Source organism: Pseudomonas sp. NPDC089428 (assembly GCF_044749325.1).
Lineage (GTDB): Bacteria > Pseudomonadota > Gammaproteobacteria > Pseudomonadales > Pseudomonadaceae > Aquipseudomonas.
The window spans coordinates 110047-153987 of record NZ_JBIVHT010000012.1 but is presented as its reverse complement, the minus strand read 5'-3'; the positions used below and the strand labels follow the sequence as shown (position 1 = coordinate 153987).

Here is a 43941-nt window from a genome sequence, read left to right as displayed (position 1 = left end):
TGCGCCGCGCGGGCGGCGCTCGATCTGATAGGCGCTACATACCCCAAGGCAAACACACCAGGCACCACGCAAACCTTAGGCATGCGTCGTCCGCTCTGGGTCGAAAGCGGTCTGTAGTGAACGGCTGCTCTCAGCGGCCCCCTCCTCATGGGATGCTCACACCCCAATCACCGCTTCAACTTCTGCCTTGCATTGAAGTAGCGCCGCCTTCAGCGCTTCCAGATTGTCGTGGAAGCGCAGTGCCGGGACTGCCAGCGAGATCGCATAGTGCTCCGATAGCCCGCTGCGGATATGCACGCCGATACCGCAAACACCCTGGGCGTGCTCTTCCTGATCGATGGCCCACCCTTGTCGTCTGGCGACACTCACTTGCTCCATCAGCACATCGAAAGTGACGATGGTCGACGCTGTGCGACGCTCAAGGGGTGCCGTCAGCATCTGGGTCAAGTGCGCTTCCGAGAACGTGCTCAGCAGCGCCTTGCCATGCGCGGTGCAATGGATGGGAAATGCTGTGCCCACCGGGGAAACGACGCGCAGTTCCTGATCCGAGGGATATTGATCGACGGAAATGGCATGAAGCCCTTTGTACACGGAGACATCGACAGTCTCACGGGTACGCCGCCCGAGGCTCTCGACATAAGGCCGGGCAATTGCCACCAGATCTGTGTGGGCAGACGCCGCAAGCCGAACAAGTGCGGGCCCCAGCCGAATCCCCGAGCTGCCGGTAATCACCATCTGCTGAGCCTCCAGCGCCGTCACGATGCGATGCACTGTGGTACGTGGCAACCCGGACGCCTTGGCAACCTGGCTCAGGCTCAATCCATCGCGCTGATTTTCCAGCGTTTTCAACACCGCAGCGGCACGCGCGATGACCTGCTTTCCAGCACCTTCTGCTTCAGATGTCACCTCTTCCCCCTTTGCCATTCGTCGCTCCTCTCGTTGACATCGACAGGATAACCCAACATGCTTTGTTCCGTTATTCGGATATGTGTTCCATTGAACGGACAAGCCTATGAATCCACCACTTTCTCGATCAGGATCTCTCGTGCTACTGGCAGTCGCGTCGCTGACCATCATGGTCGGGTGCGTCATCGTCCCGGGGTTGCCTACCATTGCTCACAAACTGGGCGTCGGTAACGCTGCCAGTTGGCTGGTCACTGTCCCGTCGTTGGGTGTCATCGTCTTTGGGCCAATGGCGGGCAAGCTCATCGACCGAATCGGGCTATACAAGAGCTTGTGCCTTGGCCTGTTTGCCTACGGGCTGTTAGGCATGCTGGGCTGCATTTTTCACGGCCCAGCGATATTTGTAGACCGACTCCTTCTGGGAGGATCGACGGCCATGATCATGGCCGCCGGAACCGGGCTGATCTCGGAGTTCTACGAAGGCAATGCCCGGTTGAACATGATTGCCAGGCAAGGCATGTCAATCGAGCTGGGCGGCGTGCTCTTTCTCTCTGCAGCCGGCCTTCTGGCAAACGTGGGATGGCAGTGGCCATTCGCGCTGTACCTGTGCGCGTGGGTGCTGCTTGCGCTGGTGCTGGTATGCGTGCCACAGCCTTCCGTTACCAGGCACGCGACGCCAGCAGGCGAGATCTCTCGTTCGCCCTCGGCTGCGCTGAGGCTTGTGTATGCGTTAGCCACGCTCTCCATGATCGTATTCTTCAGCGCGATCATCATGCTGCCATTGCGGTTGCATGACATTGGCCTCAATGAAGCCCAGGTCGGGTACTTTCTGTCTGGTGTTTCACTGGTTGCGGTGGGAGCAGCGGCCCTCATGCCCATTGCTGCCCGCAAGGCAGGCGAACACGGAACACTGATTTTCGGATTGGCTTTTTACGCGCTGGCGCACTTGGCGTTTGTGACCGCAGAGGGCATGACGTTGATGATCGAAGCCGGAATTTGCCTTGGTCTTGGATTTGGGCTCACCGTGCCATTGCTCAACCACATGACCATCGAGCTCAGTCATGCTGCCCAGCGGGGACGTAATCTGGCCTGGCTTTCTGTAGCAATCTTCGGCGGGCAGTTCCTTTCTTCGTTCATCGAGTTCGTGCCAGGAGGGCGAACCTATGGATGTCTGTGGGCAGCCGGCGTGGCCCTGGTGGCGTGTGCGATAGTGGCAGGTAGTGCCAGCCGGCGCCGATTCAGAGCCACTTCTTGAGGAGCCTGGCCCTCAGAGGAATGGATGGAAAGCTGTGGCTGGAAGCTTGCGCCCCATTCAGTGCATCCAGTTTGCTCGTTGGCGGGTATTGCTAGTGGGCGGTTTGTGACTGCCCAGCCAAATCACCTGTCAGGAGCACTCCCCATGAGCCTCAAAACCTCCGCCTGCCTGCTCGCCTGCAGCCTCGCCCTGGCGCTGCAGCCCGTACACGCCCAAGCCCCGCTGCCAGATGCGGTCAAGGTCCCCGATGGCCATCGTGTCTTGCTTGAGACCGTCGGCGTTGGCGAGATCACCTACGAGTGCCGAGACAAGGCCAACACCCCCGGGCAAACCGAATGGACCTTCGTCGGCCCCAAGGCCGTGCTCAATGACCGCGCCGGAAAACAGGTGGGTGACTACTTCGGCCCACCTGCCACCTGGCAGGCCAAGGATGGGTCGAAAGTAACCGGCACCCAGTTGGCGGTGGCGCCGGCCGACAAAGGCGCCCTGCCCTACCAACTGGTCAAGGCCAACCCGGCCGAGGGCAAGGGCGCCATGCACGGCGTCAGCTACATTCAGCGCCTGGCCACCCGCGGCGGCGTGGCCCCGGCAAGCGACTGCACGGCGCAAAACAAAGGCGCCCGGCAGGTCGTCCAGTACCAGGCCGACTATGTGTTCTGGACAGCCAAGTGAAGGGCACTTGAGCAGACACCTTGCAATCGTTCATCTACGCTCGTTGGCAAGCCCCCGGCTCAATGGCCGGGGTACCTTGCACACATCAAGGAATGCGGACACGTTGGACTCGCCTGCCACCCACTTCGACTTCGACCGTTGTCTCAAAGCCTGTGCCCAGGGCGACCGCCAAGCCCTGCATGCGCTCTACGATCACGAGGGTGCACGCCTGCTGGGTGTTGCCCGGCGCATCGCGCGTGACGACGCCACCGCCGAAGATATCGTCCACGATGCAATCATCCGCATCTGGACCCGCGCTGCCAGCTTCGACCCGGCGCGCGGCTCGGCCCGGGGCTGGATCTACAGCATCACCCGCCACCTGGCGCTGAACACGATCCGCGATACTCGCCGTGAAACCGTGCTGGATGACGCCGACATCGATACTTCAACCGCAGTGCAGGGCGGCTTTGATGACATTGACCTCTGGTCAGGCTCGGCGAAAATCTACCGTTGCCTCGAACAATTGCAGCCAGCCCCCCAGCGTTGCATCCTGCACGCCTATGTGGACGGCTGCAGCCACGCCGAAATCGCCGGGCTGCTGGGTGCACCTTTGGGCACCGTCAAGGCCTGGATCAAGCGCAGCCTGAAGGCGCTGCGGGAGTGCCTGGAATGAACCCGGATACTGCCGAAGCACTGGACACCCTCGCCGGCGAATACGTTTTGGGGACCTTGTCGCCCCAGCAACACGCCGCGGTCACCCAACGCCTGGGCACCGACCCATCCTTGCGCGCCGCAGTGGATGCCTGGGAGGCACGCCTGCTGGAGCTGACCGCGCTGGCTGCTGCGCGGCCACCGAGCGCCCGCCTGTGGGGCCGTATCCAGCGTAGCCTGAATGAACTGGCCGCACCCTCAGTCAAGTGGTGGCAACGCCTCGGCCTATGGCAGGCACTGAGTGCTGCGGGGCTGGCTGCAAGCGTGTTGCTGGCGTTCATGTTGCTGACAACACCCCCGCCCACTACTCAATTCGTGGTCGTGCTGGTGGCGCCGAGCAGCCAGGCCCCCGGCTGGGTGGTTCAGACCAGCGACAGCCGTATGATCGAGCTGATCCCGCTTGCCAAGGATGCCGTCCCCGAAGGCATGGCCCTGCAGTTCTGGACCAAGGGCGAGCAGTGGCGCGCACCGGTGTCGCTGGGCCTGGTCAAACCTGGTGAACCCTACCGGGTTCCGCTACAGAGCCTGCCACCGTTGGAGGCCAACCAGTTGTTCGAGCTGACATTGGAGAAATCCGGCGGTTCGCCCACCGGGCTGCCGACGGGGCCGGTGAAATTCATTGGCCGCGCGGTAAAAGTGATATGACCCCAAAACTCTGCAGGAACTGACCGACAGGGATCGATAGCGATTCTTCACGGCGGTCAGCAATCGACTCAAGGCTGCCAGGGAGTTTGCCAGTGATTCGGTGAAAGCCGGCTTGCCCCGCAAAGAGGCCAGCCCCATGAATTGGAGTTGCCTGGCACGGGCTACGGTGCCCGTGATTCGATACACGAGATAACAAATGAAGTACCTCAGGGCATATTTATCAACTCGCTCTGAATTCTTAAAGTTTCTCCATCAACTGCTCATCACCCAACGCACACTTGATAGAGGAACTCCCCATGCCATTCATCAGCGTCCGCATTACGCGCGATGGTGTTACCCGTGAGCAAAAAGCTCAGGTAATAAAAGAAATCACTGACACGATGGAGCGCGTGCTTCATAAAGACCCGACGTTGACCCACATCGTGATCGAAGAAGTCGACACGGACAACTGGGGTTACTCTGGAATTACGACAACCGCGTACAGAAAGCAATTAGCCGAACCAAAACCATGAAGCACACAGTAATAATCGACTTCGTTTCTGATGTCGTATGTCCGTGGTGCGCGCTTGGCTCGACTGCCTTGGACCAAGCCATCGCCAACGTAGCCGGCGAAATCGATGTCAAGTTGACGTTTAAACCGTTTGAGCTCAATCCCGACATGCCCATCGAGGGTGAGGATGCCATCCAGCACATGATTCGCAAGTACGGAAGAACTTCGGAGCAGGTGACGGCACGTAATCTGATGATTGTTGAAAGAGGACGGGAGCTGGGCGTTGAGTTCAATCTTCAAAGACGAACTCACTTTTTCAATACCCATGATGCACATCGCCTGCTGTTCTGGGCAGCGAATCAAGGACTGCAAAGCGAGCTTCACCGAGCACTGTTTGAGGCTTACTTCGTGAATGGGCAAAACCCCAGCAGTCACGAGACGTTGGTGGCGTTGGCTCAGAAAGTCGGTTTGAACGCCCAGCAAGCGCAGGCAGTACTTGAACGCGGGCAATTCACCGATGAAGTCCGAGCGCTTGAAAGTTTTTACTTGGATCGCGGCATCAACTCGGTACCCGCACTGGTACTGAACAATCGGCAAGTCGTCGCAGGCTCACAGTCTGTTGAGTATTACGAAGACGTGTTACGGCAGGCGGCACACGTCGCTTCGTCTGACTGAAAAATGAATCCATAGTTGAGGAAACATCATGAGCAACTCTCAAAAGGTAGTCATCGTAACGGGCGCATCCCAAGGCATTGGTGCAGGTGTAGTGGAAGGGTTCCGAGCCCTCGGCCACAAAGTGGTGGCGACCTCGCGCTCCATTCAACCATCGACCGATCCAGATATCCTGACTGTTGCCGGTGATATCGCGGATCCGGCCACAGCCGAACGCGTGGTGCGCGAAGCCGTGGCCCGCTTCGGGCGCATCGATACGCTCGTCAACAACGCCGGGATTTTCGTCGCCAAACCGTTCACCCGCTACACCAAAGAAGACTATGCGCAAGTCGTTGCAACCAATATGAGCGGCTTCTTCTACATCTCCCAGCTCGCCATCGCGCAAATGGAGAAGAATGGTAGCGGGCATGTGGTCAGCGTCACCACCAGCCTGGTTGACCACGCAATCGACGGTGTTCCGTCGGTAATGGCATCGCTCACCAAAGGTGGCATCAACGCTGCAACCAAATCGATCGCGATTGAGTATGCCAAGCGAGGCATCCGCGCTAACGCCGTGTCGCCTGGCATCATCAAGACCCCCATGCATGGCGCCGAAACTCACGATACCCTAGGCAAGCTGCATCCCGTCGGTCACATGGGCGAGATCAACGACATCGTTCAAGCGATTCTCTACTTGGACAGCGCTTCGTTTGTCACCGGCGAGATCCTGCACGTCGACGGCGGTCAGAGCGCAGGTCATTGATTGACAGAATGCACGCAGCACGCTCAGTTCGGTGTATCTGTCTACCGCATTGTGCGACGCCCAGCCTCCTACCAGCCTCTGTACGGATAAATCCCATGAAGCGGCACTTTGACGATCTGCAGTTGGGGAGCATTGAGCTGTTTTGTCTGTCGGCGGAAGCGGGCAGCTTTACTGCCGCAGCTCAGCTCGCTGGCGTTACCCCGGCCGCAGTGAGCAGGTCGATCCTTCGTTTGGAAAAAAGGCTGGGCTCTCGGCTGTTCGCAAGGACAACCCGAAGCATTCGATTGACCGATGCGGGAAAGGATTTCTTCGAGCAGTGCAGCCAGGCACTGACGCAACTGGTGGAGGCCCAGCAGGCCGTTATGGGCGCTCAAGCAACGCCTTCAGGCCGTCTTCGCATCAGCCTGCCCACGACTTATGGGCACCACCGCATCCTGCCGTTGCTGCCAAAATTTCGGGACCTGTATCCTGAAGTAACGGTTGATATCCACCTTGGTAATCGAAATATCGACTTCGTTGCAGAAGGGTACGATCTGGCGATTCGTGTACGAGCTCAGCCTGACTCCACGATGATTGCGAGGTTGCTGGAGGATGCCAAGCTGGTTGTCGTAGCGTCCCCGGCCTACCTGGAGAAAGCCGGGACACCGCAGACCTTGCAGGAGCTGGAGCATCATGAATGCATTCAGTTTGAGCTTCCGAGTAGCGGTAGGCGTATCTCGTGGCTGTTCCAAGAGGACGGTCGAGAGCGTGAGGTATTCACCGCTGGAAGCTATTCGTGTTCCGACGATGTGTTGGGCGGAGTGACACTCGCCAAGAACGCTGCCGGTTTATTCCAAACCTACAAATTCATCGTGGAACAAGAGCTGGCTGACGGACGACTCGTCGAAGTCTTGAAACCGTTTGGCGGGCGATCGAGACCGTACACCTTGCTGTACCCTCACGGTCGTCATGTCCCGCAGAGGGTGCGCGCTTTTGTGGATTTCCTGGTTCAGTATCGTGAAGAGTGGGCTTCGCTCTAGCGCGAATGTCGTTCACCCGTTCGCAGTTCTGGTAGGGGCGAACGAAACACGGCGCAGGACCCTCCCGGTCATGAGAGGTCGCTCGGGAACCGAGCGGATTGGGTATCTTAATACCTGGGTGAGTGATATGCCCGCGTGGTACTTGGACGCCAAACTACGGCATGGTCGCAAGCCTGAGCAAACCAGCAAAAGGTACGCTGTCGCGTCGTTTTTGAATCGCTCAAGGGCGAACCTCGCTCATCGTCGAGCTCGACTCACGGGGTGCAAGCACACTGATCGCCGTGGCTGCAAAAGACAGCAGGATGCCAACAGCAGCCAGGCCGATCCAGCCTGCCCGGTGCACGCCGTAATTCCCCAATGCGGCGCCGATCGCTCCCCCCATGAAATACGACCCCATGAATACCGTATTGAGCCGGCTTCTGGCCTCGGTCCTCAGGGTGAATACGCGTGCCTGGTTGGCAACCAGCCCGGCACGATTGCCTATGTCGAGCAGCACCATGCCGAAGATCAGCCAGGCGAGATGTTGCCCGCTCGCTGCAATGCAGCTGAAACCCAGGACGAGGGTCATTGCGCCGGCGAGGACCATGGTGCGTGCGCCCAGGCGATCGGTCAGCGCGCCAATATGGGGGGACGCGACGATGCCCAACAGCGCGACCAGGCCAAGCAGACCAATAGTGGCGGAGTCAAGTCCGTAGGGGGGTTGTGCCAACAGCGCGGCAAGCGAGGCCCACAGTGCACTGAATGCGGCGAACATCAGCAAGCCGCTCGCCGCGCAGTAACGCAGCACGCCTTCCTGCCTGACCAGGCCGCCTAGCGAACCCAGGAGCCGGCCGTAGCTTATCGTCTGCAGGCTCGTGGTGGCGGGCAGGCGCTTGGCAACGATGAGCAGCAGCAGGACATCGCTGAGCGAGGCCAGCACGAAGACGACTCTCCACCCCGCATGTGCGCCGGCGAATCCCCCGAGCATGCGCGCCAGTAAAAGACCTGCCGAGAGGCCGCTGAGCAGGCTGCCGACGATACGACCTCGCTCAGCCGCAGTGGCCAACCCTGACAGACAGGGAATGATGAGCTGTGCAGTGATCGCCGTCACGCCGACCAGAAGGCTGCTCACGCACAGCATCGTGAAAGTCGGCGCTACCGCGCAAAGCAGCAAGGCAACGGCATTCCCCGCGATGGCCAGCAGCGCGAGTTGGCGTGGCTGTCGACAATCGGCGAGCGGCACGATGAACAGCAGGCCTAGCGCATAGCCAAGCTGCGTCAGCGTGGCGACCAGGCCGGCCTGTGTCGGCGCCAGGCCAAACGACGCTGCCATCTGCGGCAGAAGCGGTTGGTGATAGTAGATGGTCGAGACCGCCAGCGCGCAGCACAGGGCCATGAGCGTGACAAGGCGGCCGCTAACGCCCATGGGCAATGTGCAAGAAGCAGACATGACGCAGCCCTTTCACTGCTGTTGCAAAGTCTGCACGAGCCCGCGGGTGTCGACGATGCTGTGCGCAAACGTCGGCCCGTTCAGCTCGTGCGCCGCGTGCATCATTTCCTTGCTGAAGGCGGCTGTCGCATCGCGTACCAGCGTGACGTGATAACCCAACTCCATGGCGAAGCGTGCGGTCGATTCGATGCAGGTGTTCGCCAGCAGGCCGACGACGATCACGTGTGTGATGCCTCGCTGCTTTAGCTGGAAGTCCAGGTCGGTATTAGCGAACCCGCTTTGTCCCCAGTGTTCCTGGATGATGATGTCGCCCTCCTGCGGCACGAAGTCGGGATGCCATTCGCCGCCCCAGGAACCCTTGGCAAAAGTGTGGCGTTGCTGGATCAGGCGTTGGGTCGGATTGGGATGATCCCAGTGGTTGTAGTCGCCGGGCTGCCAGCGCCGATGAGGCACGTAGTACACCTGAATGGCTTGTCCTCGCGCGGCGGCAACAGTCATGCGCAGGTTGTCGAGCAGTTGAACCTCGTCCGCGACGCGTCTAAGCATGGGATAAAGCTTGCCGCCATCGGACAGGAAGTCGTTGTAGGGGTCGACCAGCAGCAAAGCGGTCCGCTGCGAGGCATACACAGGATGGGTCATGATGGTGCTCCAGGTGAACAGAGAGGCGTTCCGGGACGTTTGCCAAAGCGGCAACTGCCCCACTGCTACAGCGTAAGCCGCACAGGCCTCATATTAACTATGAAAATCATAGTGTCAACGAAAATGAGGCTTCCATGGTTGATCCATGGGACATTTGTTAGCCTCGCTGCGTTACTATGAAAACAATAGTTTCTACGGAGAAAACAGCGAGATGGCGATGCAGCATGAGACAAGCGATACGGTGTGCCCGGTGGCACGCTCGCTGGATTTGGTGGGCGACAAATGGACCATTTTGGTCCTGCGTGAGCTGTATATGGGCGCGACACGCTTCGAGGAAATGCAGATCCAGACCACCGCTACGCCCCAGATGCTGACTTCGCGCCTGAAAGCGCTGGAGGCGAACGGCCTGGTCGAACGCCGGCCCTACAGCGAAAAGCCGCTGCGCTACGAATATCATCTGACCGACAAGGGCTGGGACTTCTATCCTGTGATCTACGCGCTGCGCACCTGGGGCGAGAAGTGGTGCAAGAACCCGGATGAGGGGTTGGCCGTGCATTTCGTGCACCGCGCCTGCGGCCATGATGTGGGTGTTGCCAGCGTTTGTCCTCACTGCGGCGACGCTGTGGAACGCAAGGACTTGGAGGCGCTCATCAGCGATCGTTTCCTTGACGAACGCGAGTCTCGTCGAGAAGCCTTCAAGCGCAAGTAGCTGGGGCTACGAGGGCATCCCGTACTGACATCCTTGAATTGCTGCCAAAGGAATACTGCCAAGCCAGTCTGCGCTGAACTCGCAATCACCGGGCTTGCAAACAACGGCCAGCGAAGTACGGCAATCTGTGTTCAGGCATCATGCCGGCTTCTGCAGCAGCCATCCTTTCGGGCTTGTACCCACCTTCCGCCGAAAGGTGCGGGCCAACGCAGACGGGCTTTCATAGCCCACTTCATCTGCAATGAGGGCTATCGGGCGGCCTTCACGCAGGCGCTTCTGGGTCAGGCTGATGCGCCAGTTCGCCAGGTAATCTGCCGGCGTAATACCCACCGTCTCGCGAAAGTGTGCAGCAAAGCTCGCCCGCGACATGCCGGCACGACCAGCGAGTTCTGCCACGGACCAATTGCGCTGAGGTTCGTCGTGAATGCACACGAGCGCTCGCGACAGCTGAGCATGGGCCAACCCCGCCATCATCCCTGAGGCGATGGTCCGCCTGGCCATCAGGTGCCGAAGCAGCTGAATCACCATCAGTTCGAACAGCCGATTGAGGACTACATCGCGGCCACATTCATCGCCAAAGGCCTCTGCAAACAGCCAGTCGAGGGTGCCATCGAGGCCCTGCAATTCGCGCAACGGCATGATGATGAAATCCGGCAACGCCAAAGTCAGCGGATTGTTGGCCCCCCCGTCAAAATGCAAGGTGGCACATACCAGTTGCGCATCATCGGCTTCGCTCGCCAGCAATTGATGCGCCTGTGGGCGCACCGCCAGGATCAGGCTCGGTTCAGACAATTCTGTGGGCTGGCCGCGATTGTTCCTGAAGGTCAGCCGCCCTGAACGCAGCAGATGTGCATGGCCGAAACTGTGCTGCCCATAAACGGGCGTGGTGCCACAGAATCCACCCTGATGAAACGTCGATGCATGCAAGTTGAAGTGCTTGAGCAATGTCGATAGACGGTCCATGGCGCCCTCAGGTTTAGACGATCTGTTGCATAACTTGGACGATCTGAACCCGAAAGGAAAGCTCATCTCCTTACGATTCATACCAAGCCGATCGACAAACCGATCGAGCATCCCAAAGGAGAAATACCATGACCCGTATTACTGCGCTCTCGCTGGAGCAAGCCCCTGCCGGCTCGCGAATTGCCCTGGAAGGTATTCAGAAAGGCCTGGGCTTCATTCCCAATGCATTCAGGACACTGGCGCACTCGCCGGCCGCACTCAATGGTTACCTGGGGCTCGCGCAGGCCCTGGGCAAAAGTTCACTCAGCGCCGCCGAGCGTGAAGTCGTTGCCCTCGCCACCTCGCAAATCAATGGTTGCGACTACTGCCTGGCAGCCCATAGCTACTTTGCTACCAAGGCCGGCTTGAGTGATGAAGCCATCAGCCAGGCCCGCAACGGCACACTCAGCGCGGTCGCCACACTGGCGCAACAGATCACCGAAAGCCGCGGCCAGTTGAGCGATGCACAGATCACGGCAGCACGCGAAGCAGGCCTCACCGACAGCAAGATTGTGGACGTGGTGGCACAGGTCACACTGTTGACGCTGACCAACTACCTGAACAATGTCGCCACCACCGACATCGACTTTCCGCCGTCGGCCCGTTAGGAGGGAAGCGCCATGAGCCGGGTGACTGTCTACACCACTCGACACTGCCCTTACCGTGTGAGCGACAAGCGATTGCTATCACGCAAAGGCGTTGATCCTATCGAGATTGATGGAGTGCAGTCTCCCGCCCCCCTGGCTCAGATGCTGCAGCGCTCCGGGCGCAGAACCGTCCTGCACCGTAAGCCCAACGCGATATTCGTCAAGAAGTGTTGCTTGACTGGAGGGTAGCGAAAATTCGTTCTGCGACTCCGGTAGGCGCCAACACCGACTATACTTTTTGGTGAGTCAGAGCAAATCCGACCGCTTCCCTGCCAACCTGGCCTCAATCCAATTCCGCGAATACACGGCGGATCTTCTTGTGTTCCTTGTTGCGGAACGTGAACGCCTCGCTGCCGAAAAACCCAGGCTCAGGTTGAGATAGAGGCATGCTTGCCTTTTTTCAAACCCCTTGATGGTGGATGGAGTTATCCCCCGGGCACGTCATCTCCCACTGAGCACGCCCCAACCACCCATCTATCAAGGTTCAGGCAATGAACACTTCAGAATTTGATAATGCAAAAGAAGCGAATGACGGCCTGGTTCAAGGGCCGCTGCCGGCCGGTACTACCGCGCCAGACTTCACGCTGTACGCAACCCCTGATCAACCGTTATCGCTGCGCGAGTTGAAGGGAAATCCCGTGATACTGGCGTTTTATCCTGCTGACTGGACTTCCGTGTGTGGTGATCAACTGACTTTGTACAACCAGTTGTTACCCACCTTCAAAGAATACGGTGCAGCGCTGCTGGGTATCTCAGTTGACAGCACCTGGTGTCATCAGGCCTTTGCCAGAGATCGGAATTTTCACTTCAGCCTGCTGGCCGATTTCGAGCCCAAAGGGGCTGTGGCGCGACAGTATGGCGCGTACGAGTCCCACCTGGGGGTTTGTAAGCGTGCACTGTTCGTGATCGACAAGGAAGGAGTGGTCGCCTGGAGTTACGTCTCACCCATGGCCATCAACCCTGGGGCGGACGGCATTCTGGATGCGCTGGATGCGCTGGCGATTTCATCACACAGCACACCAACAAAAAGTTAGCAGGTGATCCCATGGCCACTCTCAAAGTTCCGGTAAGTGCCAACGACCATTGCCAGGGAAGTGCGCAAGCCAAGGTCATTTTGGTAGAATTTGGCGACTATCAATGTCCCTATTGCGGTGAAGCGTATTGGATGGTGAAGAATCTGCAACAGCATTTTCGCGATGACTTGCTGTTCGTGTTCCGTAACTTTCCACTGACCACCGCTCACCCGCAGGCGATGGGTGCGGCCATCACCGCTGAGTATGCCGGAAGTCGAGGATTCTTCTGGGAAGCTCACGATGAACTGTATGAAAATCAGGACCGATTGGGCATGCCGCTGTTTCGGGCCATCGCTCTGAAACACCGCCTTTCCGTAGAAGAACTCTACCTGGCCATGCAAGACGGTACCTACGCACCCAAAATAAGATCCGATTTCAATGGCGGTGTACGCAGCGGCGTGAATGGCACCCCGGCGTTTTACATTGACGGACTTCGCTATGACGGGGTTCCCGAGTTCACTGCGATGAGTCATATCATTGAGCTTTCGATAGCACGTGGGTGAAATCGCCAAGCCCAGACAGTGACCTCAGTCTGGCATTACCCCTGCCCGGCTTGAGGTCCAGGCACCGTCAGTTCCCTTCTACATGACAGAGGTGCACACGGAGCCAGCAGCGCATGAAACCCTTGAAGTATCATGAAAAAAATCGACACGCCACATGGCTGGAGTTGTTTTTTGATCTGATTTTTGTTGTTGCAATTGGCAAGGTTACGCATACGCTCGGGCACGTTCAGCAGGGACACTTTGAACAGGAGCAATTATGGACATTTTTCCTGCTTTTTGTTCCGTTATGGTGGGTCTGGTCCAGCCACACGATTTACTCCAATAGATTTGATACAGACAGCAACCCTCACCGCCTGGCAACCTTATTCATAATGCTGCTACTGATTGTGCTATCTGCACGCATTGGCGAAGGGCTGGAAGAAAACTATCCGCTTGTGATGACTTGTTATTTTGGCATACGCGCCATCATCAGCCTGATGTACATTTCGCCCATAAGCAGACTCGATTCCCGTAACGAATTTTCCTCCAGGCTTGGCGTTGCACTGCTAATCAGCGCCGTCGTCAGTCTTTCATCCATTTTTTATGATCCACCTCTGCGTTATTTTGTTGCTTATATTGGGATTTTTCTTGACATCCTATTCCCTGTATTTTCCTGGGGCAAAATAAAGCCATTGCCGACACATACAGAACACTTGATTGAACGACTAGGCCTGCTCACCCTCATCCTTTTGGGCGAGTCAGTCATTAGCCTGTCTGGAGGATTATCCAGCATCCAATGGGATCATTATAATGTGATGGCAGCAATCACCGGCTTTATCATGATTTGCTCCATCTGGTGGATCTATTTTGACAGCTTTTACCTGCTGAGCAAAAATGATAGCAATATGAGTGGGCACGCCTTGATCTACTCGCACCTTTTTCTATTCATGGGGCTGGCCCTCCTGGCAAACTTGATCCGGCATGCCATCCTGAATGACATTGCCATACTCGATTTCCAGATCATGTCATTCATCGGCATGACCTTGTTTTTCCTGGGCAAGCAATACGGCTATTTCATAGCTGTACCGAAAATCAGAAAATACATAGTACAGAACACCTTGATCGTACTGGCTTTAGCCGGGCTGGTTATACTCCTGCCGCGAGTCGATTACATATTGTGCGGCCTGACCGCAACCATGATTTGTTATGTTTTCCTAAATTTCAGATACCGTTGAGTCTTCATTATCAGGCCCGTTGATCGTGGGGGCGCCCTGCAACAGGACGTTGCCCCTGTTCTCGCCTCGTCCCACCATTCATCAACGTCCGCTTCACGCACCCCATGCCCCCTCACAGCTCAACCAGGCAGCGCCGCCAGCAATGCAGCAACCATGCTGTTGAACGTGGCCGGCGAGTCCACGACGCGGGCGGTGGTTTTTACCTCGCCGTCGGCACGCGTGGCGCGCCGGGCCTGATCTGCGGTGGCTGACAGCTTCACGATCACCACTTCGCGGCGAGGGTTGATGTAGATCTTCTGACCGAAGCGCCCGCTGGCCTCGACCGAGCCATCGCCGTCATTCTTCTGGTACCAGTAGTTGCGGTAGCCGTAACCTGGCCGGCCAGGCCCAAGGTTGCCAAGGGCGAACACCGCAGGGTCCGCGGGCTGGAAGGTGCTGTGCACCGCCTGGTTGAAGCTGTCGCCTTTGGCATCGCGGGCCAGTTCGCGGCGCACCAGTTCGGCGAAGCGGGCGGTGTCGCGCAGGTTGCAGCTGATGCCACCACTGGCCATCTCGGTCCCGAGCGGGTCGACCTGGACATAGGCATCGTCCTCGGCGAAGCGTGACCACAACCGCTGCTCGACCAGTTGGGCCCAGTTGAGCCCGGTGATGCGCCGCAATGCCCAGGCCAGTGCCTCCGGCGAACCGTTCTGGTAGAAGAAAGGCGCATTGCCGTCAGGGTTCGGCGCCTGCTGCACCTGCAGGAGGAAGCTGTAGATATCCCCTGGCATGCCCTCGCCTCGCGGTATCAGGCCGGTGGCGGCAAACAGGCCAAGGTCCGGCGGCATCTGTGCGGGATACTCCACCGCCACCCGCATGTCCAGATTGGCCTGTACGGTGGACTCGCCAAACGGCGTGCCGCTCAGTTCCGGCACGTAATGCGCCAGCGTGCGCTGCGGGTCCAGCGCACCTTCTGCGATCAGCTGGGCGGCGATCAAGCCGGTGACCGACTTGGTCATCGATGCCCAGATATGCGGCTGGCCGGGTTGGAAACCTTCCAGATAACGCTCGTACACCACCTTGCCCCGGTGCAGCACGATCAGCCCGTCGGTGCTGGTTTGCTGCAGGTAACCGGCAACGGTCAACGGCTGGTCGCCGGCACTGAAGGCCAGCTTATCGAGCGCCGCAGCGCTGCCTTCGGACAAGGCCAGCGGCTTGGCTGCACGGCCAATGCCACGGGTCGGCGACACCTCGCGGGCGTGGCGCATCGACCAGCGCAGGTACGGCGGCTGAAAGGCGTTGGCCTGGCTGACACGCAACTCCGGTGCCGGTGGGAACCCCTGCATCACGCCCTGCCCGCTCGAGGCAGCGGCCGCCAGCCCAGGGGCCAAGGCACCGGCCAGCACCAGGGCGATACCGGGCAGGTTTGCGGATGAAGGCTGCATGTTGCGCTTGGACATGGTCTTGCTCCTTGGTTGCACTAGAAGTTGGCGCCTACGCTGAACGCCACATAATCGCGGTCACCGCGGGTGCCGTAATCACCGTCGAGGTAATCGGTATAGGCCAGGCTGGCCCAGTACTGGCTGGCCAGGCTGACGTCCACGCCCAGGCTGATCGAGCGCGAGCCTTCGTTGAAAGCCGAGCCATCAGCGGGTGAGTAACCCTTGACGTCATGGGCCCAGGCCAGGTTGGGGCGGATGTCCAGGCCCTGGATCAGGTACGGGTAGCTCCAGGTCGCACGCAGCCGGTACCCCCAGGAAAAGGGCGTGACGAAACCCTCGCTGTTGCAGTCGCCCGGGCTTTTCGAGATCGCCAGGCACAGGCTGTTGTCGGCCAGTTCGCCATTGCCATAGGCCCCGGAGCGGCCATAACGCGGCCCAAAACGCCCCTCCAGGCCACCGACATAGGTGGCCCCCACCTCGCCCATCAGCAGCAACTGGTTGGCGCCCATGACCTGGCTGAACGCCTGTACGGCCGATACCTGGGCTTGGGTTACCTCCTTGCGCCGGTAACCGTCGAACAGCGTGTTGTCGGTCGCAGGGCGCAAGCCATCGGCGTTCAGCGGGCTGCGACCGGGGGCATTGAGCAACGACTGCAAGATGTCGTTGCCGTTGAGTTGCACCGGCATGTTCGGCCGGTAACTCAGCTCGCCTTGCACTGCGGCACCGTTGCGCAGGGTGGTGGCAAAGGTAAGCCCATACAGACGGATGTCTTCAGGGTATTGGGCTCGATACTGCGAAGTCCCCATGCGCAACGCGCCAGCCAGGGTCTGCCCGTTGCTGGAGGCCAGAAAGGCGCCGCAGTTGGCCAGCGCCACGCCGACATTGCCGCACAGTCCCCGGGCAAAACCACTGTTGGCATAGTAGGGGCTGCTGACCGTGCCCAGGTAGGGGGAGCGGCTGTGGTAATTGGCGGCGAACAGGCCGAACTCGGTATCCAGCGGTTCGACATACCAATGCAGCGACAAGCCCCATTGGCCACCGTTGCGCGCATCCTGGTCGGCGCCCCGGGGCACGCGCACGCCCTCCTCCGTGAGCGTCACACCGAAGGGGGCCAGGGCTTGCGAAACGGCCGGGTTGGTCACCATTTGCCCGCCGACATCCAGGCCCGTGCAACCTTCGGGCATGAAATCGTTGCCGGAAAAGAACGTGGCACAGTTGTCCAGCCGGGTCTGCTCCCAGTCCAACTGATAGAAGGCGTCGAACGACAGCGCCGGGTTCAGGTTCTGCGTGACATACACCAGGTTGACCGGCGCCAGGGCATCTTTCACCTCCGAACCGGGCCGGCGCAGGGCGGCCTGGTTGAAGGGGTTGATCACATTCAGCCCGCCCTGGATGAACAGACTTTCTCCCCAGTTGACCACCTGTTTGCCCAGGCGCAACGAGCCGGGCTCACCGTCGATGTCGTAGAGGGCATAGGCGAAGGCATCGAGCAACTCTGCGCCAGCGGTTTTCGCCGATTCCTGGCGGTTGTGGTCGTCGATGTCCACCGCCCGCTGGCTGTGGTCACGCTGCAGGGTGTCGTACCAGTAGGTACCGCGCAGGAACACACCGAGGTTGTCGCGGCGCAGCTCCAGGTCGTGGGTGCCTTTGAAGATTGCCGAGAACACATCGCCTGCCCGGTAGTTGCGCCGCCCGTCATTGCCGTTGGCGGCCTGTAACTGGTGGTTGTCCGGATTGGCCGTGCTGACGGCGGTACCGAACGACAGGGCTGAGTCGAAACGGCCCTGTACCGGACCAACATCGAATTGCACGCCGGCAACGGGGGTGGCAAGCAGGCAGCACAGTGCCGCCACCGGCGCACGGCGTCGGCAGAAAGAAAGGATTGCGCTCACGCTTAACCTCTTGTTGTTTTATTAGAGAGGGAAATGATGTATTCAGCGCGGACGCGCCGGCCGCCCAGGCCGGCGGTGTCGGTGATGACGAGTATCAGGCAGGTTGAACGGCCCTCACAAATAGCGTCTTCGGATCAATGCCATGCCACTTCGTTATGGCTCGTTGGCGATCAATCAGAGCACCTCGAACAAGGCCGCAGCCCCCATGCCTCCGCCGACACACATGCTCACCACCACATGGCGCACCTTGCGCCGGCGGCCTTCGAGCAAGGCATGCCCGACCATGCGCGCACCGCTCATGCCGTAGGGGTGGCCAATGGCGATGGCCCCACCGTTGACGTTGAGCCGTGCCGGGTCGATATCCAGGCGCTCAGCGCAGTAAAGCACCTGGCAGGCGAACGCTTCGTTGATCTCCCACAAACCGATGTCCTCGACCCGCAACCCGTGGCGCGCCAACAGGCGGGGTATTGCCAGTACCGGGCCAATGCCCATTTCCTCCGGGGCCAGGCCGACCACCGCCATGCCTCGGTACAGCCCCAGCGGTTGGCAACCCGAGCGGGCCGCCCGGGCACCGCTCATCAGCACACAGGCGCTGGCACCGTCAGACAATTGGCTGGCGTTTCCTGCGGTCACGCTGCCGCCGTTGAGCACCGGCTGCAATGCCTCAAGGTCCGCCAGCTGGGTCTGCGGGCGGTTTCCTTCATCCTGGGCCAGGTACACACGTTCGTAGGTCTGAATACCGGTGACCTTGTCCACGACCTTGCGCTGCGCCGTTACCGGCACGATTTCATCGGCGAACAGCCCGGCAGCCTGGGCGGCTGCCGTGCGCTGCTGCGACAGCAAGGCGTAACGGTCCTGCGCCTGGCGACCGATGCCATAACGTTCGGCGACAAGCTCGGCCGTTTGCAGCATGGGCATGTAGGCGTGCTCGCACATGCGCCGTACCGTGGCGTCCTGAGCGGCGTTGGCGGCCTGCATGTGGGCCTGCTGCACCAGGCTGATCTGCTCCTGCCCGGCGCCGACCACCACGTGCATACCCTCGCCGCGAATTTGCTGGGCGCCGATCGCAATGGCCATCAGCCCCGAAGCGCACTGCCGGTCGATGGTTTGCCCAGGCACCGACAGCGGCAGCCCGGCCGCCAGGGCCGAGAGGCGCGCCGGGTTGATCGCAGCAGTACCGCTTTGCATGGCGGTGCCCAGCACCAGGTCCTCGATTTCACCCGGTTCCACACCCGCGCGCTCGACTGCAGCGCGAATGGCGATGGCGCTCATGCTCGGTGTGGTGAGGTCGTTGAAAGCGCCGCGCCAAGCCTTGGCGATGGGCGTGCGCGCGGTGGAGACGATGACGGCGTCTTGCATGAAACGGCTCTCCTTGAGCAGTCAAAGCGACAGCAGGCGCTGGTAGGCGCTGCGCAGCCTGGCGGGAATGGCGACCGGGCGGTTATCGCGACGGTCGACGAAAACATGAATGAAACGGCCAGCCGCGCAGGCTTCAGGTTCGCCCTCGACGAACACGGCCAGGGCGTAGTGCACGGAACTGTTGCCCAGTCGCTCGACGGCTATGCCCACCTCAATGCGTTGCGGGAAGGCAACAGAGGCGAAATAGTCGCAGGCGGACCCGGCCACGTAGGCCACCACCGGGTCGCGGTGGATATCCAGGCCGGCATGCTCAATGAGCCAGGTATTCACGGCGCTGTCGAAAAAACCGTAATAGACGACGTTGTTCACATGCCCATACAGGTCGTTGTCGTGCCAGCGCGTGGTGATCGGCTGGAAATGGCGGTAGGCGCCGCGCAGCGGGCGCTCCCTGGCCATGTTCAGAACGCCGCCTGGTAGAGGGCCAGGGCATCGGCGAGGGTGACCTTGCGCGGGTTGTTGACCAGCAACCGTTGCTGTTGCAGGGCATCCTCGGCCAGCAGGGGCAGGCTGTGCCGTGGCACGCCCACATCACGCAGCCGGCTGGGCAGGCCGCAGCGTGGCGCCAGCTGCTCCAGCTCAGCGATAAATTGGCTGCACAGCTCATGGGGGTCGCCAGGCACCAACCGCTCGCCCAGCAATGCCGGCGCCAGCGCCGCGTAGTCCGCAAACGCCTCGCCACGGTTGAAGCGCATCACATGGGGCAATACCAGGGCGTTGGCCAGCCCGTGGGGCACGTGATAGCGCGCACCCAACGGGTAGGCCAGTGCATGCACCGCCGCCACCGGCGCGTTGGCAAATGCCTGACCGGCCAGGCAGGCGCCCAGCAGCATGGCCTGGCGCGCCGCCAGGTTGCCACCGTTGTGCACCGCCTGGTCGAGGTTGCCGGCCAGCAGCGCCAGCGCTTCACGGGCCAACAGGCTGGACAGCGGGTTGCGCTTGAACTGGCTGGTGGTGGCCTCGATGGCATGGACCATGGCATCGATACCCGTGGCTGCGGTGATCGCCGGGGGCAAACCCAAGGTGCGCTCGGCATCGAGCAGCGCCAGATCGGGCAACAGCAACGGTGAAATGACCGCCATCTTGGCCGCTTCGCCGGTGGTGATCACCGCGACGGGCGTTACCTCCGAGCCGGTCCCGGCGGTGGTTGGCACCTGGATCAGTGGCAGGCGCGCGCCCTTGGCCTGGTCGATGCCGTAAACAGCCTCCAGAGGCTGCTCGCACTCGGGGTGCGCCAGCAACGCCACCAGCTTGGCGACATCCATGGAGCTACCGCCACCAAAACCGACAATCAGCTCGGCGCCGATATGCCGAGCTCGGCCGACCGCCGCCAGTACGCAGGCATGGCTGGGGTCGGCATTGACTTCACTGAAGATCGCCACGCTCAGGTGCGCCTGGGTGAACCCCGGCAGCAGGTCATCGAGCATGCCCAGGTTGACGATGCCTGGGTCTGTAACGATCAGCACGCGGCGCACCCCGCGCTGCCGGCATAACTGCGCCAAGCGCCCGGCGGCGCCGGCTTCGCAGAGCAAGTGGGGGGTGGTGGCAAAACTGAATGGCTGCATGTTGGTGTTCCTCTTGTTCTTGTGGGTGAACAGCCGGCCCGGGTCAGAAGGCGAAGTGCGCTTCATCAAGGCTCATCAGGCACTGCGCGCCGCCACGCAACGCCTCACAGTGGGCACTCGCGCGCGGCAATACCCGCCGCCAGTAGAAGCTGGCAGCGTGCAACTTGGCCTGGTAGAAAGCGCTGTCTGCAGCGCCTGCCGCCAGCGCCGCGCTGGCACGCTCGGCAGCCCGCAGCCACAGCGCGGCCAGCAGCACGTAGCCTGAGTAGGCGAGAAAATCCACCGACACCGCGCCGATCTCCTGGGGGTCGCAGCGGCAGGCGTCAAGGATCTCAGCGCTGAGGTTGCGCCACTCCAGCAGCCGCTGGGTGACGGCGTGGGCCATGCCTGCCAGCGCGTCGGCGCGGCAACTGCGCGATGCTTCGAGCAGTTCATCGATGAGCAGGCGCAGCTGCTCGCCGCCGTCGCCGAGCAGCTTGCGGCGAACCAGGTCCAGGGCCTGAATGCCGTTGGTGCCCTCGTACAGCTGGGTGATACGGCTGTCGCGCATCAGTTGCTCCATGCCCCATTCACGGATGTAGCCATGCCCGCCATACAGCTGTACGCCCAGGCTGGCGACCTCCTGGCCGACATCGGTGAGAAACGCCTTGACGATGGGGATCAGCAACGCCGCCCGGCGCCCCGCGGCTGCCTGCATTTCAGGCTGCGCGGCGCCGTGTTCAAGGTCGAGGGCCTGCGCCGCGAAGGCGGCCAGCATGCGGCAGCCTTCGCTGAGGGTCTTTTGGGTCAACAGCATGCGCCGCACGTCCGGGTGGCAGATGATCGGGTCGGCACTGCGTTCGGGCGCCACCGGCCCTGCCAGGCTGCGTGACTGCAGGCGTTCACGGGCATAGGCCAGCCCCCCCTGAAAGGCCGCCTCGGCGATGCCCAGGCCCTGCAACCCAACCTGGAAACGTGCATCGTTCATCATGGTGAACATGCAGGCCAAACCCTGGTTGGCTTCCCCTACCAGCCAGCCACGAGCGCCATCGAAGTTCATCACGCAGGTCGCCGCGCCCTTGATGCCCATCTTGTGCTCGAGCGCACCACATTCGACGGCGTTGCGCGCCCCCAACCCACCGCCATCGACGCACTCGAACTTGGGCACCAGGAACAGGCTGATGCCACGCACGCCGGCCGGTGCATCGGGCAGGCGTGCCAGCACCAGGTGGACGATATTGTCGGTCAGGTCCTGGTCACCGCCGCTGATGAAGATCTTGCTGCCGCTGATGCGGTAGCTGCCATCGCCTTGCGGCTCGGCACGGGTACGCAGCAGCGCAAGGTCGGTGCCCGCCTGTGGCTCGGTCAGGCACATGGTGCCGGCCCATTCGCCACTCACCAGCTTGCCCAGGTAGTCGCGCTTGAGCGGCGCGCTGGCATGCCGGTGCAAAGCCAGCACGGCGCCCTCGGTCAGGCCTGAATAGATCCGAAACGACAGCGAGGCAGCCATCAGCATTTCGTGAAAGCAGGCCGACAGCATTTGCGGCAGGCCCTGGCCAGCATATTCCACCGGGCCGGTCATGCCGCCCCAGCCCTGCTCTACATAGTGCTGGTAGGCCTGGCGGAAACCGTCGGGTGTGTGCACGCTGCCCTGCTCCAGGCGGCAGCCTTGCTCATCGCCCTGGCGGTTCAGCGGCGCAACCACCTCGCCAGCAAAGCGTGCACCCTCTTGCAGAATACCGTCGATGGTTTCGCGGTCCAGTTCATTGCCCAGGCGCGCACAATGCGCCGTCACATCGAACAGTTCGTGCAGGACGAACTGCATGTCACGCAGGGGGGCTTGGTAGTTCATACGCGGCCCTCGCAAACATCACTCAACCGTTGGCCTGCGGCGGCCAGGCGCATCAGCAGCGCGGCCGGCCGCCAGTGCTCACCGAACAGGCCCTGCAAGCGCTCCAGACGCGCCAGCAGCAGGCCCAGCCCCTGCTGGTCGGCCCAGCGCATCGGCCCGCCGACGTGGGCCGGGAAACCGTAGCCATGCAGGTAGACTCGGTCGATGTCAGCGCTGCAGCTGGCCACCGATTCTTCAAGTATCTTTGCCCCTTCGTTGACCAGCGCCAGCAGGCAGCGCTCACGGATTTCCTCGTCGTCGATCTGGCGCCGACGCACGCCCAGGTCGTGGGCGACCTTGAGCACCAGTGCATCGACTTCGGGGTCGTGCACCGCATCACGGCTGCCAGGGGCATATCGGTAGTAACCCTGGCCGGCCTTCTGCCCGAAGCGCCCCAGCGCACACAGGCTATTGTCGACCTGGGCCAACGGCGCATCCATGCCTTTGCCAGCCAGCTGGCGCGCCCGCCACTCCAGGTCGATGCCGATCACGTCGTACATGCGAAACGGGCCCATGGCCATGCCGAACCTTTGCAACGCCTCATCCACCTGCTGCGGCGTGGCGCCCTCGAGCAGCAGCTTGCGCGCCTCGGCCACATAGCTGGCGAGCATGCGGTTGCCGATGAAGCCTGGGCAGTTGCCGGCCACCACCACTTCCTTGCCCATGCGTTGCCCCAGGGCCTTGGCCGCCTCCAGCACGGCAGGCGACGTGCGGCTGCCGCGCACCACCTCCAGCAACTTCATCACATGGGCGGGGCTGAAGAAGTGCAGGCCAAGCACCTGTTCAGGCCGACCGGTCACGGCGGCGATGGCGTCGATGTCCAGTGCCGAGGTGTTGCTGGCAAGGATGGCATCCGCCTTGAGTGTGCCGTCCAAGGTGCGAAAGATCTCCTGCTTGAGTGCAAGATTCTCGTACACCGCTTCGATCACCAGGTCCGCTTCGGCGAGTTCGGCATAGGCAGTGACCTGGCGCACGCGCGCCAGGCAGGCATCGGCCTCGGCCTGGTCGATGCGGCCCTTGGCCACCTGCTGCGCCCAGGTCTGCGCGATTACCGCCAGGCCGGCTTCTGTGGCACGCGGGTCGTTGTCCAGCCACGCCACGGGTACGCCTGCACGGGCCAGGCTGATGACGATGCCGCGGCCCATGGTGCCGGCGCCGATCACCGCCGCCTGCCGAACGTTGTAGGAAGTAATCACGGGTGACGCTCCTGAGTGCTGTTGTGAAGGCATTGCCCCCACCCTAGTCAGGCGCCTACTATTTTTGAAATTCTCATTTTCCATCCCATGTATTTCGCGCATGAATATAGCCAACTTTGATCTCAACCTGCTGCGCGTGCTGGACATGCTGTTGCGTGAACAGAACGTGTCCCGCGCCGCCGAGCGCCTGGCCCTGACCCAGCCGACCGTGAGCAATGCCTTGGCGCGCCTGCGTGACCTGCTGGGCGACCCGCTGCTGGTGCGCGTGGGCCGGCGCATGCGCCCCACCCCACGCGCCTTGGCCCTGGAAGGCCCGATCCGCGCGGCGTTGCAACAGATCGAGCAAACCCTCGGTGGCGGCGACCGTTTCGACCCGCAACTCAGCCACCGGCAACTGCGTATCGCCCTCACCGACTTTGCCGAACAGCTGTGCATGCCCAGGTTGCTGACCACCTTGCAAACCCAGGCCCCCCATTTGCGCGTAGACGTGCTGCACCTGGCGCCCAACCTGCCGGCCGAAGCCCTGGACCGCGGCGAGCTCGACCTGGTGCTGGGGCGCTTCGACGATGTGCCGGCGCGCTACGAGCGGCGCCACTGGCGCAGCGAAACCCTGCAAGTGGCGGTGCGCCAGGCGCACCCCGAGGTGAACGGTACGCTCGACCTGCAGGCCTTTCTTGGCCTGCGCCACCTGTGGGTGCACGGTGGCCAGACCCGGGGCATGGTCGACCAATGGCTGGCTGAACAGGGCCTGGCCCGGCGCATCGTCTATACCACGCCCAACTACCTGCAGGCCGCGCACCTGGCCGCAAGCTCCGATCTGTGCGTGGTGCTGCCCACCGCACTGGCCGGCCATTTCGCCCGGTTGCTGCCGCTGCAGGTGTTCGACCTGCCGTTCGCGCTGGAGCCGTTCCAGCTGGAACTGGTGTACCTTGCCCACCGCCAGCATGACCCGGCGCTGGCGTGGTTGGTCGCCCGCATCATGGACATCGGCGCTGGCTGATCCATCGCATTTGGGCATGGCTGGCCATGCAAGAGTGGTATTGGTTCGCCATTGACGTCTGTCCTTAGAGTGATCGCCCCCACAACAAGGACCACCCCATGCGCCTACGATCACTGCCCTGCCTGCTGGCCTTGGCCCTGCCCTTCGCGGTGCTGGCCGACGAGCCTGCCAAGGACGCCACCGACCTGACCCGCCAGAGCAACCAGCAATGGCTGCAGCGCCTGCCCTTCGCCGACCGCAGCGACTTCGACAACGCTCGCCGCGGCCTGCTGGAAGCCGCCGACAAGCCCGTGCTCAATGCCGAGGGCAAAACCGTCTGGGACCTGCAGCGCTATGCCTTCCTCAACGGCGAGGCGCCAGCCACGGTCAACCCGAGCCTTTGGCGTATCGCTCAGCTCAACACCATCGCCGGTTTGTTCAAGGTCACCGACGGTATCTATCAGGTGCGCGGCATGGACCTGGCCAACATGACCTTGATCGAAGGCGAGCATGGCCTGATCGTGATGGACCCGTTGCTGTCGGTGGAAACCGCCAGGGCCGGCCTGGCCATGTACTTCCGCCATCGCCCGCAGCGGCCGGTGGTGGCGGTGATCTATACCCACCCGCATGTCGATCATTTTGGCGGCGTGCGCGGGGTGATCGACGAGGCCGACGTCAAGGCCGGCAAGGTGCAGGTCATCGCCCCGCAGGGCTTCTTCGAGCACGCCATCAGCGAGAACGTGCTGGCTGGGCCGGCGATGAAGCGCCGGGCTCAATACATGTATGGCGCGCCTCTGCCACGCGGGCCGCGCGGCCAGGTGGATGCCGGCCTGGGCAAAGGCGTGCCGGCCAACGCCACGGTCAGCCTGATCGCGCCTACGCGGTTGATCGAGAAACCCTTCGAGACCCTGCGCATCGACGGCGTCGATATCGAGTTCCAGCTCACCCCTGGCACCGAGGCGCCCGCCGAGATGAACCTGTGGTTCCCCGGGTTCAAGGCCTTGTGCATGGCCGAAAACGCCTCCCACGTGCAGCACAACGTGCTGACCCTGCGCGGTGCCCAGGTGCGCGATGCCAAGGTGTGGGCGCACTACCTGGACCAGTCGCTGTTGCGCTATGGCGAGCAGGCCGAGGTGGTCTTCGCCCAGCACCACTGGCCGACCTGGGGCGGCGCGGCGATCCGCGAATACCTGGCCGATCAGCGCGACATGTACGCGTTCATCGACAGCCAGACACTGCGCCTGATCAACCGCGGGCTGGGCCCCACCGAGATTGCCGCAGAGCTGACCACACTGCCGCCACGGCTGGCCAGCAAGTGGTACAGCCGTGACTACTACGGCTCGCTCAGCCACAACGTGCGGGCGGTATACCAGCGCTACATGGGCTTCTACGACGGCAACCCGGCAACCCTCAACCCACTGCCACCGAGCGACGCCGGGGCACATTACGTCAAGGCCCTGGGCGGTGCCGAGCGGGTGCTGACGCTGGCGCGTGAGGCCTATGACAGCGGCGACTATCGCTGGGTCGCCGAGCTCACCCGGCACCTGGTTTTCGCCCAGCCCGACAACGGCGCGGCACGCGAGCTTCAGGCCGACGCTCTGGAACAACTGGGTTACCAGAGCGAGAACGCCACCTGGCGCAACGCCTACCTGACCGGCGCCCAGGAACTGCGCACGGGGGTAGCGCCGTCGGCCAGCAAGGGCGGCAGCGCCGATGACCTGGTGCGAGCCCTGACCCCATCGCTGTTCTTCGACTACCTCGGCGTGCGCGTGGACGCGGCCAAGGCCGCCGCGCAGGACCTGACCATCAACTGGCGGTTCACCGACTTGAACGAGGATTACGCCCTGACCCTGCGCAACGGTGTGCTCACCCACCGCGACCAGGCCCGCCATGCGCAGGCCGATGTCGAGGTGAAGATGAGCAAGGCCACCCTCGACCGCATCGCCCTGAAGCAGACCGGCTTTCTCAAGGAAGCGACCGTGGGTGATATCGACATCAGCGGCGAACGCCTGAAATTCATGCGCTTCATGGCCGGGCTGGACGAGCCGGACGGCCGCTTCAATATCGTCACGCCCTGAGCCACCGACACCGCTGCTCCAGCAGCAAGGCGACCGCTGTCAGCGCAGCCCCTGGCTGCGCAATGCGCCGGGTGAGAAGTACGAAGCGCTGGTGCGCACGTCGAAAGCGTACGGCCGTGGCTGCTCGTTGGTCAGGCCCGACAGCTGGTAGCGGCCACTGCGCAGGTCGTAGATCGCCTCCATGGCGTTGACCAGCGCCTGGCCGGTGACGTGGTAGTAGCTGTGGGCCTGGGCAGTGCGCCACAACTGCCCCTGACGGTCGAAGAAATCCGCCTCGACGATGGCCCAGCTGTCCTCGTCCAGGTAATAGCGGCGGCTGGCATAGATGTGCTCGGCGCCGGGCTTGAGGGTCCCTACCACTTCCCATACCCGGTGCAGCTCGTAGCGGGTCGGTTGCGGGTTGACATGGCCCGGCCCGATCAGCTCGGCATAACCGAGCAGGGGCGAAGCCAGCCGGTAGCTGTTGTAGGGCACGTGCAGGGCCTTCTTGCCCACCAGGGTCCATTGGTAGAGGTCCGGGGCCCCATTGAACATGTCGCGGCTGTCTGCGGTACGCAGGCCCGCCGAGCCCGGGGTGATGCTGTCATAGGCCAGCGCCGGAGCGCGCCGCACGCGGCGCTGGCTGCTGCTGTACAGCCACGACAGGCGCGGCTGCGCGACCTGGTCGAGGGTTTCGTGCAGCACCACGGCATCTCCCGCCAGGCGCGACGGTGCGGTCATGCGGTAGCTCAGGTAATACAGCACAGTGCCTGGCTCGCCGTCGTCCAGCACGTCGGGCCGGGCAAAGGTCTGCTGCAGGCTCATCGTCGCGAAGCGCCCGTCAGGGCGTGGGGTGATGCTGTCCGAGGCCAGGCTGAAGCTGCCGTTGCGTGGCCGGGTAAGGTGGTTCCACAGCACCTGCAAGCCATTGCCGGGCTGGGGGAAAGCCAGCACGCCGGCAAACCCCTGCACGCCGTTGCCGCCATTGACCAGACGGGCACTGGCGGCATTGCGCCGGGCCCACTCGCCGACCTGGGGCGGCACCGCGACACTGCGGTGCGACGGGTACACCGGCAGGTAGAACGATTGTGGGTAGCGCTGGATCAAGGCTATCTGCCCTGCGGTGAGCTGCGCCTGGTATTGCTTGTAGTTTTGCGCATTGATGACGTACAGCGGCTGCTCATCGGCATAGGGGTCCAACGGCGTGCCATTGACCGCAAGGGACACCTGCTCCGCCCGCAGGCCGCCGTTCCAGCCTGGAATGCGCCCGTCGCTGCTGGGCCCTCGCTCGGCCCCCACCGGCGTCAGGTAGGCAGGCAGCGGCTCGGCGCCAACATGCAGGGCCAGCAGGCTGGCGTTGACCAACAGGATGCTTCGCAGCAGGGCAAAAGGCTTCATCGGGCGTATTCTCTTGTTGTTCTGTCGTTCGACCAGGGCTTGCCTTGGCCAGCCCATTCAGGGGGATACTAGGAGCCGCGCTTCGAACCCCACAAATAACGTGTTCGGATACGTCCCATATCAGCTCGGCATACCCCTTGGAACCGCTCCGATGACCCTGAAACAGCTCCGCTACCTGATCGCCATCGTCGAAGCCGGCAGCTTCTCTTCTGCCTCGCGCCGCGCCTACATCGCCCAGCCAGCCCTGAGCAGGCAGATCAGCCTGCTGGAAAGCGAGCTGGAAATGCAGCTGCTCGATCGCCAGCACGACGGCATTGCCCTGACCGATGCAGGGCGCCAGCTTTACGAGGTGGCCCGCCAGGTGGTGCAGAAACTCGACTCGGTGAAGGACGAGCTGAAATCCAGCCGCGGCGACCCCAAGGGCCACGTGGCCATTTCCATCCCGGCCACCGCCGCCGACCTGCTGTTGCCGGAGATCGTCAGGCGCGCCGAACAACGCTTCCCGGGTGTGACCCTGACGGTGTGGGATGGCCTCAGCCGCGAAGGCGGCCAGGCTATCGAACTGGGCAAGGTGGACTTCGGCGTGGTGCCCAATGCCGAGGAACTCGACCATGTCGAGGCCGAGCCGATCTTCACCGAGGCGCTGTACTGGGTCGGTGCCGCAACGCCGGGGGCCCCCGACACCATCACCCTGGCCGAAGCCGCCGCCACCCGGCTGGTGCTGCCGCCGCGGGCCCTGCACCTGCGCCGCCGCATCGAGCAAGCCGCCATGGAGGCTGGCGTGCCGCTGGCAGCGACCTATGAGCAGCAATCGGCGCCCGGCATCGCCAGCCTGGTGCGTGCCGGGCTGGCGGCGACCATCAGCAACTGGCCGCCGCTGAGCGAACTGCTCGAACCCACCACAGCGCGGCGCATCGTCGAGCCGCGGATCAGCCGCACCATCACCTTGGCGCACTCCCGGCACAAGCCTCTTTCATTTGCCGCCGCGTGCCTGCGCGACCTGGTACGCGGCGTGCTGATCGACCTGGTCAACAGTGGCCGCTGGCGCGGCGAACTGATCGGCCGCGAGGCCGAGCCGCTGGAGTCCGTGCTGGGTGTTCAGCTGGCGGTCTGAGCGCGTGCCTGCTTGCCTCCTGCCACCGGCTCACCCAAGCGCTGCAGGGTGCGTTGCGGGTTCAAGGTGAGCAGCCCGACCAGCCCGGCCACCACCAGCACCACACCGCATACCAGGAACCCCTGGGCGTACCCCGCCGGGTGTTCGCTACCGGCGCCCTGCACGAGCACGCCAGTCACCACCGGCGCTGCCAACCCGGCCAGTGAAGCGATGCCGTTGCCCATGGCGAGAATGCCTCCGCGCTGGGCCGCTGGAGTGAACTCGGCGAGCATTGCCGGGCCCACCGAATACATGACCAAGGCCAGGCCACCGCTGAAGGTCAGCGCGGCGACCCGTACGCCAGTGCTCAACCCGGGCAGGATCAGCGACGCCGACAACAGCCCGCCCAGTATCAGGCACACCGAAACGAACACGCCACGTGCCACCCGCGAGGGCAGGCCACGGCGCATGAGGCGTTGGGAAAACCAGGCCAGCAGCAAGCTCAGCGGCGTGGTCACCACCACGAACATGACGAAGATGCGCCCGGTCTGCAGCGGGTCGATACCCAAGCCCACCTGCAGGTAACTGGGCACCCAGGTCAGGGTCAGGGCCAATGACCAGTTGGCGGCGAAGTGGCACAGGTAGTTGCCCAGCACACTGGGGTCACCCAGCAGCCTGCCATAGGGGATAGCCGGCTCATCAGCCTTGAGCTGGCTGGCGCGCAGGCGCTCGAGGGTGCCCTCCTGGCCCAGCCGCCACCACAGCAGGCACCAGACCAGGCCGATAACCGCAAGAATGATGAAATTGCTGCGCCAGCCATAATGCAGGCTGACCCAAGGGATCATCGCCCCGGCCACCAGCAAGCCCATCGCACTGCCAGCATGCAGCAGGGCCACAGGCAAGTTGCGCCGGTCGTTGGGGAACCACTTGTACAACGCATGGGTGGCAACCGGGGATGCCGGCCCCTCACCTATGCCCAGCAGCACGCGGCAGGCGACGATGGCCCACAGCGAAGTGGCAAACAGCATCGGCAGCTGGATCAGTGCCCAGAACAAGCCCATGCCCAGCAGCAAGGTGCGGGTGGGGCGGCGATTGGCCAGGAAGCCGCCGATCACGGCGGAGATGGCGAAGAACCAATGCAGAGCGCCGCCGATCAGGCCAAATTCGGTGGCGGTCAGGCCCAGCTCGGTGCTCATCGGCACCGCCACCAGGCCGATCACCACCTTGTCGAGAAAGTTGACCAGCATCAGCAGCGCCAGCAGCGCGGCCACCAGCCAGGCAGTTCGGGGGTTGGGCAGGGAAGGATCCGCAGTCATGGCAAGTACTCTTGTTATTGTTGTGAAGTGTTACGAAAAGGCCGCCTCAGCGGCGGCCCGTCGATCAACCGGGCATCAGTACCCCTTTGGCAATGGTGTTGCGCTGGATCTCGCTGGTGCCGGTGAGGATACGCATCATCCGTGTGGCACGGAAAATCCACTCCACCGGGTGCCCCTGCAGCAACCCCGCGCCACCATGCACCTGCACCGCCTTGTCGGCGATGCGGAAGGCGGCCTCGGAGACAAACAGCTTGCACATCGGCGCCTGGGTGCGGATATCGCCCCCGGCGTCGTTCACCTGGGCCGTGGCGTACACCATGCTGCGTGCTGCGTGCAGCTCGGTGGCCATGTCGGCGATCATGTGGTTGACCGCCTGGAACATGGCGATCGGCTGGCCAAACTGCTTGCGGCTGCGTGCATGGTCGATGGACAGGTTCAAGGCCAGGCCGGCCATCCCCAGCAGGGTCGGACAGTGCAGCAGGCGGTTGAGGGTGATGCGCCCCATCGCCAGCTTGAAGCCTTGCCCCTCCTCACCGATCAGGTTGGCCGCCGGCACCCGCACCTCATCGAGCAGGATATCGGCATGGGCACCGCCACCGGACATCACCGAGTAGTCGCCCTCGATGCGCACGCCTGCTGCCTTGAGGTCCACGAAAAATGCCGATATGCCCTGTGCGCCCTGGCCCGGCCCGGTCACCGCCAGCAGCACCGCCAGGTCGGCGTAGGTAGCACCGGAGATGTAACGCTTGCTGCCGCTGAGCACATAGTGATCACCGTCGCGGCGGGCCTGGGTGCGGATGGCGGTGGCATCCGAACCGGCCTCGGCTTCGGTCAGGGCAAAGCACACGGCCCGTTCGGCGCGGCACACCGGCTTGAGGAAAGCCTCGACCTGGTAGGGGCTGGCCACCTTGAACAGGTGGCCGACCCGGGGCGGCCCCGACAGCTCGCCCAGCACATGTGGCGCGAGCATCGAGCCAGTCAGCACCGTGGCCTCCTTCACCGCGCACAGGTCGGCCACGTTCAGCCCGGCGCCACCCATGCTTTCCGGCAGCATAACCGTGTACAGGCCTTGCTCGCTGGAACGCTTCCATACCTCTCGCAGCACCGCCTGCGGATGCGGCCGTGCCCAGTCCAGTTGAGCCTGCTGCTCCAGCGGGCGAACCTGGTCACGGACAAACCCCTCGATCGCTTCAATGATCTGTGCAGCCTTGGCACTCGGTTGATACATGGTGATACTCCCTGTTCAGATGCGACGTTCGCTGTGTTGCCAGTAGGTGTCCCGGACCAGGCGGCGCACCACCTTGCCATTTGGGTTTTTCGGCAGTTCGCTGACAAAGTCGACGCCGCGCGGCTTCTTGAACCCCGCCAGTGCACGGCCGCAACGTTCGATGAGCTCGTCGGCCTGCAACTGGGCGCCGGGCTTGAGCACCACCACCGCGCGCACCGCTTCGCCCCACTGCACATCGGGCACGCCGACCACCGCGACCTCGAACACTTCGGGGAAGCCGTAGATCACCTGCTCCACTTCGCTGGGGTAGACGTTGAAGCCACCGGAAATGATCATTTCCTTCTTGCGGTCGACAATGAACACGTACCCCTGGGCATCGACCTTCGCCAGGTCGCCGGTAAGGTAATAGCCGTCACGCATCACTTCGGCAGTGAGCGCCGGGGCCCGCCAGTAGCCCTGCATGATGTCCGGTCCCTTGACCACGATTTCGCCGACCTCGCCGGGTGCGACGTCCTCGAACGCCTCGTTGACCACCCGCAGGTCGGTCTCGAAATAGCAGCGCCCGCAGGAAGCCAGGCGCTGATAATCGCCGTCTTCCACCAGATGGTCCTGCTCGGTCAGTACCGTCACCAGCGAGCAGGTTTCGCCGGCGCCGTAACCCTGCGCGAGAATCGGCCCGAACAGTTCGATGGCTTTTTTCACCAGTGCCGGCGCCATCGGCGCGGCGCCGTACATGACCAGCTTCAGGCTCGACAGGTCGAAGCGCTCGACGCCGGGGTAATTGACCAGCCGGTTGATCATCGCCGGCACCAGGAACAGCCGCGTTACCCGTTCGCGCTGAATGGTTTCGAGCAACAGGCGGTCGTCGTAACGGTCGAGCAGCAGGTTGCACGCGCCCACCGCCAGCAGCGGCATGATCTGCATGCCACTGGCATGGGTGATGGGCCCGACGTGGGCCATGACGTCGCCCGGTTCCGAGCGCCGTGTGGGGCTGGCGATGCTCTTGCGCACCAGCGCCTTGCGGTTGCCGAACGACAGCATGGCGGCCTTGAGCACCCCCGAGCTGCCGGAGGTGTAGTGCAGCACGGCCAGTGCATCGTCGGCTGGGTCCAGGCCCAGGGGGGCGTCGTTGCCGCGTTCGAGCAGCGCGGCATAACCCACGTCACCGCCCTCGCCCTCCAGCACGATCAACAGGCGTAGCAGCGGCAACTCGGCACGCCGCGTCGCCAGCGCCTGGGCAAAGCGGGCGTCGGTGATCAGTGCGACGCTGCAGGAGTCTTCCAGCACCCGCACCACTTCATCCAGTGACAGCCGCGCATTGATCGGCACCTTGACCATCGCCGCCTTGTACAGCGCCACTTCGGCTTCTACCAACTCCACACGGTTGGCCGCGAGGATCGCCACATGCTCGCCGCTGGCCACGCCCAACGCGCCCAGCCCTGAGGCCAGGCGGTTGCTGCGGCGCTCCAGCTGGGCGTAGGTCACACGCGACTGGCTGTCTGCCACGGCGATGTGGTCCGGCCAGTAGCGGGCGCTTCGGGTAATGATCGTTCCAAGGTTCACGTTGTTGTTCTCGTCGACAGGAAGACTTCGACGATGCTAAACAGCCGTGCTCAGGCACATGAAATACAACATTCAGATGCCGGCCATAACGTTATTAGCTGGCGGGATACTTGGGTGCGCTGATACAGCGCTCGGCGCATTTGCGAAATGCCGCGATCCCGTCAGGGTAGCCGGGCGATCACCTTGATCTCGAAGTCGAAGCCGGACAACCACGTCACGCCGATAGCGGTCACTGTCGGGTAAGGCGCTTCGCCCCAGAACTTGGCGGCAACCTCCCAGAGGGTCTCGAACCTGGCAGCGGGGTCGACCATGAAGATGGTGGTATCGACCACATCGGCGAAGCTGCTGCCCGCCGCGGCCAAAATCGCATTGAGGTTGGTGAAGGCCAGGCGCACCTGCGCCGCGAGGTCGGGCTCGGCCGAGCCATCCTTGCGGCTGCCGACCTGCCCGGATACGAACAGAAAGCCGTTGGAGCGTATCGCCGGCGAGTAGCGGTGCAGCTCATACAAGGCATGGCGGTCAGGGGGGAAAACCACATCACGTTGGCGGGTCATGGCAAATCTCCAGTGGGGCCGGTCGCGGCCCGTTGGTTACGGTGAAGCCACTGTAGAAAACGCCCCCGAGCGGATAAACGGGCAATGCTGGTCATGACTGTTTGTATAATCCAAACAATCCCGACCGGAGCGAGGCCTGAAATGGACCGTATCAACGCGATGCAGGCCTTTGCCCGCGTGGTGGAAACCGGCAGCTTCACCAAGGCCGCCGACACCCTGAACATGAGCAAGACCAGCGTGACCCAGCTGGTCCAGCAGCTGGAGGCCAGGCTGCGCGTGCGCTTGCTCAACCGCACTACGCGCAAGGTCAACGTCACCGCCGATGGTGCGGCCTACTACGAGCGCGTCATCCGCCTGCTGGCGGACATCGACGACGCCGAGACCAGCCTCTCCAGCGCCTCGACGGCACCGCGCGGGCGCCTTCGGGTCGATGTGCCCAGCCCCCTGGCGCGTCTGCTGCTGATACCCGCCTTGCCCGGCTTCTATGCCCGCTACCCGGACATCCAGCTGACCCTGGGCGTGAGCGATCGCATCGTCGATATCATCGAGGAAAACGTCGACTGCGTGGTGCGCGGTGGCGAGATCACCGACCAGTCGCTGGTGGCACGGCATGTGGGCGACCTCAAGCTCGGCGTCTATGCCACCCCAGGCTACTTGCAGCGCGCCGGAACGCCGCTGCACCCACGGGAACTGGAAGAAGGCCCGCACCGCACCATCGGCTATCTCTGGTTCCGCACGGGCAAGGCACTGCCGCTGGTGCTGCAACAAGGCGATGACCGTCTCGAAGTCCAGGGCCGTTCGGCACTGACGGTCGACGACGGCAACGCCTACCTCGCCGCCGGCCTTGCCGGGCTGGGCGTGCTCTGGCTACCGCACTACATGGCCAAACCGCACCTGGCCAGCGGCGAGCTGGTGCCATTGTTCGAAGACTGGCAACTGGCGCCGATGCCGCTGTACCTGGCATTCCCACTCAATCGCCACGTCAGCGCCAAGCTGCGCCTATTCATCGACTGGGTGATGGAGTTGATGACCACACACACCTGATGCACATGCCCAGCTGCGCCATCTTGGTGCGAAAGTGTGATCTGTTGTGCTGAGCCTGCGTCTGAAACGCTACCCCTCGCCGTCGCCTGGGGGAGTGATGACAGGGCCTTCCATGCAAACGCTGTTGAACGAGATTCTCGACGAAGTGCGCCCCTTGATCGGCAAGGGCAAAGTGGCTGACTACATTCCTGCGCTGGCCGATGTGCCGGCGCAGCAACTGGGCATCGCCGTGTATGGCAACGATGGCAGTTACTACTGCGCAGGCGACGCCCAGGTACCGTTTTCGGTGCAGAGTATTTCCAAGGTGTTCAGCCTGGTCCAGGCGATTGGCCACTCCGGTGAAGCCATCTGGGAGCGGCTTGGGCACGAGCCCTCGGGCCAGCCGTTCAACTCGCTGGTGCAGCTGGAGTTCGAGCGCGGCCGCCCGCGCAATCCCTTCATCAATGCGGGCGCGTTGGTGATCTGCGATATCAACCAGTCGCGCTTCGCCGCCCCTACGTTGTCGATGCGCGATTTCGTGCGACGGCTGTCGGGCAACCCACACATTGCCATCGACGCCCGCGTCGCGGATTCGGAGTACCAGTTCCGCGCGCGCAACGCGGCCATGGCTTACCTGATGCAGTCGTTCGGCAACTTCCATAACGAGGTCGAGACGGTGCTGCGCAGCTACTTCAGCTACTGCGCCCTGCAGATGAGCTGCCTGGACCTGGCGCGGGCGTTCTGCTTCCTGGCCAACGACGGGTTCTGCAAGCACAGCGGCGAGCAGATCCTGACCCGACGCCAGACCCAGCAGGTGAACTCGATCATGGCCACCAGCGGGCTGTATGACGAAGCGGGGAACTTCGCCTACCGCGTGGGCCTGCCAGGCAAGAGTGGCGTGGGTGGCGGGATCGTGGCGATCGTGCCGGGGCAATTTACCGTGTGCGTGTGGTCGCCGGAGCTGAATGCGGCGGGCAACTCCTACGCGGGCATGGCGGCGCTCGAGTTGCTGAGTTCGCGGATCGGGTGGTCGGTGTTCTGAGCCGATAGCCATCAGCCAGACGGTCATGGCGGTTCGCTTCGAGGGGGCTATCGTTGCTGGTCTGGGCAACGACTACCGATCGAGGGTAGAGCCATGAACACCAGTGATTTGCTCGAACAGTTACTCCGGGCCGGCCAGGGTTCGCAGGCGCAATCAGGCAGCGGCGGCCTGGCATCGCAAGACGGCCTTGGCGGCTTGCTGGGTGGGCTGCTTGGCGGCGGAAGTTCAGCTGGGGGTGGCAACGGCCTGGGTGGCTTGCTCGGCGGGCTGCTGGGTGGCAGCAGCGCTGGCGGCTCTGCGCAGGGGCGCTCGGCAGGTGGCATCAATTACGCCGCCCTGGCGTCGTTGGGCATGATGGCGTTCCAGGCTTACCAGAGCTGGCAACGCAGCCAGGCGGCAGCGCCACAACAGGCGGTGCGCACTGTCGATCAATTGTCCGGGCCCGAGGCGGAGGATCACAGCCATGCGATCCTGCGTGCGCTGATTGCCGCCGCCAAGGCTGATGGCCGCATCGACGCGCAGGAAGAACAGCTGATCTACGCGGAAATCAAACGCCAGACCAGCGACCCGCAACTGCAGCAATGGCTGGATGAGGAAGTCAGCAAGCCGCTCGATGCTGCCGAGGTGGCGCGGTCGGCACAGGACCCGGCGATGGCCGCGGAAATGTACCTGGCCAGCGTGATGCTGGTGGATGACCAGCAGGATGCGGAGCGGGCGTACCTTGATGAACTGGCCAGCGCACTGCAGATCGACCCCACATTGCAGGTGCATCTGGAACAACAGGCCAAGGGCGCTGCTTGACGGGCTGAGGAAAAGCCCGCCACCGCGCATCGGCCTTCACAGCCGGTCAAAAGCTGCCAGCGGGCTCAGAGGTGATCTCGGTGGGCGATCCGCCATGTGCAGACAGCAATGTAAAACATTCTTAATAGTTGATTAATCCCGAGCTTGCTCCTCGCACCGGTAAAATTTCGCGCTTTTACCTGTGGAGGAAGCTCCAATGCTTCGAATGTTGTCCTGTGCCGCCCTCTTGAGCACGTCATTCATTTGCTCGGCTGCTGACGTTGTACAAGGCGGTGAGCAAACCCTGACCGTTCTGAGTTCCGGCGGCATCATGGGCGCTATCCGGGAAGTGGCGCCAGCTTATGAGAAGAAATATGGTGTGAAGCTGGATGTTCTCGCCGCGCCTTCGATGGGGCAAACCCCGCAGGCCGTCCCCAACAGGCTCGCCCGCGGTGAGCAGGCGGATGTCGTGCTGATGGTAGGTTCGGCGCTCGACAACCTGGTCGCCAGCGGTCAAGCCGACAAGACCAGCCGAAGGGATCTGGGCAAATCCTACATCGCCATGGCCGTTCGCAAGGGCGAACCGAAACCCGACATAAGCACCCTGCAGGCCTTGCGCACAGTGCTGCAAAACAGCAGCTCTGTCGCCTACTCCGACAGCGCGAGCGGCGTCTACCTGTCCAAGACCCTGTTCCCTCGCATGCAGCTCGGTGAGCAGTTCGAGGCCAAGGCTCACATGATCCCTGCCGAGCCCGTCGGCGCAGTGATCGCTCGCGGCCAAGCACAGATCGGCTTCCAGCAGCTGAGTGAACTCAAGCCAGTAAAGGGCATCGACATAGTGGGTCTGATCCCGGCTGAAGCGCAGAAGATGACCCTGTATTCGGGCGCTATCGTCAGCAAGAGCCAGCACCAAGCTGCAGCCAAGGCACTTCTGGATTACCTGGCATCACCACAAGCTGACGCCGCGATCAAGGACAGCGGGCTGACACCACTGGAGCATTCAAAGGGCTGACTGCAAACGCAGCACTGTTACGGGATGCGGCCAGAAACGCCTGCATTGCTTTCCCCATAGGCAGGGTCCTGCGAGTGTCAACAAAGGGTCGATAGCTGTCGGTCGAGGATCACTGCCTTCGACCCATGATTGCCCGTAAGTTCAGAGGCGATCTTTGTGGGAGCGGGCTTGCCCCGCGAACACGGGCGTAGCCCGTGCCAGGTAACTCCATCGCATGGGCCGGCCTCTTCGCGGGACAAGCCCGCTCCCACAGAATCACTGCCAACTTCACTGGCGGCTTCAGGTAGGAAGCAGTCGCTCACCAGCGGCCGGTTTCGACCCAAAGCAGTCTCCCGCCAATTGAGCTCTAGCCCCTCCATTGGCGCGGGTGAGCCTCTAGACGCTGAAAGCTAGTCCCAGCAGCGGCGTGCCGCCTGCAACCGCAATCCGCCAGTTTATGAAAGCTGCGCATTCCACCAGCGCTTCGAATTGATGAGGGCAGCGGCGTTTGAACGCTTGAGCATTGTCTATGACCAGTGAAAGCGTCTGCCCAGGCTGAACGTGGATCGACGTCATTTCTGCAGCCGGGTCATCAAGATAGGAAAGACAATCGATCCAAGCGTCCATATTGGCGCCATAGAAGCTAGGGAAACCGAACTTTTCCGCGAAAACACTGTGAAATGTTGGCCAGTCAGTAATTTGGTTTCCATCCACACGCACCATTATCAATTAATACTCCATCGCAATTAAGTTTAGATATTCCGAATCCGCGAGGTGAAGTCAATTACTGGCTTCACGTTTGCCAGCCCAGTGCCTGAGCCACGTCAGAGTGCGCTTCAATGGCATCTCATCTTTTGCCGCCTTACAGGGAAGGCAGCTTTGGGTCGAAAGCTGCCGGTTGCGATTGACCGCTCTCGCCCCAGAGCCGCCAGTGACCTCAGAGGCGATCTTTGTGGGAGCGGGCTTGCCCCGCGAACACGGGCGTAGCCCGTGCCAGGTAACTCCATCGCATGGGCCGGCCTCTTCGCGGGACAAGCCCGCTCCCACAGAATCACTGCCAACTTCACCGGCGGCTCCGGGTCGATAGCGGTCTGTCACGACCGGCTGTTTTCGCCCCCTATCGGACAGAGAGAAAGCAGCCACTGAGGTGGCTAAGCACTTCTTTTACTGACAATGCCGTGACCGGCACTGGCGTCTGCGGTTACCTGCGCATGCATTGCTGAAACACGCTCACCGTCCGCTCGGCAAGGGCGGTCGAGTTTCGATTTGTTCAAGGCTTACGCGGTAGGTGGTGTAGGTATCGCCGTCTTGCAGATAAAGGTTGCTGCGGTAATCCGAGACTGCGCCTTTGAGCTTGATGTGCAGGCCGTTGGCGACACGCTGGATTACCACGTCTTTCACATCAGTGTCTGAGACCAGAAAGGGTGGTGTCTTGGCAACAAGCACCTTGATCGCCTCTTTACTCCTACCGCCGCCGTCGTAGACGTAGAACCTCAGCTTCTTGGGTTCTTCGGGATCCCTGGCCTCCTGAACGATGTAGATCGATTGCCCCGGAATGAAGGGTTGCTCCAGGACAATCTCAGACGGGAATTGCGGTTTTATCAGGTATGCAAAGATGGAAAAGCAGGCTAAGCAGAGCAAAACAGTAATCAAGCGATGCTTTTTGACGCCGACTACAAGACGCTGCAGTAAGGACTTGCGTATGCCTTTCAATGTTCGACCTTCCATGTCTTGAATTCCATTTCCACCCTCACAGTCGAACCCGTCAAAATGCTCGTCGAACTCAAGGTTCGCAGGCAGAATCTCAAGCCAGTTCGTTCAAGGAAGTAATCCGGCATGATGCCACATGACGCTTTACGATTTACCCGCTGGGTAGCCGGCTTCTCGATCGCCACCGTGATCCTGGGTGTGGCATTGGCGTTGTACGTACTGCAATCACCCACCTCCTCCCCCGTCAAATTCTCAGGCGTTCTGGCGCTGGGCGTGCTGTGGCTCACCAACTTGATCACCTTGCTGATGAACGCGGTTTACTGGTTTATCCGCAGGTGGCCGAAATGGCTGCTGGTAATGATCGTGGCACAGGGGGCTGTAGCAGTGATAGGGCTGCTGCCTATGTTCTGACCCGATGAGCATTTCAGATGAATGCTTTTGCTTGACGTGAGCGAGCCAGGCTGGGGGACGCTGCTCGGTCGGCGGGACGGGGCAAGGTTGAATACCCTGCCCTGTCATTCTGCGACTGACTCAGTCCGCCGCCTGTTCCGCAGCGGTATCGGCAACAGGTGCCGGAGCAGCCGCTTTGGCCTTGGCACGGTCTTTACGGCCTTTGCCGCGCTGGCGCGAAGCTTGCTGCTTGGCATACAGCGCCTGGCCGGCGGTGACGATGCCAGCAGGCTGACCGTTCAAGTCCAGGCGCGGCGCGTTCTCTACCATGCAGGCCCAGTAGCGGTTGCCCCGGCACCAGGTCGAGATGCCCAGCTTGAGCTGTTCGCTGGTGATGCCGAGCAGCTCCAGGTGTTGCTCGGCATCCTTGAAGATGCCCTCTTTGAGCGGCACCTTGGGGGCCGGGTTTACAGGGAACGCCAAGGGGAAATGCTTCTGCAATGGCCAGATCGCTTCCACCGCCGGATCCACCTCACGCGCCTTCGCCTGTGGCGCGGGCTTGCGCTTGGCGGGGCGCGGCGGGTTCTCGGCCTTTGTCTGCTGCTCTTTTTCAGACCGCAGGCGGTCACGTAACTCAGCTAGTTGTTCAAAACCCATCGTTAATTCACTGCTTCTACGTTGATTACGTGGCGCAAGGATAAGCCATGCAGCGCCAACGAGCAGCAGAAAGAGGACAAATCGCTGCTGTTTTTACTGAAATGGCATGACCACGCGCCCGTTCAAGCGCCACCCCGGAAGCAACTAACGCCCCAGGCGGTGATCTTGAACGGCAAGTGATAGTGCGCCTGTGCATCGCCAATACCGAAGCGGTACACCAGCTCGTCGATGAACGGAATGTCTGGCAATGGCGTACCCAACTGGCGATAGAACTGCGCCACCTGTAGACGCACTTCATAGACGCCCACCCCGAACAGCGCGTTCATATCGGCCAGCCCCGCCCACTGGCCGCGCGCGTCGATGACACCCTGCGCGATCGGCGCGCCGCCCGGCAACGCGATGCTCAGGTGCAGCCCTTGCGCGGCACGCCCGCTGGCGATGTCCACAACATGCACGGAAACGCCACCGTTCATACCCAGAACCCCTGGTGGGCAGCTGCGGCCTCTTCTTCAAGCACCGGACCATGAACCTGCACGGTGCGCTGACCGCGCGCAAACACCTCGCGGCACGGCAGCGAGAAGGTGGGGTTTTCCGGGTGCGCACCGGTCAGCCCGAGCAGCGCGTGTTCCGACAACGCATACACCACCCGGCCAATACCGGTCCAGTACACCGCGCCCGCGCACATGCAGCAGGGCTCGGCGCTGGTGTACAGGGTGCAGCCTGCCAGTTGCTCCGGGGTCAGCAGCTTGGCGGCGCGCGCCGCCGCGACCAGTTCGGCATGCTGGGTCGGGTCGCCCTCCGGGGGCATGGAGTTGTTGCCGGCACTGGCGATGATCTGGCCTTGGGCATCGGCGACAAGGGCGGCGAACGGGTGGCGGCCGTCGTTGCGCGACTGCTCGGACAGGCGGATCGACTCGCGCAGCAGGGCCAGGTCCATCTCGGACAGGTCAGCGCCGGAGCGTGTGAAGGTCATGGCTGTTACTCCTTGAACGGCGTTTGAAAGCGCGCCAGCTGGCGCGCGTGAGAATGCAGGTTCACTTGGCCAGGCTGGTATCGACGGCGTCCTGGCTGCTGGGTTCGGCTTCACGGTTGAGCAGCAGGTTGAGCAGGATGGCGCTGACAGCGGCAAGGAAGATCCCGCTTTCCAGCACCAGCTTCAGCGGGCCGCTGACATGCTCGAACAGCGCCGGCATCGACATCGGCAACACACCGATGCTGACCGACACCGCCACGACCAGGCCGTTGCGGGTGCCCTCGAAACGTACGCGGGCCAGTTCCTGGATGCCGGCCACCGTGGTCATGCCGAACATCACGATGGCGCAGCCACCGAGCACGGGCGTCGGCACGCTGGCGATCAGCGCACCCAACTTGGGAAACAACCCCATCAGCACCATGATGGCGCCCGCTGCCGCGACCACGAAGCGGCTCTTGACCCCGGAAAGCGCGATCAGGCCGGTGTTTTGCGTGAATGCGTTGTACGGAAAGCTATTGAACAGGCCGCCGAGCATGGTCGACAGGCCATCGGCGCGAAACGCGTTGCCCAAGGTGCGCTGGTCGGTGGGCTTGCCGGTCAGCTTGCCGATGGCCAGGCAGTTGCCGGTGGTTTCGGCCATGATCACCAGCATCGCCAACAGCATGATCAGCACGGGGGTGAAGGCGAACTGCGGGGCGCCGAAGGCCATTGGCGCGCTGAGCTCGAACCACTTTGCATCGGCCACCCGGCTGAAGTCGGCCATGCCGCAGGCCACGGCCACCCCGCTGCCGGCGATCAGCCCCAGAAGCACGCTGAGGTTGCCGATAAATCCACGAAACCGTGCGTGGATCACCAGCGTAATCGCCACCGTGGCCACGCCCAGCATCAGGTTGGCCGGTTTGCCGAAGTCCGCAGTGCCTGGCTGCCCTCCCCCGAGCCAGATGGCCGCGGCCGGCATCAGCGAAATGCCGATGACGGTGATCAGGCTGCCGATCACCACCGGCGGGAAAAACCGCAGCAGGCGGCTGAACAGCGGTGCGATGGCAACGGTGAGCGCACCGGCTGCGATCACTGCACCGAACACGTGAGGTAGCCCGAATTCCTTGCCGATCATGATCATCGGCGCCAAGGCAATGAACGAGCAGCCCTGGATCAGCGGCAAGCGTGCACCGAAGCGCCACAGCCCGAGGGTTTGCAGCAAGGTGGCAACCCCCGATGTGAGCAGGTTGGCATTGATCAGCGTGACCACCTGGGCCTGGGTCAGGCCCAGGGCGCTACCCAGAATCAATGGCACGGCAACAGCGCCGGCGTACATCACCAGCACATGCTGCAGGCCGAAGGTGAACAGCTGCCGCGCAGGCAGTACTTCATCCACGGGGTGGATAACAGGTTGGCTCATGTCGTGACTCTCCTCATGTGCGGCTCTTTTTATTGTTGAAGGCGCCCGGAGTGACATTCAGCGCAGGGAAGCAGGGGCAGCTGCCGCGATGTCGGAGTGGAGAATCCTGCGAAATCAGCGATGGAGCAAATGATTAACCATCGTTACCATCGATGGATCGACGCGTAGAAAGGATCAGGCCATGCGCTTTTCTCTGGATCAGTTGCAGGTATTCGTCAGTGCCGTGCAGGCCGGCTCGTTCTCTGCCGCTGCGCGGCGGCTGGGGCGTACTCAGTCGACGGTCAGCGCGGCCATCAGCAACCTGGAAACCGACCTGGGTGTGCAGCTGTTCGACCGCACCAGCCGCATCCCCGCCCTGACCGCCGCCGGGCACAAGCTGTTGCTGCGCGCCGAGGGCATTCTTGAGCGCTGCTATGCCCTGGAGGGCAGCGCCGACAGCCTGGCGGGCCAGGTGGAAGCCGCGCTGACCTTGGCGATCGAAGTGCCTTATGGCCCGCTGATACCGCCGTTCAAAGACTTTGACGCGGCGTTTCCTTTCGTCGACCTGCTGATCCGCCACCCGCTGCACGGCGATGTCAGCGAGATGATCCTGACAGGCGAGGCCGACCTTGGGGTGAGCTTCGCCCAGCCCCACTACCCGCCAGAGCTTGCCTTCCAGCAGCTGGGCAAGCTGATCATGACCCACGTCTGCCACCCGCAGTTCGCCCTGGCCGGGCAGTGCCCGGTGAGCTTTGCCGACCTCAACGCCCATCGCCGGCTGGCCTTTTTCGCCCATGCCGACAAGCTGCCCAGCAGCGAATACCTGCGCGCCGGCCAGCTGTGGCGGGCGGAGAGTTACCTGGCGCTGGTGGAGATGGTGCGCGGTGGGCTTGGCTGGGCGACGCTGCCGCGCCAGCTGGTGCAGCACGAGTTGGCAAACGGGCAACTGGTGGAGCTGCAGCTGGAGGCCTACCCCCACACCGACTGGCTGGTGGGGGTAGACCTGCTGTGGCACCGCAAGCGCCAGCCTGGGCCGGCGGCGCGCTACCTGCGCGAGTGCCTGCAACGCAGCAAGGTGTTCGAGCTGGACCGCATGGGCAGGTCCACGACCTTGTGAGGGGTGCTACCAAAGCTGCCCATGCCCG

Annotated in this window: 44 protein-coding genes and 1 pseudogene; 23 read left to right on the top strand and 22 right to left on the bottom strand. The window is 62.4% G+C overall.

The window, feature by feature from the left end; genetic code table 11:
• Nucleotides 1–156: 156 nt before the first annotated feature.
• A complete protein-coding gene (locus tag ACIPZ5_RS20935) occupies nucleotides 157–924 on the bottom strand; it encodes an IclR family transcriptional regulator (protein ID WP_343596398.1) in 768 nt (255 codons plus the stop codon).
• A 121-nt stretch (nucleotides 925–1045) separates the two neighbouring features.
• Here ACIPZ5_RS20935 and ACIPZ5_RS20930 point away from each other — a divergent pair, with 121 nt between their 5' ends.
• From ACIPZ5_RS20930 to ACIPZ5_RS20895, 8 genes are all read left to right on the top strand, one after another.
• Nucleotides 1046–2158 carry an MFS transporter gene (locus ACIPZ5_RS20930; RefSeq protein WP_400810369.1) on the top strand — a complete coding sequence of 371 codons (1113 nt, stop codon included), beginning with the start codon at nucleotides 1046–1048 and terminating at the stop codon, nucleotides 2156–2158.
• A 144-nt stretch (nucleotides 2159–2302) separates the two neighbouring features.
• A complete protein-coding gene (locus tag ACIPZ5_RS20925) occupies nucleotides 2303–2830 on the top strand; it encodes a DUF3455 domain-containing protein (protein ID WP_261943566.1) in 528 nt (175 codons plus the stop codon).
• Nucleotides 2831–2933: 103 nt separating this feature from the next.
• A complete protein-coding gene (locus tag ACIPZ5_RS20920) occupies nucleotides 2934–3482 on the top strand; it encodes a sigma-70 family RNA polymerase sigma factor (protein WP_261943565.1) in 549 nt (182 codons plus the stop codon).
• Nucleotides 3479–4165, top strand: coding sequence for an anti-sigma factor domain-containing protein (locus tag ACIPZ5_RS20915; protein WP_343596403.1), 687 nt, complete (start codon nucleotides 3479–3481; stop codon nucleotides 4163–4165). The genes ACIPZ5_RS20920 and ACIPZ5_RS20915 overlap by 4 nt, the downstream gene beginning before the upstream one ends.
• Before the next feature lie 296 nt (nucleotides 4166–4461).
• Nucleotides 4462–4677, top strand: coding sequence for a 4-oxalocrotonate tautomerase family protein (locus ACIPZ5_RS20910; RefSeq protein WP_343596405.1), 216 nt, complete (start codon nucleotides 4462–4464; stop codon nucleotides 4675–4677).
• Nucleotides 4674–5330 carry a DsbA family oxidoreductase gene (locus ACIPZ5_RS20905; RefSeq protein ID WP_400810366.1) on the top strand — a complete coding sequence of 219 codons (657 nt, stop codon included), beginning with the start codon at nucleotides 4674–4676 and terminating at the stop codon, nucleotides 5328–5330. The genes ACIPZ5_RS20910 and ACIPZ5_RS20905 overlap by 4 nt, the downstream gene beginning before the upstream one ends.
• A gap of 28 nt (nucleotides 5331–5358) precedes the next feature.
• Nucleotides 5359–6069, top strand: a complete 711-nt coding sequence (locus ACIPZ5_RS20900; RefSeq protein WP_261943561.1) for an SDR family NAD(P)-dependent oxidoreductase — start codon at nucleotides 5359–5361, stop codon at nucleotides 6067–6069.
• A 95-nt stretch (nucleotides 6070–6164) separates the two neighbouring features.
• A complete protein-coding gene (locus ACIPZ5_RS20895) occupies nucleotides 6165–7088 on the top strand; it encodes a LysR family transcriptional regulator (protein WP_343596411.1) in 924 nt (307 codons plus the stop codon).
• A 220-nt stretch (nucleotides 7089–7308) separates the two neighbouring features.
• Here the strand turns inward: ACIPZ5_RS20895 and ACIPZ5_RS20890 are convergent, their stop codons facing one another.
• Both ACIPZ5_RS20890 and ACIPZ5_RS20885 read right to left on the bottom strand, forming a co-directional pair.
• Nucleotides 7309–8517, bottom strand: coding sequence for an MFS transporter (locus ACIPZ5_RS20890; RefSeq protein ID WP_400810365.1), 1209 nt, complete (start codon nucleotides 8515–8517; stop codon nucleotides 7309–7311).
• A gap of 12 nt (nucleotides 8518–8529) precedes the next feature.
• The gene (locus tag ACIPZ5_RS20885; protein WP_343596415.1) at nucleotides 8530–9156 is read right to left on the bottom strand and encodes an isochorismatase family cysteine hydrolase; all 627 of its coding nucleotides are present in this window, start codon (nucleotides 9154–9156) and stop codon (nucleotides 8530–8532) included.
• 211 nt (nucleotides 9157–9367) lie between these two features.
• Here ACIPZ5_RS20885 and ACIPZ5_RS20880 point away from each other — a divergent pair, with 211 nt between their 5' ends.
• The gene (locus ACIPZ5_RS20880) at nucleotides 9368–9865 is read left to right on the top strand and encodes a winged helix-turn-helix transcriptional regulator (protein WP_400810377.1); all 498 of its coding nucleotides are present in this window, start codon (nucleotides 9368–9370) and stop codon (nucleotides 9863–9865) included.
• A gap of 138 nt (nucleotides 9866–10003) precedes the next feature.
• On the opposite strand, the gene ACIPZ5_RS20875 is transcribed toward ACIPZ5_RS20880, so the two are convergent.
• Nucleotides 10004–10828 carry an AraC family transcriptional regulator gene (locus ACIPZ5_RS20875; RefSeq protein ID WP_343596417.1) on the bottom strand — a complete coding sequence of 275 codons (825 nt, stop codon included), beginning with the start codon at nucleotides 10826–10828 and terminating at the stop codon, nucleotides 10004–10006.
• Between the two features lie 128 nt (nucleotides 10829–10956).
• On the opposite strand from ACIPZ5_RS20875, the gene ACIPZ5_RS20870 reads away from it, so the two are divergent.
• From ACIPZ5_RS20870 to ACIPZ5_RS20850, 5 genes are all read left to right on the top strand, one after another.
• Nucleotides 10957–11475 carry a carboxymuconolactone decarboxylase family protein gene (locus tag ACIPZ5_RS20870; RefSeq protein ID WP_261943558.1) on the top strand — a complete coding sequence of 173 codons (519 nt, stop codon included), beginning with the start codon at nucleotides 10957–10959 and terminating at the stop codon, nucleotides 11473–11475.
• A 12-nt stretch (nucleotides 11476–11487) separates the two neighbouring features.
• Nucleotides 11488–11703 carry a glutaredoxin domain-containing protein gene (locus ACIPZ5_RS20865; RefSeq protein ID WP_400810363.1) on the top strand — a complete coding sequence of 72 codons (216 nt, stop codon included), beginning with the start codon at nucleotides 11488–11490 and terminating at the stop codon, nucleotides 11701–11703.
• 302 nt (nucleotides 11704–12005) lie between these two features.
• Nucleotides 12006–12548 (top strand): redoxin domain-containing protein, encoded by a 543-nt coding sequence (locus ACIPZ5_RS20860; RefSeq protein WP_343596420.1) that lies wholly within the window; start codon nucleotides 12006–12008, stop codon nucleotides 12546–12548.
• An 11-nt stretch (nucleotides 12549–12559) separates the two neighbouring features.
• Entirely contained in the window at nucleotides 12560–13090 is a 531-nt protein-coding gene (locus tag ACIPZ5_RS20855; protein ID WP_400810361.1) for a DsbA family protein, read from the top strand.
• A 113-nt stretch (nucleotides 13091–13203) separates the two neighbouring features.
• Complete coding sequence (locus ACIPZ5_RS20850) at nucleotides 13204–14304, top strand: low temperature requirement protein A (RefSeq protein ID WP_400810360.1); 1101 nt, start codon at nucleotides 13204–13206, stop codon at nucleotides 14302–14304.
• A gap of 227 nt (nucleotides 14305–14531) precedes the next feature.
• Here the strand turns inward: ACIPZ5_RS20850 and ACIPZ5_RS20845 are convergent.
• From ACIPZ5_RS20845 to ACIPZ5_RS20815, 7 genes and pseudogenes are all read right to left on the bottom strand, one after another.
• Nucleotides 14532–15551 (bottom strand): annotated as a pseudogene (locus tag ACIPZ5_RS20845) (serine hydrolase domain-containing protein); the annotation flags it as partial.
• A gap of 212 nt (nucleotides 15552–15763) precedes the next feature.
• The gene (locus tag ACIPZ5_RS20840) at nucleotides 15764–17617 is read right to left on the bottom strand and encodes a DUF1302 domain-containing protein (protein WP_400810359.1); all 1854 of its coding nucleotides are present in this window, start codon (nucleotides 17615–17617) and stop codon (nucleotides 15764–15766) included.
• 174 nt (nucleotides 17618–17791) lie between these two features.
• Nucleotides 17792–18976, bottom strand: a complete 1185-nt coding sequence (locus tag ACIPZ5_RS20835; RefSeq protein ID WP_400810357.1) for an acetyl-CoA C-acyltransferase — start codon at nucleotides 18974–18976, stop codon at nucleotides 17792–17794.
• A gap of 21 nt (nucleotides 18977–18997) precedes the next feature.
• Nucleotides 18998–19432, bottom strand: coding sequence for a thioesterase family protein (locus ACIPZ5_RS20830; protein WP_261943551.1), 435 nt, complete (start codon nucleotides 19430–19432; stop codon nucleotides 18998–19000).
• A gap of 2 nt (nucleotides 19433–19434) precedes the next feature.
• Entirely contained in the window at nucleotides 19435–20598 is a 1164-nt protein-coding gene (locus tag ACIPZ5_RS20825) for an iron-containing alcohol dehydrogenase (RefSeq protein ID WP_261943550.1), read from the bottom strand.
• A 43-nt stretch (nucleotides 20599–20641) separates the two neighbouring features.
• Complete coding sequence (locus tag ACIPZ5_RS20820) at nucleotides 20642–22429, bottom strand: acyl-CoA dehydrogenase C-terminal domain-containing protein (RefSeq protein WP_400810354.1); 1788 nt, start codon at nucleotides 22427–22429, stop codon at nucleotides 20642–20644.
• A complete protein-coding gene (locus ACIPZ5_RS20815) occupies nucleotides 22426–23697 on the bottom strand; it encodes a 3-hydroxyacyl-CoA dehydrogenase NAD-binding domain-containing protein (RefSeq protein ID WP_400810353.1) in 1272 nt (423 codons plus the stop codon). Before ACIPZ5_RS20815 ends, ACIPZ5_RS20820 begins: the two co-directional genes overlap by 4 nt.
• Before the next feature lie 67 nt (nucleotides 23698–23764).
• Between ACIPZ5_RS20815 and ACIPZ5_RS20810 the strand changes: the two genes are divergently transcribed.
• Nucleotides 23765–24664 carry a LysR family transcriptional regulator gene (locus ACIPZ5_RS20810; RefSeq protein ID WP_261943547.1) on the top strand — a complete coding sequence of 300 codons (900 nt, stop codon included), beginning with the start codon at nucleotides 23765–23767 and terminating at the stop codon, nucleotides 24662–24664.
• A gap of 98 nt (nucleotides 24665–24762) precedes the next feature.
• Nucleotides 24763–26721 (top strand): alkyl/aryl-sulfatase, encoded by a 1959-nt coding sequence (locus ACIPZ5_RS20805; RefSeq protein ID WP_400810352.1) that lies wholly within the window; start codon nucleotides 24763–24765, stop codon nucleotides 26719–26721.
• A gap of 39 nt (nucleotides 26722–26760) precedes the next feature.
• Here ACIPZ5_RS20805 and ACIPZ5_RS20800 read toward each other — a convergent pair whose 3' ends face one another.
• A complete protein-coding gene (locus ACIPZ5_RS20800) occupies nucleotides 26761–28098 on the bottom strand; it encodes a DUF1329 domain-containing protein (RefSeq protein WP_400810350.1) in 1338 nt (445 codons plus the stop codon).
• Nucleotides 28099–28249: 151 nt separating this feature from the next.
• On the opposite strand from ACIPZ5_RS20800, the gene ACIPZ5_RS20795 reads away from it, so the two are divergent.
• Nucleotides 28250–29212, top strand: a complete 963-nt coding sequence (locus tag ACIPZ5_RS20795; protein WP_261943544.1) for a LysR family transcriptional regulator — start codon at nucleotides 28250–28252, stop codon at nucleotides 29210–29212.
• On the opposite strand, the gene ACIPZ5_RS20790 is transcribed toward ACIPZ5_RS20795, so the two are convergent.
• The 4 genes from ACIPZ5_RS20790 to ACIPZ5_RS20775 form a co-directional block, all read right to left on the bottom strand.
• On the bottom strand, nucleotides 29197–30507 hold the full coding sequence (locus tag ACIPZ5_RS20790; RefSeq protein ID WP_343596444.1) for an MFS transporter: 1311 nt from the start codon (nucleotides 30505–30507) through the stop codon (nucleotides 29197–29199). The two genes, ACIPZ5_RS20795 and ACIPZ5_RS20790, sit on opposite strands and share 16 nt — an antisense overlap.
• 64 nt (nucleotides 30508–30571) lie before the next feature.
• The gene (locus tag ACIPZ5_RS20785) at nucleotides 30572–31735 is read right to left on the bottom strand and encodes an acyl-CoA dehydrogenase family protein (RefSeq protein ID WP_261943542.1); all 1164 of its coding nucleotides are present in this window, start codon (nucleotides 31733–31735) and stop codon (nucleotides 30572–30574) included.
• 15 nt (nucleotides 31736–31750) lie between these two features.
• Nucleotides 31751–33298 carry an AMP-binding protein gene (locus ACIPZ5_RS20780; RefSeq protein WP_400810349.1) on the bottom strand — a complete coding sequence of 516 codons (1548 nt, stop codon included), beginning with the start codon at nucleotides 33296–33298 and terminating at the stop codon, nucleotides 31751–31753.
• A 161-nt stretch (nucleotides 33299–33459) separates the two neighbouring features.
• Entirely contained in the window at nucleotides 33460–33852 is a 393-nt protein-coding gene (locus tag ACIPZ5_RS20775; protein WP_400810347.1) for a RidA family protein, read from the bottom strand.
• A 141-nt stretch (nucleotides 33853–33993) separates the two neighbouring features.
• Between ACIPZ5_RS20775 and ACIPZ5_RS20770 the strand changes: the two genes are divergently transcribed.
• The 4 genes from ACIPZ5_RS20770 (at nucleotide 33994) to ACIPZ5_RS20755 (ending at nucleotide 37709) form a co-directional block, all read left to right on the top strand.
• Entirely contained in the window at nucleotides 33994–34896 is a 903-nt protein-coding gene (locus ACIPZ5_RS20770; RefSeq protein ID WP_400810345.1) for a LysR substrate-binding domain-containing protein, read from the top strand.
• A gap of 112 nt (nucleotides 34897–35008) precedes the next feature.
• A complete protein-coding gene (glsB, locus tag ACIPZ5_RS20765; RefSeq protein ID WP_261943538.1) occupies nucleotides 35009–35917 on the top strand; it encodes a glutaminase B in 909 nt (302 codons plus the stop codon).
• A gap of 93 nt (nucleotides 35918–36010) precedes the next feature.
• Nucleotides 36011–36718, top strand: coding sequence for a tellurite resistance TerB family protein (locus tag ACIPZ5_RS20760; protein ID WP_343596455.1), 708 nt, complete (start codon nucleotides 36011–36013; stop codon nucleotides 36716–36718).
• 196 nt (nucleotides 36719–36914) lie between these two features.
• Nucleotides 36915–37709, top strand: coding sequence for a substrate-binding domain-containing protein (locus tag ACIPZ5_RS20755; protein WP_400810344.1), 795 nt, complete (start codon nucleotides 36915–36917; stop codon nucleotides 37707–37709).
• Between the two features lie 375 nt (nucleotides 37710–38084).
• Here ACIPZ5_RS20755 and ACIPZ5_RS20750 read toward each other — a convergent pair whose 3' ends face one another.
• Nucleotides 38085–38411: a barstar family protein gene (locus tag ACIPZ5_RS20750; protein WP_400810375.1), complete on the bottom strand. Its 327-nt coding sequence runs from the start codon at nucleotides 38409–38411 to the stop codon at nucleotides 38085–38087.
• Between the two features lie 507 nt (nucleotides 38412–38918).
• On the bottom strand, nucleotides 38919–39416 hold the full coding sequence (locus ACIPZ5_RS20745) for a hypothetical protein (protein WP_400810342.1): 498 nt from the start codon (nucleotides 39414–39416) through the stop codon (nucleotides 38919–38921).
• A gap of 108 nt (nucleotides 39417–39524) precedes the next feature.
• Here ACIPZ5_RS20745 and ACIPZ5_RS20740 point away from each other — a divergent pair, with 108 nt between their 5' ends.
• Entirely contained in the window at nucleotides 39525–39809 is a 285-nt protein-coding gene (locus tag ACIPZ5_RS20740; protein WP_343596458.1) for a hypothetical protein, read from the top strand.
• 120 nt (nucleotides 39810–39929) lie between these two features.
• Here ACIPZ5_RS20740 and ACIPZ5_RS20735 read toward each other — a convergent pair whose 3' ends face one another.
• From ACIPZ5_RS20735 to ACIPZ5_RS20720, 4 genes are all read right to left on the bottom strand, one after another.
• Nucleotides 39930–40445 carry a ProQ/FinO family protein gene (locus ACIPZ5_RS20735; protein WP_343596460.1) on the bottom strand — a complete coding sequence of 172 codons (516 nt, stop codon included), beginning with the start codon at nucleotides 40443–40445 and terminating at the stop codon, nucleotides 39930–39932.
• 122 nt (nucleotides 40446–40567) lie between these two features.
• Nucleotides 40568–40918 (bottom strand): hydroxyisourate hydrolase, encoded by a 351-nt coding sequence (locus tag ACIPZ5_RS20730; protein ID WP_400810340.1) that lies wholly within the window; start codon nucleotides 40916–40918, stop codon nucleotides 40568–40570.
• Nucleotides 40915–41418 (bottom strand): nucleoside deaminase, encoded by a 504-nt coding sequence (locus tag ACIPZ5_RS20725; protein ID WP_400810338.1) that lies wholly within the window; start codon nucleotides 41416–41418, stop codon nucleotides 40915–40917. Before ACIPZ5_RS20725 ends, ACIPZ5_RS20730 begins: the two co-directional genes overlap by 4 nt.
• 61 nt (nucleotides 41419–41479) lie before the next feature.
• Complete coding sequence (locus ACIPZ5_RS20720; protein ID WP_400810337.1) at nucleotides 41480–42817, bottom strand: nucleobase:cation symporter-2 family protein; 1338 nt, start codon at nucleotides 42815–42817, stop codon at nucleotides 41480–41482.
• 181 nt (nucleotides 42818–42998) lie between these two features.
• Here ACIPZ5_RS20720 and ACIPZ5_RS20715 point away from each other — a divergent pair, with 181 nt between their 5' ends.
• Complete coding sequence (locus tag ACIPZ5_RS20715; protein WP_400810336.1) at nucleotides 42999–43913, top strand: LysR family transcriptional regulator; 915 nt, start codon at nucleotides 42999–43001, stop codon at nucleotides 43911–43913.
• Nucleotides 43914–43941: the final 28 nt, after the last annotated feature.

What these genes read in the sequence shown, in the direction of transcription:
- ACIPZ5_RS20935 (WP_343596398.1), bottom strand. Translation starts at nt 924, where the DNA reads ATGGCAAAGGGGGAAGAGGTGACATCTGAAGCAGAAGGTGCTGGAAAG.
- ACIPZ5_RS20925 (WP_261943566.1), top strand. Translation starts at nt 2,303, where the DNA reads ATGAGCCTCAAAACCTCCGCCTGCCTGCTCGCCTGCAGCCTCGCCCTG.
- ACIPZ5_RS20915 (WP_343596403.1), top strand. Translation starts at nt 3,479, where the DNA reads ATGAACCCGGATACTGCCGAAGCACTGGACACCCTCGCCGGCGAATAC.
- ACIPZ5_RS20910 (WP_343596405.1), top strand. Translation starts at nt 4,462, where the DNA reads ATGCCATTCATCAGCGTCCGCATTACGCGCGATGGTGTTACCCGTGAG.
- ACIPZ5_RS20905 (WP_400810366.1), top strand. Translation starts at nt 4,674, where the DNA reads ATGAAGCACACAGTAATAATCGACTTCGTTTCTGATGTCGTATGTCCG.
- ACIPZ5_RS20900 (WP_261943561.1), top strand. Translation starts at nt 5,359, where the DNA reads ATGAGCAACTCTCAAAAGGTAGTCATCGTAACGGGCGCATCCCAAGGC.
- ACIPZ5_RS20895 (WP_343596411.1), top strand. Translation starts at nt 6,165, where the DNA reads ATGAAGCGGCACTTTGACGATCTGCAGTTGGGGAGCATTGAGCTGTTT.
- ACIPZ5_RS20890 (WP_400810365.1), bottom strand. Translation starts at nt 8,517, where the DNA reads ATGTCTGCTTCTTGCACATTGCCCATGGGCGTTAGCGGCCGCCTTGTC.
- ACIPZ5_RS20885 (WP_343596415.1), bottom strand. Translation starts at nt 9,156, where the DNA reads ATGACCCATCCTGTGTATGCCTCGCAGCGGACCGCTTTGCTGCTGGTC.
- ACIPZ5_RS20880 (WP_400810377.1), top strand. Translation starts at nt 9,368, where the DNA reads ATGGCGATGCAGCATGAGACAAGCGATACGGTGTGCCCGGTGGCACGC.
- ACIPZ5_RS20875 (WP_343596417.1), bottom strand. Translation starts at nt 10,828, where the DNA reads ATGGACCGTCTATCGACATTGCTCAAGCACTTCAACTTGCATGCATCG.
- ACIPZ5_RS20870 (WP_261943558.1), top strand. Translation starts at nt 10,957, where the DNA reads ATGACCCGTATTACTGCGCTCTCGCTGGAGCAAGCCCCTGCCGGCTCG.
- ACIPZ5_RS20865 (WP_400810363.1), top strand. Translation starts at nt 11,488, where the DNA reads ATGAGCCGGGTGACTGTCTACACCACTCGACACTGCCCTTACCGTGTG.
- ACIPZ5_RS20860 (WP_343596420.1), top strand. Translation starts at nt 12,006, where the DNA reads ATGAACACTTCAGAATTTGATAATGCAAAAGAAGCGAATGACGGCCTG.
- ACIPZ5_RS20855 (WP_400810361.1), top strand. Translation starts at nt 12,560, where the DNA reads ATGGCCACTCTCAAAGTTCCGGTAAGTGCCAACGACCATTGCCAGGGA.
- ACIPZ5_RS20850 (WP_400810360.1), top strand. Translation starts at nt 13,204, where the DNA reads ATGAAACCCTTGAAGTATCATGAAAAAAATCGACACGCCACATGGCTG.
- ACIPZ5_RS20835 (WP_400810357.1), bottom strand. Translation starts at nt 18,976, where the DNA reads ATGCAAGACGCCGTCATCGTCTCCACCGCGCGCACGCCCATCGCCAAG.
- ACIPZ5_RS20830 (WP_261943551.1), bottom strand. Translation starts at nt 19,432, where the DNA reads ATGGCCAGGGAGCGCCCGCTGCGCGGCGCCTACCGCCATTTCCAGCCG.
- ACIPZ5_RS20825 (WP_261943550.1), bottom strand. Translation starts at nt 20,598, where the DNA reads ATGCAGCCATTCAGTTTTGCCACCACCCCCCACTTGCTCTGCGAAGCC.
- ACIPZ5_RS20820 (WP_400810354.1), bottom strand. Translation starts at nt 22,429, where the DNA reads ATGAACTACCAAGCCCCCCTGCGTGACATGCAGTTCGTCCTGCACGAA.
- ACIPZ5_RS20815 (WP_400810353.1), bottom strand. Translation starts at nt 23,697, where the DNA reads ATGCCTTCACAACAGCACTCAGGAGCGTCACCCGTGATTACTTCCTAC.
- ACIPZ5_RS20810 (WP_261943547.1), top strand. Translation starts at nt 23,765, where the DNA reads ATGAATATAGCCAACTTTGATCTCAACCTGCTGCGCGTGCTGGACATG.
- ACIPZ5_RS20805 (WP_400810352.1), top strand. Translation starts at nt 24,763, where the DNA reads ATGCGCCTACGATCACTGCCCTGCCTGCTGGCCTTGGCCCTGCCCTTC.
- ACIPZ5_RS20800 (WP_400810350.1), bottom strand. Translation starts at nt 28,098, where the DNA reads ATGAAGCCTTTTGCCCTGCTGCGAAGCATCCTGTTGGTCAACGCCAGC.
- ACIPZ5_RS20795 (WP_261943544.1), top strand. Translation starts at nt 28,250, where the DNA reads ATGACCCTGAAACAGCTCCGCTACCTGATCGCCATCGTCGAAGCCGGC.
- ACIPZ5_RS20790 (WP_343596444.1), bottom strand. Translation starts at nt 30,507, where the DNA reads ATGACTGCGGATCCTTCCCTGCCCAACCCCCGAACTGCCTGGCTGGTG.
- ACIPZ5_RS20785 (WP_261943542.1), bottom strand. Translation starts at nt 31,735, where the DNA reads ATGTATCAACCGAGTGCCAAGGCTGCACAGATCATTGAAGCGATCGAG.
- ACIPZ5_RS20775 (WP_400810347.1), bottom strand. Translation starts at nt 33,852, where the DNA reads ATGACCCGCCAACGTGATGTGGTTTTCCCCCCTGACCGCCATGCCTTG.
- ACIPZ5_RS20770 (WP_400810345.1), top strand. Translation starts at nt 33,994, where the DNA reads ATGGACCGTATCAACGCGATGCAGGCCTTTGCCCGCGTGGTGGAAACC.
- glsB (WP_261943538.1), top strand. Translation starts at nt 35,009, where the DNA reads ATGCAAACGCTGTTGAACGAGATTCTCGACGAAGTGCGCCCCTTGATC.
- ACIPZ5_RS20760 (WP_343596455.1), top strand. Translation starts at nt 36,011, where the DNA reads ATGAACACCAGTGATTTGCTCGAACAGTTACTCCGGGCCGGCCAGGGT.
- ACIPZ5_RS20755 (WP_400810344.1), top strand. Translation starts at nt 36,915, where the DNA reads ATGCTTCGAATGTTGTCCTGTGCCGCCCTCTTGAGCACGTCATTCATT.
- ACIPZ5_RS20750 (WP_400810375.1), bottom strand. Translation starts at nt 38,411, where the DNA reads ATGGTGCGTGTGGATGGAAACCAAATTACTGACTGGCCAACATTTCAC.
- ACIPZ5_RS20745 (WP_400810342.1), bottom strand. Translation starts at nt 39,416, where the DNA reads ATGGAAGGTCGAACATTGAAAGGCATACGCAAGTCCTTACTGCAGCGT.
- ACIPZ5_RS20740 (WP_343596458.1), top strand. Translation starts at nt 39,525, where the DNA reads ATGATGCCACATGACGCTTTACGATTTACCCGCTGGGTAGCCGGCTTC.
- ACIPZ5_RS20735 (WP_343596460.1), bottom strand. Translation starts at nt 40,445, where the DNA reads ATGGGTTTTGAACAACTAGCTGAGTTACGTGACCGCCTGCGGTCTGAA.
- ACIPZ5_RS20730 (WP_400810340.1), bottom strand. Translation starts at nt 40,918, where the DNA reads ATGAACGGTGGCGTTTCCGTGCATGTTGTGGACATCGCCAGCGGGCGT.
- ACIPZ5_RS20725 (WP_400810338.1), bottom strand. Translation starts at nt 41,418, where the DNA reads ATGACCTTCACACGCTCCGGCGCTGACCTGTCCGAGATGGACCTGGCC.
- ACIPZ5_RS20720 (WP_400810337.1), bottom strand. Translation starts at nt 42,817, where the DNA reads ATGAGCCAACCTGTTATCCACCCCGTGGATGAAGTACTGCCTGCGCGG.
- ACIPZ5_RS20715 (WP_400810336.1), top strand. Translation starts at nt 42,999, where the DNA reads ATGCGCTTTTCTCTGGATCAGTTGCAGGTATTCGTCAGTGCCGTGCAG.